The sequence below is a fragment of the Arthrobacter sp. NPDC058130 genome (assembly GCF_042884475.1).
Taxonomy (GTDB): domain Bacteria; phylum Actinomycetota; class Actinomycetes; order Actinomycetales; family Micrococcaceae; genus Arthrobacter.
On the sequence record NZ_JBHVTV010000007.1, the window covers coordinates 170,952 to 222,340 of the forward strand.

General features: G+C 67.9%; 52 protein-coding genes and 1 riboswitch (1 of these 53 only partly in view). Of the genes, 21 read left to right on the forward strand and 31 right to left on the reverse strand.

Annotated elements, in window-relative coordinates:
- The 6 genes from hemC to hemE all read right to left on the reverse strand — a co-directional run.
- Window positions 1-340 carry the start of a hydroxymethylbilane synthase gene (gene hemC / locus ACFVTM_RS13855; RefSeq protein ID WP_390204037.1) on the reverse strand. 659 nt of this gene lie to the left of the window's left edge, so only the first 340 of its 999 coding nucleotides appear in the window; it begins with the start codon at window positions 338-340; its stop codon lies off the left edge, out of view.
- A complete protein-coding gene (locus ACFVTM_RS13860) occupies window positions 337-1,620 on the reverse strand; it encodes a ferrochelatase (protein ID WP_390204038.1) in 1,284 nt (427 codons plus the stop codon). The genes hemC and ACFVTM_RS13860 overlap by 4 nt, the downstream gene beginning before the upstream one ends.
- Window positions 1,617-2,363 carry a hydrogen peroxide-dependent heme synthase gene (hemQ, locus tag ACFVTM_RS13865; RefSeq protein WP_390204039.1) on the reverse strand — a complete coding sequence of 249 codons (747 nt, stop codon included), beginning with the start codon at window positions 2,361-2,363 and terminating at the stop codon, window positions 1,617-1,619. The genes ACFVTM_RS13860 and hemQ overlap by 4 nt, the downstream gene beginning before the upstream one ends.
- Before the next feature lie 104 nt (window positions 2,364-2,467).
- Entirely contained in the window at window positions 2,468-3,154 is a 687-nt protein-coding gene (locus ACFVTM_RS13870; RefSeq protein WP_390204040.1) for a hypothetical protein, read from the reverse strand.
- A gap of 322 nt (window positions 3,155-3,476) precedes the next feature.
- Entirely contained in the window at window positions 3,477-4,991 is a 1,515-nt protein-coding gene (gene hemG / locus ACFVTM_RS13875; RefSeq protein ID WP_390204041.1) for a protoporphyrinogen oxidase, read from the reverse strand.
- A 4-nt stretch (window positions 4,992-4,995) separates the two neighbouring features.
- Window positions 4,996-6,165: a uroporphyrinogen decarboxylase gene (gene hemE, locus ACFVTM_RS13880; RefSeq protein WP_390204042.1), complete on the reverse strand. Its 1,170-nt coding sequence runs from the start codon at window positions 6,163-6,165 to the stop codon at window positions 4,996-4,998.
- Between the two features lie 159 nt (window positions 6,166-6,324).
- Between hemE and ACFVTM_RS13885 the strand changes: the two genes are divergently transcribed.
- Window positions 6,325-7,737, forward strand: a complete 1,413-nt coding sequence (locus ACFVTM_RS13885; RefSeq protein WP_390204043.1) for a glutamyl-tRNA reductase — start codon at window positions 6,325-6,327, stop codon at window positions 7,735-7,737.
- Between the two features lie 53 nt (window positions 7,738-7,790).
- Here the strand turns inward: ACFVTM_RS13885 and ACFVTM_RS13890 are convergent, their stop codons facing one another.
- Window positions 7,791-8,810 carry an SDR family NAD(P)-dependent oxidoreductase gene (locus ACFVTM_RS13890; protein ID WP_390204044.1) on the reverse strand — a complete coding sequence of 340 codons (1,020 nt, stop codon included), beginning with the start codon at window positions 8,808-8,810 and terminating at the stop codon, window positions 7,791-7,793.
- A 49-nt stretch (window positions 8,811-8,859) separates the two neighbouring features.
- Window positions 8,860-10,083, reverse strand: coding sequence for a molybdopterin-synthase adenylyltransferase MoeB (gene moeB, locus ACFVTM_RS13895; protein ID WP_390204045.1), 1,224 nt, complete (start codon window positions 10,081-10,083; stop codon window positions 8,860-8,862).
- A gap of 172 nt (window positions 10,084-10,255) precedes the next feature.
- On the opposite strand from moeB, the gene ACFVTM_RS13900 reads away from it, so the two are divergent.
- From ACFVTM_RS13900 to ACFVTM_RS13910, 3 genes are all read left to right on the forward strand, one after another.
- Entirely contained in the window at window positions 10,256-10,903 is a 648-nt protein-coding gene (locus ACFVTM_RS13900; protein ID WP_390204094.1) for a TetR/AcrR family transcriptional regulator, read from the forward strand.
- 61 nt (window positions 10,904-10,964) lie between these two features.
- Window positions 10,965-11,189 carry a DUF3107 domain-containing protein gene (locus ACFVTM_RS13905; RefSeq protein WP_390204046.1) on the forward strand — a complete coding sequence of 75 codons (225 nt, stop codon included), beginning with the start codon at window positions 10,965-10,967 and terminating at the stop codon, window positions 11,187-11,189.
- Between the two features lie 102 nt (window positions 11,190-11,291).
- A complete protein-coding gene (locus ACFVTM_RS13910; RefSeq protein WP_390204047.1) occupies window positions 11,292-11,594 on the forward strand; it encodes a hypothetical protein in 303 nt (100 codons plus the stop codon).
- A 3-nt stretch (window positions 11,595-11,597) separates the two neighbouring features.
- Here the strand turns inward: ACFVTM_RS13910 and ACFVTM_RS13915 are convergent, their stop codons facing one another.
- The 4 genes from ACFVTM_RS13915 to thiO all read right to left on the reverse strand — a co-directional run bounded on the left by ACFVTM_RS13915 (window position 11,598) and on the right by thiO (window position 14,767).
- Window positions 11,598-12,269: a 4a-hydroxytetrahydrobiopterin dehydratase gene (locus ACFVTM_RS13915; RefSeq protein ID WP_390204048.1), complete on the reverse strand. Its 672-nt coding sequence runs from the start codon at window positions 12,267-12,269 to the stop codon at window positions 11,598-11,600.
- 73 nt (window positions 12,270-12,342) lie between these two features.
- A complete protein-coding gene (locus ACFVTM_RS13920; protein WP_390204049.1) occupies window positions 12,343-13,167 on the reverse strand; it encodes a thiazole synthase in 825 nt (274 codons plus the stop codon).
- Window positions 13,168-13,172: 5 nt separating this feature from the next.
- Window positions 13,173-13,409: a sulfur carrier protein ThiS gene (gene thiS / locus ACFVTM_RS13925; protein WP_390204050.1), complete on the reverse strand. Its 237-nt coding sequence runs from the start codon at window positions 13,407-13,409 to the stop codon at window positions 13,173-13,175.
- Window positions 13,406-14,767, reverse strand: coding sequence for a glycine oxidase ThiO (gene thiO / locus ACFVTM_RS13930; protein WP_390204051.1), 1,362 nt, complete (start codon window positions 14,765-14,767; stop codon window positions 13,406-13,408). Before thiO ends, thiS begins: the two co-directional genes overlap by 4 nt.
- Window positions 14,761-14,881: riboswitch (TPP riboswitch) on the reverse strand. (Overlaps the previous gene by 7 nt.)
- 26 nt (window positions 14,882-14,907) lie before the next feature.
- Between thiO and thiE the strand changes: the two genes are divergently transcribed.
- The gene (thiE, locus tag ACFVTM_RS13935) at window positions 14,908-15,615 is read left to right on the forward strand and encodes a thiamine phosphate synthase (RefSeq protein WP_390204052.1); all 708 of its coding nucleotides are present in this window, start codon (window positions 14,908-14,910) and stop codon (window positions 15,613-15,615) included.
- 81 nt (window positions 15,616-15,696) lie between these two features.
- Here thiE and ACFVTM_RS13940 read toward each other — a convergent pair whose 3' ends face one another.
- A complete protein-coding gene (locus tag ACFVTM_RS13940) occupies window positions 15,697-16,368 on the reverse strand; it encodes a ferritin-like fold-containing protein (RefSeq protein WP_390204053.1) in 672 nt (223 codons plus the stop codon).
- 41 nt (window positions 16,369-16,409) lie between these two features.
- Here ACFVTM_RS13940 and ACFVTM_RS13945 point away from each other — a divergent pair, with 41 nt between their 5' ends.
- The 3 genes from ACFVTM_RS13945 to ACFVTM_RS13955 all read left to right on the forward strand — a co-directional run bounded on the left by ACFVTM_RS13945 (window position 16,410) and on the right by ACFVTM_RS13955 (window position 20,912).
- Entirely contained in the window at window positions 16,410-17,954 is a 1,545-nt protein-coding gene (locus tag ACFVTM_RS13945) for an RNB domain-containing ribonuclease (protein WP_390204054.1), read from the forward strand.
- Window positions 17,955-18,282: 328 nt separating this feature from the next.
- Window positions 18,283-20,031: a DEAD/DEAH box helicase gene (locus ACFVTM_RS13950; protein WP_390204055.1), complete on the forward strand. Its 1,749-nt coding sequence runs from the start codon at window positions 18,283-18,285 to the stop codon at window positions 20,029-20,031.
- A gap of 8 nt (window positions 20,032-20,039) precedes the next feature.
- Window positions 20,040-20,912 (forward strand): DNA-methyltransferase, encoded by an 873-nt coding sequence (locus ACFVTM_RS13955; RefSeq protein WP_390204056.1) that lies wholly within the window; start codon window positions 20,040-20,042, stop codon window positions 20,910-20,912.
- 95 nt (window positions 20,913-21,007) lie between these two features.
- On the opposite strand, the gene ACFVTM_RS13960 is transcribed toward ACFVTM_RS13955, so the two are convergent.
- Window positions 21,008-21,853, reverse strand: coding sequence for a PHP domain-containing protein (locus ACFVTM_RS13960; protein WP_390204057.1), 846 nt, complete (start codon window positions 21,851-21,853; stop codon window positions 21,008-21,010).
- A gap of 113 nt (window positions 21,854-21,966) precedes the next feature.
- Between ACFVTM_RS13960 and ACFVTM_RS13965 the strand changes: the two genes are divergently transcribed.
- Window positions 21,967-23,550, forward strand: a complete 1,584-nt coding sequence (locus tag ACFVTM_RS13965; protein ID WP_390204058.1) for an aminopeptidase P family protein — start codon at window positions 21,967-21,969, stop codon at window positions 23,548-23,550.
- A gap of 102 nt (window positions 23,551-23,652) precedes the next feature.
- Here ACFVTM_RS13965 and ACFVTM_RS13970 read toward each other — a convergent pair whose 3' ends face one another.
- On the reverse strand, window positions 23,653-24,537 hold the full coding sequence (locus ACFVTM_RS13970) for a general stress protein (RefSeq protein WP_390204059.1): 885 nt from the start codon (window positions 24,535-24,537) through the stop codon (window positions 23,653-23,655).
- A gap of 77 nt (window positions 24,538-24,614) precedes the next feature.
- Here ACFVTM_RS13970 and ACFVTM_RS13975 point away from each other — a divergent pair, with 77 nt between their 5' ends.
- From ACFVTM_RS13975 to ACFVTM_RS13985, 3 genes are read left to right on the forward strand one after another with little or no spacing between them, the layout of a single operon-like run.
- Complete coding sequence (locus tag ACFVTM_RS13975; protein WP_390204060.1) at window positions 24,615-25,898, forward strand: magnesium transporter MgtE N-terminal domain-containing protein; 1,284 nt, start codon at window positions 24,615-24,617, stop codon at window positions 25,896-25,898.
- A complete protein-coding gene (locus tag ACFVTM_RS13980; RefSeq protein ID WP_390204061.1) occupies window positions 25,891-26,697 on the forward strand; it encodes a DUF1003 domain-containing protein in 807 nt (268 codons plus the stop codon). The genes ACFVTM_RS13975 and ACFVTM_RS13980 overlap by 8 nt, the downstream gene beginning before the upstream one ends.
- 11 nt (window positions 26,698-26,708) lie before the next feature.
- On the forward strand, window positions 26,709-27,836 hold the full coding sequence (locus ACFVTM_RS13985) for an Mrp/NBP35 family ATP-binding protein (RefSeq protein ID WP_390204062.1): 1,128 nt from the start codon (window positions 26,709-26,711) through the stop codon (window positions 27,834-27,836).
- A gap of 12 nt (window positions 27,837-27,848) precedes the next feature.
- On the opposite strand, the gene ACFVTM_RS13990 is transcribed toward ACFVTM_RS13985, so the two are convergent.
- The 3 genes from ACFVTM_RS13990 to sigE all read right to left on the reverse strand — a co-directional run bounded on the left by ACFVTM_RS13990 (window position 27,849) and on the right by sigE (window position 30,214).
- On the reverse strand, window positions 27,849-28,238 hold the full coding sequence (locus ACFVTM_RS13990) for a twin-arginine translocase TatA/TatE family subunit (RefSeq protein WP_390204063.1): 390 nt from the start codon (window positions 28,236-28,238) through the stop codon (window positions 27,849-27,851).
- Between the two features lie 81 nt (window positions 28,239-28,319).
- Window positions 28,320-29,444 carry a hypothetical protein gene (locus tag ACFVTM_RS13995; RefSeq protein ID WP_390204064.1) on the reverse strand — a complete coding sequence of 375 codons (1,125 nt, stop codon included), beginning with the start codon at window positions 29,442-29,444 and terminating at the stop codon, window positions 28,320-28,322.
- Window positions 29,445-29,563: 119 nt separating this feature from the next.
- The gene (sigE, locus tag ACFVTM_RS14000; RefSeq protein WP_390204065.1) at window positions 29,564-30,214 is read right to left on the reverse strand and encodes an RNA polymerase sigma factor SigE; all 651 of its coding nucleotides are present in this window, start codon (window positions 30,212-30,214) and stop codon (window positions 29,564-29,566) included.
- Between the two features lie 273 nt (window positions 30,215-30,487).
- Between sigE and ACFVTM_RS14005 the strand changes: the two genes are divergently transcribed.
- Window positions 30,488-31,120: an O-methyltransferase gene (locus ACFVTM_RS14005; RefSeq protein WP_390204066.1), complete on the forward strand. Its 633-nt coding sequence runs from the start codon at window positions 30,488-30,490 to the stop codon at window positions 31,118-31,120.
- Between the two features lie 151 nt (window positions 31,121-31,271).
- Here the strand turns inward: ACFVTM_RS14005 and ACFVTM_RS14010 are convergent, their stop codons facing one another.
- The 4 genes from ACFVTM_RS14010 to ACFVTM_RS14025 form a co-directional block, all read right to left on the reverse strand.
- Window positions 31,272-31,439 (reverse strand): DUF3117 domain-containing protein, encoded by a 168-nt coding sequence (locus ACFVTM_RS14010; RefSeq protein ID WP_079550332.1) that lies wholly within the window; start codon window positions 31,437-31,439, stop codon window positions 31,272-31,274.
- A 255-nt stretch (window positions 31,440-31,694) separates the two neighbouring features.
- Window positions 31,695-32,936 carry a hypothetical protein gene (locus tag ACFVTM_RS14015; protein WP_390204095.1) on the reverse strand — a complete coding sequence of 414 codons (1,242 nt, stop codon included), beginning with the start codon at window positions 32,934-32,936 and terminating at the stop codon, window positions 31,695-31,697.
- A gap of 101 nt (window positions 32,937-33,037) precedes the next feature.
- Window positions 33,038-33,391, reverse strand: a complete 354-nt coding sequence (locus tag ACFVTM_RS14020; RefSeq protein WP_390204067.1) for a DivIVA domain-containing protein — start codon at window positions 33,389-33,391, stop codon at window positions 33,038-33,040.
- Between the two features lie 63 nt (window positions 33,392-33,454).
- Window positions 33,455-34,180: a TIGR00730 family Rossman fold protein gene (locus tag ACFVTM_RS14025; protein WP_390204096.1), complete on the reverse strand. Its 726-nt coding sequence runs from the start codon at window positions 34,178-34,180 to the stop codon at window positions 33,455-33,457.
- Window positions 34,181-34,532: 352 nt separating this feature from the next.
- Here ACFVTM_RS14025 and ACFVTM_RS14030 point away from each other — a divergent pair, with 352 nt between their 5' ends.
- From ACFVTM_RS14030 to ACFVTM_RS14045, 4 genes are all read left to right on the forward strand, one after another.
- Complete coding sequence (locus tag ACFVTM_RS14030) at window positions 34,533-35,288, forward strand: amino acid ABC transporter ATP-binding protein (RefSeq protein ID WP_390204068.1); 756 nt, start codon at window positions 34,533-34,535, stop codon at window positions 35,286-35,288.
- 58 nt (window positions 35,289-35,346) lie between these two features.
- Window positions 35,347-36,231 (forward strand): glutamate ABC transporter substrate-binding protein, encoded by an 885-nt coding sequence (locus tag ACFVTM_RS14035; protein WP_390204069.1) that lies wholly within the window; start codon window positions 35,347-35,349, stop codon window positions 36,229-36,231.
- Window positions 36,232-36,329: 98 nt separating this feature from the next.
- Window positions 36,330-36,980 carry an amino acid ABC transporter permease gene (locus ACFVTM_RS14040; protein ID WP_390204070.1) on the forward strand — a complete coding sequence of 217 codons (651 nt, stop codon included), beginning with the start codon at window positions 36,330-36,332 and terminating at the stop codon, window positions 36,978-36,980.
- Window positions 36,977-37,810 carry an amino acid ABC transporter permease gene (locus ACFVTM_RS14045; RefSeq protein ID WP_390204071.1) on the forward strand — a complete coding sequence of 278 codons (834 nt, stop codon included), beginning with the start codon at window positions 36,977-36,979 and terminating at the stop codon, window positions 37,808-37,810. Before ACFVTM_RS14040 ends, ACFVTM_RS14045 begins: the two co-directional genes overlap by 4 nt.
- 78 nt (window positions 37,811-37,888) lie before the next feature.
- On the opposite strand, the gene dapE is transcribed toward ACFVTM_RS14045, so the two are convergent.
- Window positions 37,889-38,986, reverse strand: coding sequence for a succinyl-diaminopimelate desuccinylase (gene dapE / locus ACFVTM_RS14050; RefSeq protein WP_390204097.1), 1,098 nt, complete (start codon window positions 38,984-38,986; stop codon window positions 37,889-37,891).
- A 202-nt stretch (window positions 38,987-39,188) separates the two neighbouring features.
- Between dapE and dapD the strand changes: the two genes are divergently transcribed.
- Together dapD and ACFVTM_RS14060 are read left to right on the forward strand one after the other, a co-directional pair.
- A complete protein-coding gene (gene dapD, locus ACFVTM_RS14055; protein ID WP_390204072.1) occupies window positions 39,189-40,199 on the forward strand; it encodes a 2,3,4,5-tetrahydropyridine-2,6-dicarboxylate N-succinyltransferase in 1,011 nt (336 codons plus the stop codon).
- Between the two features lie 165 nt (window positions 40,200-40,364).
- A complete protein-coding gene (locus ACFVTM_RS14060; protein WP_390204098.1) occupies window positions 40,365-41,162 on the forward strand; it encodes a hypothetical protein in 798 nt (265 codons plus the stop codon).
- Window positions 41,163-41,187: 25 nt separating this feature from the next.
- On the opposite strand, the gene ACFVTM_RS14065 is transcribed toward ACFVTM_RS14060, so the two are convergent.
- The 5 genes from ACFVTM_RS14065 to fdxA all read right to left on the reverse strand — a co-directional run bounded on the left by ACFVTM_RS14065 (window position 41,188) and on the right by fdxA (window position 45,773).
- Complete coding sequence (locus tag ACFVTM_RS14065) at window positions 41,188-41,799, reverse strand: hypothetical protein (protein WP_390204073.1); 612 nt, start codon at window positions 41,797-41,799, stop codon at window positions 41,188-41,190.
- Window positions 41,800-41,856: 57 nt separating this feature from the next.
- Complete coding sequence (locus ACFVTM_RS14070) at window positions 41,857-42,546, reverse strand: TetR/AcrR family transcriptional regulator (protein WP_390204074.1); 690 nt, start codon at window positions 42,544-42,546, stop codon at window positions 41,857-41,859.
- A 227-nt stretch (window positions 42,547-42,773) separates the two neighbouring features.
- Window positions 42,774-44,057 (reverse strand): citrate synthase, encoded by a 1,284-nt coding sequence (locus tag ACFVTM_RS14075; RefSeq protein WP_390204075.1) that lies wholly within the window; start codon window positions 44,055-44,057, stop codon window positions 42,774-42,776.
- 228 nt (window positions 44,058-44,285) lie between these two features.
- Entirely contained in the window at window positions 44,286-45,434 is a 1,149-nt protein-coding gene (gene dapC / locus ACFVTM_RS14080) for a succinyldiaminopimelate transaminase (RefSeq protein WP_390204076.1), read from the reverse strand.
- Between the two features lie 12 nt (window positions 45,435-45,446).
- On the reverse strand, window positions 45,447-45,773 hold the full coding sequence (gene fdxA / locus ACFVTM_RS14085) for a ferredoxin (protein ID WP_026266493.1): 327 nt from the start codon (window positions 45,771-45,773) through the stop codon (window positions 45,447-45,449).
- 153 nt (window positions 45,774-45,926) lie between these two features.
- Here fdxA and ACFVTM_RS14090 point away from each other — a divergent pair, with 153 nt between their 5' ends.
- Window positions 45,927-46,175 (forward strand): hypothetical protein, encoded by a 249-nt coding sequence (locus ACFVTM_RS14090; protein WP_390204077.1) that lies wholly within the window; start codon window positions 45,927-45,929, stop codon window positions 46,173-46,175.
- A 415-nt stretch (window positions 46,176-46,590) separates the two neighbouring features.
- Here ACFVTM_RS14090 and ACFVTM_RS14095 read toward each other — a convergent pair whose 3' ends face one another.
- The 3 genes from ACFVTM_RS14095 to typA form a co-directional block, all read right to left on the reverse strand.
- Window positions 46,591-47,400, reverse strand: a complete 810-nt coding sequence (locus ACFVTM_RS14095) for a type IV toxin-antitoxin system AbiEi family antitoxin domain-containing protein (protein WP_390204078.1) — start codon at window positions 47,398-47,400, stop codon at window positions 46,591-46,593.
- Window positions 47,401-47,681: 281 nt separating this feature from the next.
- A complete protein-coding gene (locus tag ACFVTM_RS14100) occupies window positions 47,682-48,059 on the reverse strand; it encodes a hypothetical protein (RefSeq protein ID WP_390204079.1) in 378 nt (125 codons plus the stop codon).
- Window positions 48,060-48,086: 27 nt separating this feature from the next.
- Window positions 48,087-50,015 carry a translational GTPase TypA gene (gene typA / locus ACFVTM_RS14105; protein WP_390204080.1) on the reverse strand — a complete coding sequence of 643 codons (1,929 nt, stop codon included), beginning with the start codon at window positions 50,013-50,015 and terminating at the stop codon, window positions 48,087-48,089.
- Between the two features lie 495 nt (window positions 50,016-50,510).
- Between typA and ACFVTM_RS14110 the strand changes: the two genes are divergently transcribed.
- Window positions 50,511-51,230, forward strand: coding sequence for an SGNH/GDSL hydrolase family protein (locus ACFVTM_RS14110; protein WP_390204081.1), 720 nt, complete (start codon window positions 50,511-50,513; stop codon window positions 51,228-51,230).
- Window positions 51,231-51,389 lie beyond the last annotated feature (159 nt).

The window sequence follows — 51,389 nt, forward strand, 5'->3', positions numbered from 1 at the left end:
GGTCGGCGAGCTTAAGCCCGTCGCGGGCGCACAGGACGTCGCGGACGTCGGCGCGTTTCGGCGTGGCCGCGAGGCTCAGGCCGAGGGCCGGACCGGTCGGGAGGTCCTTGAGCGAATGCACCGCGACGTCGCATTTGTCCTGCAGCAAGGCATCGCGCAGCGCGGCGACAAAGACGCCGGTGCCGCCCATCTGGGACAGCGAGCCCTTAAGGACATCGCCCTCGGTCCGGATGTGGACCAGTTCGACCGGGAACCCGCCGACGGCGGCGAGCTGGTCCGCGGTCTGCTGGGTCTGGGTCAGGGCCAGCTTGCTGGCGCGGGTACCGATCCGGACGGTCATGGGGTCCCCCGGCCCGCCGCGGTCGCAGCCGTGCCTTCAGCCGCGGGTGCGGCCGGGTAGGGAGCGTGGCCCGTCCCGACGGTGGTGTCGGCTCCGGCGATGGTGGGCTTTTCGCCGCGGAAGTTCGCGCAGCAGCCGGGGCGGCAGACGTCGTACCACGGGCCGAGGTCGGTCAGGTGCGGCCGCTCGGCGATGTTGTTCGCGGCGGTCCGCTCGCAGATCAGGTCCACGAGGCCGGCCACAAACTTGCTGTGCGTTCCGGGCGTGGGGACGCGGGTGGCAGCCAGGCCCAGTTTGGCGCAGGTCTCCAGCGCCTCGGTGTCCAGGTCCCAGACGACTTCCATGTGGTCGCTGACAAAGCCCAGCGGCACAATCACAATGCCCTTGACGCCCTGGCCGGCGAGCTCCTCGATGGCGTCATTGATGTCCGGTTCGAGCCACGGAACATGCGGGGCCCCGGAGCGGGACTGGTAGACGAGGGACCACGGCGCGGTCAGGCCCGTCCCGGCCTCCACCCGGCGGATGATCTCGCTCCCGTTGGCCAGGTGCTGCGCGGCGTAGGCGGAATCTTCCTCGAACTGGCGCGGCTCGCCCTCGGACCGCCCGGCGGCCTCGGCGTCGCGGGTCGGGATGGAGTGCGTCGCGAACAGGATGTGCACCGGAGCGTCAGGGGTGCCGGCCGCGGCGAGCTGGGCTCGGACTTCGGCGAGGCCGGTGGCGGTGCCCTCGATGAAGGGTTCCACGAAGCCGGGGTGGTCGAAGTACTGGCGCACCTTGTCGACCTCGAGCCTGCCGTCGAGGCCGGTTTCCGTCAGCGCCAGGCCGATGTCCTCGCGGTATTGGCGGCAGCTGGAGTAGCAGGAGTAGGCGCTCGTGGTGAGCATGAGGACCTTGCGGTGGCCGGCGTCGTAGATCTCCTGCAGGGTCTGCGGGATATACGGGTCCCAGTTGCGGTTGCCCCAGAACACGGGCAGCCCGATGCCGCGGGCGGCAAGTTCGGCCTCGAGGCCGGCCTTGAGTTCGCGGTTCTGTCCGTTGATGGGGCTGATGCCGCCGTTGGCCCGGTAGTGGTGCGAAACCTCTTCGAGCCGTTCGTCGGGGATGCCGCGGCCGCGGGTGACGTTGCGGAGGAACGGGATGACGTCCTCCTGGCCTTCAGGTCCGCCGAAGGAGGCGAGCAGGACGGCGTCGTACTCCTTGGGTGCCATCCGGCCGGCTTCGGTGACGGTGTTCACGGCGGTTACTGAGGCGGCGGATTCCTGGGGATCCAGCGGACTCATGCAAGGACCTCGGCAATCTCGGCGGCGGTGACGCGGCGGCCCGTGTAGAAGGGGATCTCTTCCCGGACATGGTGGCGGGCTTCGGTGGCGCGCAGGTGCCGCATCAGGTCCACGAGGTCCACGAGTTCGGGCGCTTCCAGTCCGAGGATCCATTCCCAGTCGCCCAGGGCGAAGGAGGAGACTGTGTTGGAGATGACTTGGGGGAAGTCGCGGCCCAGCATGCCGTGGTCGCGGAGCATGGCGCCGCGTTCGGCGTCCGGGAGGAGGTACCACTCGTAGGAGCGGACGAAGGGGTAGACGCAGAGCCACTCTGCGGGTTCCACGCCGCGGGAGAACGCCGGGGTGTGGTTCTTGGCGAACTCGGCCTCGCGGTGCACGCCCATGGCGGACCAGACGATCTCGGTGCCGGCGAACAGCTTGCTGCGCCGGATGTCCCGGACCGCCCGCTGCAGCGCTTCCGGCCGGGGGCCATGCAGCCAGACCATGATGTCCGCGTCCGCGCGCATGGCTGAAACGTCGTAGCTGCCGCGGTGGACAACGCCGGCGTCGGCGAGGCTCTTCATCAGGGATTCGAAGTCCTCGGCTGCGTCGGCGCCGCGCAGGACGTCCGCGGACCGCTTGAAAACGGTCCAGAGGGTGAAGAACTGCTCAGTTGAATCTTGGGGCGCCGATGCCCCGGCGACTGATTCTCCGGGGGCTGGCATTCCGGTTTTAGTGACAGATTCGGCAGAAGTGTGGCTCATGCATACCAGTTTGCCTCCTCTCCCCAGCTAAGTCGAAAAAAAGCACTTCTACGATCTGTAGAAGTGCTTTATTTCACACGGCGAGGGTACGCAGGAGGGGGCCGTCAGCTCCGCCGCATCCGAACGGCCGCAATGCCGGCTCCGAGCGAGACCGCCACCAGGCAGATGCCCCAGCCGATCAGCGGGGACGGCCCGTCGGGTTCCACTGCCGCAGTGGCCTGCAGGGAGGAATTTCCCGAATGACCCTTGACCGGGGTGTTCGCACTGGTCGATTCGGCTGTGGTTGAACCGGTTGAGGAGGGCCGCGCTGCGGCCGATTTCGACGCCGGGGAGCCGGGGCCGGCGGCCGGCGCAGCGGCTCCGGGCTGGGATTCGGACGCCTGCCCGGCGCCACTGCCGTCCTGGGCCGGCTCGCCGGAAGCCGGCAGGCCCGGAACGGATCCGGCCGCCGCGCCCGCGGCGGCCGCACCCGGCTCCGGGGCAGTGACAGGTATGCCGGGGCCCTGCGGCGCGGAAGGCTGTGCAGCTGTGGCGGACGGGGCGCCGGCCGGGGGAGCGCTGGTGCCCGGGGCCGTGGGGTCCGGAGTGCTGGGCTGGGGGCTGCTCGGTTCCGGGCTGGAGGACTCGGGGATCGTGGGTTCGGGACTGCTGTGCGAGGGCGGCTTCGACGGGGTGGCCTCCGACTTGGCCGACGGCGAGGAGCTCGGCGTCGTTGAGGAGCCCAGCAGGCTGTCCAGCACGTCATCCAGGCCGACGGTCAGCGAGCCCTGGGCCGCCGGCGGCGTTGCCACCGCCGGGGACAATCCCGTGGCCGCATGTGAAGCGGGAACCCCTGCGGTCGCAGCCAGTACCGCCCCGAGTGCGGCTGCTGCCGCGCCGCGTCGGAGGCCCCTATGGCCTCTGGTCTTCGTTGTCGACACCTTGGACCTGAAAATAACCATGGTCATCGAGCCTAGCCGGAATCCACTGGGAGGGAAAACCGGCCAAAAACCGCGGAATACCGGCAGGAAACCCGCGGGGGTGGAGGGGTTCAGGGTGCCCCTGGAGCCGCTGTGAGTCCTGTGACTGAGGGTGCGCCAGGGGCCGGCGGGACCGCCTTCGCGGCCGCCAATTTCAGGACAACAGGCTTCTGACCTGCGACGGAGTGTCTGCCACGATCGCGGCCAGGCCGTTGCCCGACAGCCATCCGCCCACCACGGCAAGCGTGCCGTCCGCGGCGCAGATACTCCGGACAGCCGCGACGCGTTGTTTGTGGCCGAGCGACGCAAACGGCAGCGCCCCGGCCCAGCGGACCACGTCCCAGCCCTCCACATCCCCGGCGCTGACCGGAACGCCCAGCAGCGCCGAGGCGTCAGCCAGCGCGGCACGGAACAGTTCCTCGTCCGAGCGCGGCGTTGGGGCCACTCCCCCGCCGCCGGACCCGCCCCGCCCGTAGGAGAGCCGAAGCACATGCCTTCCGGGGCCGGTCTGCTCGGCCAGCCAGGCCCACTTGGCGGTGGCGTGCGTCAGCGCCTTGGCCTGCAGGCCCGGGCTCTGCGGCGCCACAAGGACCCCGGTGCCACGCGGTGCCGCGTCCAGGGCCGGAAGATCCACCACGAGGGTGACCAGGCTGACATCGGGTCCGGCATCGGGGCGAAGACGCCCAAGTTCCGGCAGGGATTCGGCAAGCAGCCCGACGGCGGCAGGACCGTCGAGCGCAACCACCAGGAGCCCGGCGTCGAACGTGGCCTCATCCGTGGTGACCTTCCAGCCGCCGGCGCCGCGCTCCACGGACCGGGCGGGCGTGCCGCTGAGCAGGGTGACGCCGCGCTGGCGCAGATCGGCCAGCAGGGCGGCCACGAGGGTGTGCATTCCGCCGCGCAGGCCGGCGACGGCGGAGCCGGCCTTCTGGAGCCCGGCGGACCCGGCCTTCTGCAGCCCGCCCCGTCCACCCACAGCAGCCGCGCCACCCACAGGAGCCGGCCCACCAGTGCCGGCCTTCGCTCCCCGGCGCTGCGCCGCGACGGCGGCGGCGAGGGAACCGTGCTGGCGGATGCCGGCCCGCAGCCCGGGGGCCACCATGTCGACGTCGAGCACTGCGGGATCGGCCGAGTGGACCCCGCCGACCACCGGCGCGACGAGCCGGTCCAGCACCCGCCTGCCCATCCGGCGGCGGACCAGCTCGGACACGCTCGTGGCCCCGGCACCGGTGCCCAGCGAGGCCGGGAGCACGGCGTCGACGGAGGCGCGGAGGGAACCCAGCAGGCCCAGTGACCGGCGGACTTCCGGGTCCCACGGGCTGGCCGGGATGCCCAGCACCCCTGTCTTAGGCAGTTCCCGCGGACCGTCGGGCAGCTGGACCCAGGCGCCGCCGGGGTTCGGCGCGACGATCTCGCCGGCAATCCCAAGCTCCGCTGCCAGATCGGCTACCGCGGAGGTACGGGTGGCAAAAGACTCCGCCCCGCTGTCCAGCGTCAAGCCGGCCACCGCATGGCTGCCCACGCAGCCGCCCCAGCGCTCACCGGCTTCCAGGACGGTGGTGCGGACGCCGGCGCGGGCGAATTCCCTGGCCGCCAGCAGGCCGGAGATCCCGCCCCCGATCACGACGGCCGTCCGCTCCGTGGGCGTCCCGGCCGCGCCTGCCTCCACGCCCTTACTCCGGAGCGATGGAGTGGATGAGTTCGACCACGCGCGTCAGCACCTCGGGATCCGTCTCCGGCGGCACCCCGTGGCCGAGGTTCAGCACGTGCCCGGGCGCCGCGGAACCGGCCGCGATCACGTCGCGGACGTGCGCTTCGAGGATCTCCCACGGCGCCGAGAGCAGCGCCGGGTCGATGTTGCCCTGCAGCGGAACGGTGCCGCCGAGGCGTCGGTTGGCTTCGTCCAGCGGCAGCCGGTAGTCCACCCCCACGACGTCGACGCCGACGTCGCGCATCGCGACGAGCAGTTCCGAGGTGCCGGTGCCGAAGTGGATCAGCGGCGCGCCGAGGTGGCGGACATGGTCCAGGGCACGGGACGACGCCGGCGCAACGAAGCGCTGGTAGTCGGCCAGTCCCAGCGAACCGGCCCAGGAGTCGAAGAGCTGCGCGGCTGAGGCCCCGGCTTCCAGCTGGGCGCGGAGGAACATGCCGGAGGTGTCGGCCGCCCAGTTGGCCAGCGCGGCCCAGGTTTCCGGATCGGCGTGCATCATGGTGCGCGGGCCGAGGTGGTCGCGGGACGGCTTGCCTTCCACCATGTAGGCCGCGAGGGTAAAGGGCGCGCCAGCGAAGCCGATCAGGGGAGTGCTCCCGAGCTGGGCCACCGTCAGCCGGACGGCTTCGCGGATGGGCTCCAGGGCCTCCCAGGTCAGCCGCGGCAGGGCGGCGACGTCGGCGGCCGTGCGGACCGGCACGTCCAGGACGGGGCCCACGCCGGGCACGATGTCCACGCCGACGCCGGCCAGCTTGAGCGGGATGACAATGTCCGAGAAGAAGATGGCGGCATCGACGTCGTGGCGGCGGACCGGCTGCAGCGTGATCTCGGACGCCAGTTCCGGGCGCAGGCACGAGTCCAGCATCGCCACGCCCTCGCGGACCTTGAGGTATTCGGGCAGCGAGCGGCCGGCCTGGCGCATGAACCAGACGGGCCGGCGGGAAGGCTTGCCGCCGCGGTAGGCGGTGATCAGCGGCGAATCCGCCGTGCGTCCGTCCATCAGCGGGTGAGCGGCATCGAGGCCGCCGGCGCCACCGGCGAGGGCGTCCTCAGTGGCAGCATTGTCGGCTGCGCCGTCCTCGGACGTACTGAAATTTGTCGTGCCGGCACGTGCCGCAGCGCTTGGAGTCATGACTTCGATTGTGCCCAAATTTGTGGCCAAAAGATAACGACAGCCTGTCACGCAGGCTGCCCGGGCCGGCGGCGTGGCAGGAATCACAGGCCAGCGTGCCTGAGCCCACGCCCGGACAGTTGTTCTACACGGGCACGAAAAAGCTATGATGGTGATGCTGTGGTTCTTTTTTCATTGGTGGCTACTCACGCCGACATCGACCTCGAAACCGTTGCTCAGTTGAGCACCGGCGCTTCAGGGCTCGCCACATCCGCCCTCGCCGGATCGCCGGCCGTGGCGGGTGCCGTTGTCCTTGCCACCTGCAACCGCCTGGAAATCTACGGCGAGGCCCCTCATCCCGACGCGGTCGCCGCGGCCCGGGCGGCCCTCATCTCGCAGATCAGCGGAGCCAGCGGACTCAACGACCAGATCGTCTCCCGCGCCTTCAGCACCCGGACCGGCGCCGAGGTCAGCCAGCACCTCTTTGCGGTCAGTTCGGGACTCGACTCCGCTGTGGTCGGCGAACGCGAAATTGCCGGGCAGGTCCGCCGCGCCCTGATCATCGCCCAGCACGAGGGCACCGCCAGCTCCGGCCTGGTCCGGTTGTTCCAGGCTGCCTCCAAAACAGCCAAGGACGTCGGCGCCCAGACGGCGCTGGGTTCGCGCGGCCTCTCCATCGTTTCCGTGGCGCTGGATCTGGCCACGGACCTCTCGGAAAACCCCGACTGGTCCGCCAAGAAGGCCGTCGTCTTCGGCACCGGCGCCTACGCCGGAGCCACCATGTCGCTGCTGCGCGAACGCGGCTGCACCGACGTCCATGTCTATTCCTCCTCCGGCCGCGCCGCCGGCTTCGTCGCCACCCGGGGCGGCAATGCCCTGGACGAGGACACGCTTCCGGCCGCCGTTGCCGCGGCCGACGTCATGATCGGCTGCAGCGGCTCCGACAGCCGGGTCGAAGCGGACGAGCTCGCCCGGATCCGGGCCCACTCGCCCCAGCCGCTCATCGCGATCGACCTCGCCCTGACCCATGACTTCGACCCCGCCGTGGGAGACCTCGACGGCGTCGAACTCCTCACGCTGGAATCCGTCCGTCTCGCAGCACCGCAGGAACAGGCGGAGTCGCTCGAACAGGCCAGCAGCATTGTGTCCGGGGCGGCCAGCGCCTTCGAACAGGAGCGCGAGTCCCGGTCCGTGGACACGGCGATCGTCGCCCTGCGCCGCCACACGATGAACGTCCTGGACGCGGAAATGGAAAAGGTCCGCGCCCGGCACGGCTGCACCGCCGCCGCCGAGGAAGTCGAATTCGCCCTGCGCCGCATGGTGAAGCAGCTGCTGCACGTCCCCACTGTCCGGGCCCGCGAGCTGGCCTCCAACGGTCAGCAGGACGCCTACGTAGCCGCTCTTGAGGCGCTGTACGGCATCACGGTGGAGCCCTCCGCCGGCGCAACGGCCGCCGGCGCTCCCGGTTCCGCGGCCGCGTGCCCCGTGGACCATAACGTTGTGGACCCCGGTGCCGGGGGCCACGGCTCTGGCGGCCACATCCCTGGCGCCGGCCACATCCCGGGCGCCGGGGACATCCGCGAAACCGCGTAGCCGGTACCTGCGCGGTTTGACCCCGCCCACGGTGTTTTCGCGCGTTGCCTGGCCTACCCTGGGAAAGCGTTGATCCCGGTCATTTCGGCCGACACCTGCCACAGCCGTGCGGCGGCCTCACGGTCCACGGCATGGGCATCCACGCCCCTGATCCTGGCTTCGGGTGATCCCGGCACAGTCGGTTCGGCGATCTCGCAGTCCTCGCAGTAGACCCCGCCCGTTCCCTCGAGCGCCGGCGCCGTCGCTGCCCAGACTGAGGTGGCGGCCCCCTGCGCAGGTGTCTTGAACCGAGGGTCGAGCTTGCCGTGCTCGTCCATCCAGCCCGCCGCGATCATCTCCTCGCGCGGCAGATGGCGCTGCAGCTCTGTCATGATTCCGCCGGGATGCACCGCGAAGGCGCGCACACCGAAGTCCCTGCCCAGGGCATCGAGCTGGACGGCGAAGAGCGCGTTGGCCGTCTTGGCCTGGCCGTAGGCCCGCCATTTGTCGTAGCCGGCGTCAAAGTTGATGTCGTCGAAGCGGATCGCGGAGAGCTTGTGGCCGGTGGAGGACAGCGAGACCACGCGGGCCCCCGGCGCGGCGGCGAGTGCCGGCCACAGCAGGTTGGTGAGGGCAAAGTGGCCCAGGTGGTTGGTGGCGAACTGCGCTTCCCAGCCGGGACCCACCCTGTGCTCCGGGCTCGCCATGATGGCGGCATTGTTGATGAGGATGTCCAGGCTGCGGCCCGTGCCGGGCGCCGCGCCAGCCAGGAAGCCGGCGGCGAACTCCTTCACACTGTCCTGGTCCGCCAGATCCAGTTCGGCAACTTCCAGTTCGGCGACGCCGACGTCCCCACCACGGGTCTCCGGCGTCAGCCCTGCCGCCGCAAGAACGTCGCGGGCGTGCTCCGGCCGCCGGGCCGGCACCACAACGGCAGCGCCGGCGGAGGCCAGGGCGCGAACGGTCTCCAGGCCCAGCCCCGAGTAGCCGCCCGTGACGATCGCGGTCTTCCCGGTCAGGTCGATGCCGGCAACGACCTCGGCCGCCGTCGAATCCCGGCCAAAGCCGGAGCCAATCTTCCGCTGGGGCGTCACGGCAGATTCTTCAACGGCAGGTTCGTTGCTGTTTTCCTGGCTCATGACCTCAGTACACCGGTTTCCCGGGTTCCACGTCGCGCACCCAGGCAAGGATGCCGCCGTCGAGGTGGCTGACGCGCTCGTACCCGGCAGCGCGGGCTGCGGACAGGACGGCGGCGGACCGTGTTCCAGCCTTGCAGTGGAAGACGATATCGGCATCCTGCGGCAGTTCCTGCCACGCCTCCCCGGCAAGGATGCGGCCCTGCGGGATCAGCACTGAGCCGTCAATGCGGACAATCTCGTACTCCCCTTGCTCCCGCACGTCCACGAGCTGGAAGTCCTTGAGCCCGGCCTTGCGCGAGGCCAGCATGGTGGCAAGCTGGGTTGCCGTCACAGTGTGCTCGGTACCGGCATCCGCCGCTGGGGTGATCCCGCAGAACGCCTCGTAATCGGTCAGTTCCGTGATGCGCTCGGCCACAGGGTCCCGGGCCACCTTGATCTCGCGCCAGGTTCCGCCCAGCGCGTCATAGAGCGCCAGCCTGCCCAGCAGGGACCGGCCGACGCCGGTGATCAGTTTGACTGCCTCGGTGACCATCAGCGCTCCGACGGCGGCGCACAGCATGCCGAACACGCCGCCTTCGCCGCAGGACGGCACGGACCCAGCCGGCGGCGCCTCCGGGTAGAGGTCCCGGTACGTGGGCCCGAACTGCTCCCAGAAGACGCTGACCTGGCCGTCGAAGCGGAAGATCGATCCCCAGACATAGGGCTTGCCGAGGATGGCGGCGGCATCGTTGACGAGGTAGCGGGTGGCAAAGTTGTCGGCGCCGTCGAGGATGAGGTCATATTCGGCGAAGAGTTCCAGTGCGTTGGACGCGTCGAGGCGGACGTTGTGCAGCCGGACGTCGACGAGCGGGTTCAGGGCCGCGATGGCATCGCGGGCGGACTCGATTTTGGGCCGGCCCACGTCTGCGACGCCGTGGATGATCTGCCGCTGCAGGTTGCTGAGATCGACGTCGTCGTCGTCAACGATGCCCAGCGTACCGACGCCGGCGGCCGCGAGATACAGCAGAGCCGGGGAGCCAAGGCCGCCGGCCCCGATCACCAGGACCTTCGCGTTCTTGAGGCGTCGCTGGCCGATCGCGCCAATCTCGGGAATGATCAGGTGGCGCGAATAGCGTTCCACCTCCGCGGGACTGAGGTCCGCTGCCGGGTCAACCAGCGGTCCAGGCCGCGGATCCAGCTGTTTCTGGGGCGTTGCGGGGGCACCGGTGGCGGTGAACTTGGAAGCCATACTTCAATCTATGCCCGAAGATACCGCCAGGTCATATTACCCGCGCGTAAAGTGTAGTTGAATGCAGTGCACAGCAGTTGAGTGCTTTTCAGTTGGGTGCTTTTCAGTTGAGTGCACAGCGGGCAAGTGGATGTAGAGGGAAAGAAGGCCGACAGTGGTTCATCAGGCACCGGTGGAGCGGGACGAGACCGGCAAGCCGCCGGCCGGGCAGACGCGGAGCGGACAGCGCTCGGCACGCCTTCCCCGTGATGAACGCCGGGCGCAGTTGCTGGCGGCAGCGCATGAGGTCTTCGTGGCAAACGGCTACCACGGGGCCGCCATGGACGAGATCGCCGAGACCGCCCATGTCAGCAAGCCGGTGCTGTACCAGCACTTCCCGTCCAAGCGGGACCTTTACCTGGCCCTGCTGGACAGCCACCTGAGCAAGCTGATCGACCTCCTGCTGGGCGCCCTGAATTCCACCACGGACAATGACGAACGCGTCCAGGCGGTCATGCGCGCGTACTTCCGCTTCATCGCCCACGACGACCAGGCGCACCGGCTCGTCTTCGAGTCGGACCTGATCAACGATCCCGACGTCAGTGCCCGGCTGGAGGCCTTCAACAAGACCTTTGCCGACGCCGTCGCTCGCGTCATCGCCGAGGACACCAAGCTGCCGGAACTTGAGTCCCAGCTTTTGGGCCGCGGCCTGGCCGGATTGGCGCAGGTGAGTGCCCGGTACTGGCTGGAAACGGACGGAAACCTGGACCTCGATGTGGCCAGTGACCTGATCTACCGTTTAGCTTGGCGCGGAATCTCCCGCTTCCCGAAAGAGACCTAGAGTACAACTAGAGATTGACCTTAGACATTTATTCGGTTTTGACTGGCTGGGAGGCCTTGCTGTGGAAGTAAAGATTGGTATTCAGAACATTGGCCGCGAAATTGTCCTCGAATCGACGCAGGACGCCGACGCCGTCGCCAAGGTGGTGGGCGACGCGATCGCCAAGGGCGGCGAACTGCGCCTGAAGGATGACAAGGGCCGCCTGGTGATCGTCCCCGCCAATGTCCTGGGCTACGTTGAAATCGGGGCAGAAGAAGCCCGCCGCGTCGGGTTCGGCGCCCTCTAGGCTCTTGCCGTTTGGCGTTGGACTTGCTTCACAACCGATGCACTGCCGGTTTTTCGAAACCGTTTTTTCTGCCGTTTTCTTGACTAGCGTGAGGTGTCCTGAATGCTTTCCCTGATTGTGGTCGCCATGGTGACCGTTGCTGCGGGCTTCGTGGTGTGGGCTAACGACAAGCGACACACAAAATACGGGGTCAGCGTCCCGGCAGGAGTCGCGACGGCCGTCGGCATGCTCAGCTGGATCATCTTCATGTCGGCCGGGTTTGGCTACCAGCCGGGCCTGACCTGGATCCCGTGGATCCTGCCGATGGTCCTCGGCACGGCGGCGTCGATCGCGGCCGTCATCTACCTCGGCAAGACCCGGACCCGGCAGGACACAGAGCGCCTCACCGCCATCCTGAAGCTCTAGGCGCTACTCCGGCAGGTCCGGCCCGTGGCCGTCCTCGGTGCACAAGCACAGCCGGTTTCCCTGCGCATCCGTGACCACCACCCACTCGGGTGCGTGGTCACGGTTCATTAAGGCCCCGGTCGCCGCGGTCTTTTCCAGGACGGGCCCGGATTCGGCCTTGCTCCGGTGGATGTCCAGGTGGATGCGGTTGGCGTTCGGAGTGGAGGTCTCCTGGAACCAGAGTCCGGGCCCGCGGCCGTAGGGGTCCACGAGGTCGCCGAACCGGCCCTTGCGGTAGCCGAGGGCGACCCGCCAAACCTCCGAAACCCCGGCGGGGTCCTCCGAATCGATGGCGATATCCACCGTCCGGTACAGGCCCGGCTCCGCGGCGGCGCCGGCGCCCTGCGCCGCCTCGCTGACTGCCGCCGCGGCGCGGATGTCCCGGGACGTGACCTCCGTGCCCGCGTCGTGGGACGTGAAGCGCAGGAACACGCGGTTGTAGCGCCAGTCCAGGTCCGGGTGGTGGTTCTGGTCCTCGGCCACGCGCCCGAGGGCGGCTATGAGCTCCAGCGCCGCGGCCGACGTCGGGCTCTTGTAGACCGTCACCAGGCCGCCCAGGCGGTATCTCCAGTCCGGAAGGCCCGCCAGGGCCTCATCGATCTGTGGCCGGGTAAGGACGTCGTCCGTGGCTGCCACTGCAGGCTCCTGTGCTGATTCGGCGGATAGGCTGGTTCGGCGAATTGGCTGGCGGTCGAAGCCGGACCCCGACCTACAGGAACTCGGCCCGGCCTTCCATCGCCGAGGACGCCAGGGCGTGCTCGCGGCGCGGAATCCTGCCAGCCTTTTTTGCCAGCCTACCGGCGATGACAGCGTGTTTGAAGGCCTCCCCCATGAGCACGGGATTCTGGGCCCGGGTCACGGCCGTTGCCAACAGCACGGCATCGCAACCAAGTTCCATCGCCAGTGCCGCGTCCGAGGCCGTGCCGATCCCGGCATCCAGCACCACCGGCACGGACGCCCGAGAGACGATCAGCTCGATATTGTGCGGGTTCAGGATGCCCAGGCCGGTGCCGATCGGGGCGCCCAGCGGCATCACGGCCGCAGCGCCGAGGTTTTCCAGCCGGAGGGCGAGCACGGGGTCGTCGTTGGTGTAGGCGAAGACCTTGAAGCCGCGGGCCACGAGCTGTTCGGTGGCGTCCACGAGTTCGACGGCGTCCGGCAGCAAGGTGTGCTCGTCGGCAATGACTTCGAGCTTGACCCAGTCCGTTTCCAGGGCTTCGCGGGCCAGTTCGGCGGTGAGGATGGCGTCCTTGGCGGTGAAACAGCCGGCAGTGTTGGGCAGCACCCGGATCTGGTGGTCCTCAAGCAGCTGGAACAGCGATCCCGTCTCCGCTGGCGAATAACGGCGCATCGCCACCGTGGTCAGCTCGGTTCCGGAGGCAACCAGCGCCGCACCCAGGCCGTCCAGGCTCGGCGCGCCGCCGGTGCCCATGATGAGGCGGGAGCCGAGCGTCACGCCGTCGATCACCAACGGATCGGCCACCGCCCCGCTTAGCTGCACGGCCGGTGCTCCTGCCAACGTGGTCTCGTTCATGCTGGTCATCCTCCCTGGACTGCCGTGACAAGTTCGACGTCGTCGCCGTCGGCGAGCGCCGTGGCGTGCCACTGGCTGCGCGGCACCACTTCGGCGTTGCGGGCCACGGCGACACCGAGCTTCCGGCCGTCGGCGGCCTGTCCGTCGGGGCCGATGCTCCGGCCCGTGAGCTGGCTGACGAGCGTGCTGACGGAGGCGCCGTCGGCGACGCTCTGCTCCGTTCCGTTCAGTCTGATGTTCATGCTGCTTCCTTCTGGGGGCTGTCCCCGGACGTATCCGGGATGCGGGAAAAACGGTCGGGGCGGAATCCGGCCCAGCGCGGGTCCGGCGTCCCGTCCATGAGTTGCCGGCACACGGCGGCAGCCGCCGGGGTGAGCAGGACGCCGTGCCGGAAGAAACCTGTGGCGATGATGAGTCCTGGGACATCCCCGCCGTCCGGGCGGCCGACGCGTCCCAGCAGCGGGGCGTTGTCCGGTGTGCCGGGCCGCGCCCGCGCCGCGGCTTCCAGCAGCTCCAGCTCGGCAACCGCGGGCACCAGCTGCTGGGCATCCCGCAGCAGCTGGTAGATGCCGCCGGCCGAAACCGAGTGCGGATCCAACGGGCCGTCCTCGCGCTGGGTGGCGCCGATCACCACGGTGCCGTCTTGGCGGGGGACGATGTACACCGGGACCCCGCGCACCATGCCCCGCACGGTGGCCGTGAGCAGCGGCTGCAGATGCGGGGGCACGCGGAGCCGGAGGATGTCGCCGTAGACGGGCCGCAGCGGCAGGGCCAGCCCGGCGGGCAATTCTTCAAGGTCGGCGGCGCCGAGCCCGTTGGCGACCACGGTTTCGGTGGCCCGCACGGTACCGCCACCGGCGAGGCGGACCCCTGCAACCGTGCCGTCCTGCCACAGCAGCCCTGCCGCGCGCTGCCGGATGAAGCTGCCGCGGCCCTCCGACGCCACGACGCTGGCAAGCCGGGCGACCAGCAGGCGCGGATCCACCTGATGGTCGGCCGGGATGTCGAAGGCGCACGAGATGCCGGGGCTCAGCAACGGCTCCCGGCCCCGTGCCTCGCGCACTGTGAGGGGTTCCACGCTGAGGCCGCAGGCCCGCTGGACTTCCCTCAGGTCCGCGAGCGCGCGCCGGTCGGCTGCGTCGGCCCCGACGGCGAGGGTCGGCGTCGTCAAGTACCCCGTACCGGCCCGGGAGTCCGGGCCGGCGGGACCGGCGTCCGGGCCGGCAGGTCCGGCGTCGACACCGGCGGCGAATCCGGGCCACAGCCGGGAGGACTCGAGCATCAGTTCCAGAAGCTGCTCTTCCTGGTAGTGCAGCTCGCTGACGGGGGCAAGCATGCCGGCCGCGGCCCAGCTCGCCCCGCTGCCGGGGGCATCGTCGATCAGCACCACGGACCGTCCGGCGCGGCTGGCCTCGAACGCGATGCCGTGGCCGATCACCCCGCCGCCGATCACGGCAACGTCTGCGGTGCTGTCCCCTGCGGTGCTGTCCCCTGCGGTGATTCCATCAGTGGAAACGGGTCCCGTGTCACAATCCCGGGCGGTGGCGTCATCTGCGGCCACGGCTTCACGCCCAGTTTGTGTGCCTACTTGCGTGCCCATGAAAAATTCCTTCCCTACGCCGGTACTAGCCGGATCAGGTCAAGCGGTCGGCTCTGACGCCCTCTCAGCCGAGCAGCGGCGACATGGCTGCTGCGGGCTCCCGCGGTATGCGCCCAGTTTAGAGGAACTAGGCTGGTCCCATGAGCCAGGACCACCTCCACACCACCGCCCGCCTCTACTTGTGCACCGACGCCCGCAGGGACCGCGGCGACTTCGAGGACTTCGTGGACTCCGCGTTCGCCGGCGGGGTGGACATCATCCAGCTGCGCGACAAGTCGCTCGAGGCTGCCGAGGAACTGGAACTCCTGGAGGTCCTGCACGCCGCGGCGCGGCGCCACGGACGGCTGTGGGCCGTCAATGACCGGGCGGACATCGCCTCCCTGTCCGGGGCGCCGGTGTTCCATATCGGCCAGAAGGACATTTCACTGGACGCGGCCCGCGGCTTCCTCGGCAAGGACGCCGTGATCGGCCTGTCCACCCACACCCCGGAACAGGTTGACGCCGCCGTTGCTGCCTCGCCCGGCCGCAAGGGACTGGACTACTTCTGCGTGGGGCCCGTGTGGGCGACTCCCACCAAGCCAGGACGCGCCGCCGTCGGCCTCGACCTGGTCCGTTACGCTGCCCAGACGATTGGCCAGCCGGACGGCGAGGGCACCGGGAAGGCCGACGCCCGGGCGGAAAGCCTGTTGCCGTGGTTCGCGATCGGCGGGATCGACCTCGGCAACGTGGAGCAGGTAGTCGACGCCGGTGCCCGGCGGATCGTGGTGGTCCGGGCAATCACCGACGCCGATGATCCCGCCCACGCCGCTGGTGCGCTGCTGGCGGCGCTGGACGCCGCGGATTCCTGAGCCGGTCCCCCGCACGATCTCCCGGCCGGTACTGACGCTGCCCGGGGCTGACGCTGCCCGGGGCTGCGGCCTGTCCTGAACCTAGCCGGGGAGCCCCAGCCCTGCCATCCGACGCGCATGGTTCGCTGCGAGCTCGGCCGTCAGCCCCCCGACCAGCGCCTTGGCCTCCGCGTCGTCCAGTCCAGACAACCCGCCCAGGAACGCGTGCTCCAGGCTCACCCGCTGGGCATGGTTCAGGACCTCGCCCAGCAGGCGCCGGGCCCACAGCGCCAGGCGTGACGCCAACCGGGGGTCATCGGCCAGGGCCGCCTTGAGGCGCTCCTGCAACACATCCGTGGACTCACCGGTGGAGCGGACCTGCCCGATCAGCTCCCGGGTCCCGGCGTCGACGTACATGCCGACGGCGCCGTAAAAGTCCGCGGAGACCGTGTCGATCACGTAGGCCTTCATGAGCGCTTCGTACCAGTCCGCAGGGCGTGTGAGCTCGTGGAAGTGGTCCACCGAGGGCTGGAACGGCAGCATGGCGGCCTCCGTGTCCAGGCCCATGTCCTCGAGCCGGGCGCGGATGAGTTCGTAGTGCTGGAACTCCGCCACGGCCATCCTGCCGAGTACGGCACGGTCATGCAGCGTGGGCGAGTACCCGGCACTGGAGGAGAGCCGTTCGAAGGCGGAAAGCTCGCCGTACGCCATCACTCCCAGCAGATCCGCCAGGAAGCTGTTGTAGAGGGCAGGATCGTCCGGAGTTGCGCTCATGATCCAAGACTAATGGCGGAAATCGGGCTACCCTGATTTTCGTGTCCCATCATCGCCTGACCCCCAGTGTCCACGAGCAGCAGAACCAGCTGGCCGGGGCTCTCAAGGCGCTGCGCACCACGCTGGAACTGCCCGGCCCGTTCCCCGAAGACGTGCTGCGCGACGCGGCGGCGGCCGTGGCCGAGCACAAGCTGCCGGACCTGGACCTCACGCACGTCGAGTTCGTGACCATCGACCCGGCCTCGTCCACCGACCTCGACCAGGCCCTGTTCATCGAACGGGACGGCGAGGGCTACAAGGTGTTCTACGCGATCGCCGATGTCCCGTCGTTCGTCGCCCCGGGCGGGGCGCTCGACGCCGAGACCCGGCGCCGCGGGCAGACCTTCTACACCCCGGACGGCCGGATTCCGCTGCATCCGGAGATCATCAGCGAGGCCGCCGGCAGCCTGCTCGCCGGCCAGCTGTGCTCGGCATTCGTCTGGGAGTTCGGGCTCGACGCCGCGGCAGAGGTGACATCGGTCCTTGTCCGCCGGGCCCAGGTCCGCAGCCGCGCGAAACTCAGCTACAAGGCCGTCCAGGCCGAACTCGACGCCGGCACGGCCGCGCCCGTGCTGCAGCTGCTCAAAGAGGTCGGCATCAAGCGGGTGGAGCTCGAACGCCTGCGCGGCGGAGCGAGCCTGAACATGCCGGAACAGGAGATCCAGCAACTGCCCGACGGCGGCTACCGGATCGTGGCGGCCCCGCCGCTGCCGGTGGAGGACTGGAACGCCCAGATTTCACTCATGACCGGAATGGCGGCCGCCGCACTCATGCTCCAGGGCAAGGTCGGCATCCTGCGCACCATGCCCGCCCCGGACGAGGCGTCACTGCGGCATTTCCACCGCCAGACCCATGCCCTCGGCAAGCCCTGGGACGGAGAAATGGGCTACGGCGAGTATCTGCGGACCCTGGACCCCACGGACCCCCGGCAGCTGGCAATCGTGCATTCGGCCGGCATGCTTTTCCGTGGCGCCGGGTACACGCACTTCGACGGGACGGTGCCCCAAGCCGCCCTCCAGTCTGCCATCGGCGCCGCCTACGCCCATTCCACGGCGCCTTTGCGGCGGCTGGTGGACCGCTTCGTGCTGGTGATCTGCGAAGCCCTGAGCAACGGCACCGAGGTTCCGGCCTGGGCCCGGGCGGCCCTGCCGTCCCTCCCGGCCATCATGGGCACGTCGGACCAGCTCGCCGCAAAGCTGGAGCGGCTGGCACTGGACACCGTGGAGGCGGCCCTGCTCGTCAACCACGTCGGCCAGGAATTCGACGCCGTCGTCATCTCCGGTTCCAAACCGGTGAAGAGCACCACCGGCGCCAGCGGCGACGGCAATGGGAACGGCGGCACGGCCGGCAGGGCGAACGGCAATGGGAACGGCGGCAAGGCCAACGGAAACGGGAACGGCAACGGCCCGTCCGGGATGGTCCAGATCGCCGAGCCCGCCGTGACCGCACGCTGCCCCGGCGACCTGGAACCGGGCACTCAAGTCCGGGTCCGGGTGGTGTCCTCGGACATCGCCACCCGCGAAATCCAGCTGGAGCTTGTGGGCTGAGGGCCCCACTGCCGGCGCGCTGGGGGTCCGCTGCCGGGCGCACTCCCGCGGTGCCATCACGGGTCCAGTCGAGGATCCGCCCTTGGTACAGCTAGACTGGAGGAGTAGAAATGGATGCCCGGTCGTTGATTTCCATGATTTTCGAATTCAACAAGCCCGCCCCTACGCGATCTTGAGATCCACCCGCTGGTCCCCAGTGCCAGCATTTAGATAGCCCGCGATCGGCTTCCACTGGATTTGCTTGCGCGCCCGAGCGTGCTCCGGAACGGCCACTGGCCGGCCCCGTTGAGCAAGCAGCGCAGCCCAAAATGAATAAGGAAACTCCCCTGTGAGCGAATTGCACACGCACCAGCTTCTGATCGATGATTCCGGCACGGAGACCATCGAGCCCGAAGAAACCATCATCTCGGACGAAAAGCCGCACGAGATTGCCGAAAAGACCTTCGCCGACTTCAACGTCCGCGCCGACATCGTGGAATCGCTGGCCGACGCCGGCATTACGCACCCGTTCCCGATCCAGGCCATGACGCTTCCGGTCGCGCTGGCCGGGCATGACATCATCGGCCAGGCCAAGACCGGTACAGGCAAAACCCTCGGCTTCGGCATCCCGGCGCTGCAGCGCGTCGTCGGACGTGACGACGCCGGCTTCGACAAACTGGCCGTTCCCGGCGCCCCGCAGGCCCTGGTGATCGTGCCCACCCGCGAGCTCGCCGTCCAGGTGGCCAAGGACCTCGAGAACGCCGCCAAGAAGCGCAACGCCCGCATCGCCACGATCTACGGCGGCCGCGCCTACGAGCCGCAGGTCGAGGCGCTGCAGAACGGCGTCGAAATCGTTGTCGGTACCCCCGGCCGCCTGATCGACCTCTACAAGCAGAAGCACCTGAGCCTGAAGAACGTCAGGACCGTCATCCTCGACGAAGCCGACGAAATGCTGGATCTCGGGTTCCTGCCGGACGTCGAGACCCTGATCGCCGGCACGCCCGCCGTCCGCCAGACGCTCCTGTTCTCAGCCACCATGCCCGGGCCGGTCATCGCCATGGCCCGCCGCTACATGAGCCAGCCGACGCACATCCGCGCCGCGGACCCGGACGACGAAGGCCTGACCAAGCGCGACATCCGCCAGCTGATCTACCGTGCGCACAGCATGGACAAAGTTGAGGTTGTAGCCCGGATCCTGCAGGCCCGCGGCCGCGGCCGCACCATCATCTTCACCAAGACCAAGCGCACCGCCGCGAAGGTGGCCGAGGAACTCGTGGACCGCGGCTTCGCTGCGGCCGCCATCCACGGCGACCTCGGCCAGGGCGCCCGCGAACAGGCACTGCGTGCCTTCCGCAACAACAAGGTGGACGTCCTGGTGGCCACTGACGTCGCCGCCCGCGGCATCGACGTCGACGACGTCACGCACGTGATCAACTACCAGTGCGTCGAGGACGAGAAGATCTACCTGCACCGCGTGGGCCGCACGGGCCGCGCCGGCAACAAGGGCACGGCCGTGACCTTTGTCGACTGGGACGACATGCCGCGCTGGGGGCTCATCAACAAGGCCCTGGGCCTGAGCGTCCCCGAGCCGGTGGAGACCTACTCCTCCTCGCCGCACCTCTTCGAGGAACTCGACATCCCCGAGGGCACCAAGGGCCGGCTGCCCCGCGACAAACGTGTTCTGGCTGGCGTCGACGCGGAGGTCCTCGAGGACCTCGGCGAAACCGGCAAGAAGAACTCCCCCCGTTCCGGCGGCGCGAAGGACAGCGGACGCTCCTCCCGCGACGGCGCACGCTCCGGCGGTCGGGACTCCCGTGAAGGCGGCCGCGAGGGCCGCCGCAGCGGCGGCTCCGGTGCCGGCGAAAACGGCGGACGCCCGGCTTCCCGCCGTCGTCGTTCGGCCGCTGCGGACGCCGCCCCGGCTGAGGCTTCGGCACCGACCACCTCATCGGCCCCCGCGTCGGCGCGGGCGGCTTCGGCCAGCGCCCCGACCGAGGTGGACCGGGCAACCCGTGCCCGCCGCCGGACCCGCACCCGTCGGCGCAACGGCGAGGTTGTTGCCGGCGGCGACGCACAGCCGAGCGGCGCCGAGGCCTAATCCCCTCCATGACTGAGACCGTCTGGGCGCCGGACGGCAGCAACCTGGTGGTTCACGCGGACAACGCGGAATACCTCCCCACGCTGCCGGACGGCGCCTTCACACTGATCTACGTGGACCCGCCCTTCAACACCGGCCGGGTCCAGAAGCGCCAGGAAACCAAGATGGTGCTCAATGCCGGCGGCGAGGGTGACCGCGTCGGGTTCAAGGGCCGGTCCTATGACACGATCAAGGGCGCGCTGCACAGCTACGACGACGCCTTCAGCGACTACTGGTCCTTCCTGGAGCCCCGGCTCGTGGAGGCCTGGCGGCTCCTCGCGGACGATGGCACCTTGTACCTGCACCTGGACTACCGCGAGGTGCACTATGCGAAAGTCATGCTGGACGCGATCTTCGGCCGGGAATGCTTCCTCAACGAGATCATCTGGGCGTACGACTACGGTGCACGGGCCAAGTACCGCTGGCCCACCAAGCACGACAACATCCTTGTCTACGTCAAGAACCCGGCCAAGTACCACTTCGACAGCGCCGAGGTGGACCGTGAGCCGTACATGGCGCCCGGGCTGGTCACGCCCGCCAAGCGCGAGCTCGGCAAGCTTCCCACGGACGTCTGGTGGCACACGATCGTTTCGCCGACCGGCAAGGAGAAGACCGGGTACCCCACGCAGAAGCCGGAGGGGCTCATCCGCCGCGTGGTTGCGGCGTCGAGCCGGCCGGGCGACTGGTGCCTGGACTTCTTCGCCGGTTCCGGCACGCTCGGAGCCGTGGCCGCGAAACTCGACCGCAGGTTCGTGTGTGTGGACCAGAATCTGGCAGCCGTCGACGTCATGACAAAGCGCCTGGCCGCGAAAGCGCAGTTCACGTCGTTCCCGACAGCCTGACCGCCTGACCCTTTTCTTGCCGTTGCGCTATCACTTTTGGTGGCTATTCGGGCCTCTGAGGGACCAAAAGTGATAGGGCAACGTGGGGCCGGGGCTCAGCGCACCACGGAGGATCCGGTGCCCATTTCCTCGATGCGGGCAAAGGCTTCGGGCGTGGTCAGGTTCTCGCCCAGGAGGTTCGGCTTCCCTGCGCCGTGGTAGTCGGAGGATCCCGTGACCAGCAGGCCGTATTGTTCGGCGATGCGGCGGAGGAACGTCCGGCCCTCCTCGGGATTGTCCCGGTGGTAGATTTCCAGGCCGGCCAGCCCGGCGTCGATCATCTCCCGGTAGGTCGCCTCCCCCACGATCCGGCCGCGGGCCGACGCGACGGGGTGGGCAAACACCGGAACGCCGCCGGCTGCACGGACCAGTGCGACGGCGAGCGCCGGCTCCGGCGCGTAGTGCTGGACCCAGTAGCGCGAGCGTCCGGTCAGGATGGAGCCGAAGGCCTCGGCCCGGTCTTCCACCACGCCCGCGGCGACGAGCGCGTCGGCGATGTGCGGGCGGCCGAGGGTGGCGCCCGGTGCCACGTGGTGGATCACGTCGTCCCATGTCAGCGGGTAATCCTCCGACAGCAGAGTCACCATCTTCTGGGCCCTCGTGCGCCGGGCATCCTTGGCCTTGGTGATTTCCTCGAGCAGCCCGGGATGTGCGGGGTCGTGGAGGTAGCTGAGGAGGTGGACACTGATGCCTTCCGCCGTCCGGCACGAGATCTCCATGCCCGGGACCAGGGCGACCCCCGTTTTCCGGGCAGCGGCGGCAGCCTCCGCCCACCCGGCAGTGGAATCGTGATCGGTCAGGGCCACGACGTCGAGCCCTGCAGCGGCGGCGGACTCAATGACGCCGGCCGGCGCCTGGGTGCCGTCGGAAACGTTGGAGTGGGCATGCAGGTCAATCCTCACCTCACCAGCGTAGTAGATGGCCGGATCAAAGCCCCGGCACCCTTCGGGCGGGCCGCCCTGCGGCGGTGGCGCGCCGTTGGCCTAAGCCGCGGCGCTGGTGAGACTATGGGACGGTGAACGATGCAGATAACACCCTAATCTCCGCTTCCCAGCCCCTCGAAGAGCGCGTCAACAACCGCTCGCAGCGGCCCAGCTCCGACGCTTTCAAGGCCTTCATGGCCAGCAACTGGGCGCCGGCCACGCAAGAGCTCCCCGAACGGGACGCCGTCGCGGGCCACGCCGCGGCCCGGCGCCGGTCCATCTCAGGCCTGTTCAAAGGTGAACGCCTGGTCATCCCCGCCGGCCCGCTGAAGGTCCGCTCGAACGACTGCGACTACCGCTTCCGGCCGCACTCGGCCTTCGCGCACCTCACCGGCCTGGGCCTGGACCACGAGCCGGATGCGGTCCTGATCCTGGAACCGGTGCCGGAAGGCACGGGCGACGACGGCGGCAACCACCACGCCACGCTGTACTTCCGCCCGCTGGCCGGCCGCGACACCGAGCAGTTCTACGCCGACTCCCGCTCCGGGGAGTTCTGGATCGGCGCACGTCCGACGCTGGCCGAGTTCCAGGCCAAGCTCGGGCTGGACACGGCGGACATCGCCGAACTCGAACTCGCCATCACCAAGAACGTCGGCGCGCCCGAGATCGGCGGAATCTCCATCCGGCTGGTCCGCAAGGTGGACGAGAACATCGACGCCCTCGTGGACACCGCCCGCTACAACACGGCCAAGGACCCGGACAACCTGGACCTGAGCGTGCTGGACGCCCTGGACGAAAAACTCACCGAGGCACTCTCGGAACTGCGCCTGCTTAAGGACGAGTGGGAAATCGAACAGATGAAGACCGCCGTCGCCGCCACCGTGGCCGGCTTCACGGAGGTCGTCAAGGCACTCCCCCGGGCGCTGACCCACCACCGCGGCGAGCGCGTGGTGGAAGGGGCGTTCTTCGCCCGGGCCCGCGAGGAAGGCAACGAGCTCGGCTACGACACCATCGCCGCCTCCGGGAACAACGCCACCGTGCTGCACTGGACCCGGAACACCGGCAAGGTCAACGCCGGCGAACTGCTGCTCCTGGACGCCGGGGTCGAGGCCGACTCGCTGTACACGGCCGACGTCACCCGCACGCTGCCGGCCAACGGCAAGTTCACCGAGATCCAGCGCAAGGTCTACGAGGCAGTGCTCGACGCCGCCGACGCCGGCTTTGCCGCCGCCCAGCCGGGCACCAAATTCCGGGACATCCACACCGCAGCCACCACAGTGCTGGCCGAACGGCTCGCCGAATGGGGTCTCCTGCCCGTCTCCGTCGAGGAAGCCGTCAGCACCGAGGGCCAGCAGCACCGCCGGTGGATGCCGCACGGCACCAGCCACCACCTCGGCCTCGACGTCCACGACTGCGCCCAGGCGAAGCGGGAACTCTACCTCGACGGCGTACTCACGCCCGGAATGGTGTTCACGATCGAACCCGGCCTGTACTTCAAGAACGAGGACATCGGCATCCCCGAGGAATACCGTGGCATCGGCGTCCGGATCGAGGACGACATCCTCATGACGGCCGGCGGGCCGGTCAACCTCAGCGCCGCGCTGCCGCGCAAGGCCGACGACGTCGAGTCCTGGATGGCGGGCATCTACCTGGAAGCCGACGGCCAGACGCCGTAACGTCCGTCCTGCGGACGGGAAGATCGCGGACGAGAAGCTAGAAGCGCAGAAAAGGGAGGGTCCGAGGACCCTCCCTTTTCTGCAGCTAATTCTGTCGCGAGGCTAGTGCTGCTGGCCGTCCTGGCTCGGCGCGGGCTTGTCGCCGTCCGTGACCCTGACCCCGTACTGCGGGCGGCCGTCCGGGAGATCCGGATAGCTCACACCTGACACCCTGCCGGCCGGGCGGGCCGTGTCCTCCGCCGCGCCGGATGCTGCCGGGGCCTGGCCTGCGGCTCCTGCCTGCTGGGGTGCACCGCCCTGGTACTGTCCGGCCGGTTCGCTGCCAGCCTCCGGCGGCCTCTGGCCGTACGGATCGTTCCAGCCCGCGGGACGCTGCGGCGCATGGCCCTGCTGCCCGGGCTGCTGCGGGGTGGGCTGCTGCGGTTCCGGGTGCCGGTAGTCGTGCTGCGCGTAGCTGCCGGCCGCTGCACCGGACGCGTCATGCGGCGTCATGGGCAACTGGTGGAGCAGGCGCCGCGCTTCACCGGCGGCCTCGAAGGAGACCACCACGTCGTAGTTGGTCGCCAGCACCTGGCTCGTGGACGTGAAGTCCCGCTTGCCGCGCTGCATGGCGTACGTGACGATGCCAAAGAGCATGAAGAACGCGGCACCCATCAGCACGGACGTCACAATCGAGAAGTAGCCGGGGGTCGTGGAGAAGAAGGACAGCATCACGCCGACGAACAGGCCGAACCACATGCCGCTGAGGGCGCCGGACAGGGCCACGCGGGGGTAGGTCAGCCTGCCTGTCACCCGCTCCACCATCTTCAGGTCGTTGCCCACGATCGACACCATCTGCACGGGGAACTGCTGGTCTGCCAGATAGTCCACCGCCTTCTGGGCATCCAGGTAGGAGTTGTACGAACCGACGACGTCGCCTCTCGGGACGGCGCGAGCCTCGTCCGAGCCGGGGGCACCGGCCCTGGGAGCACCAAAAATGTTTGACATATGCCCATTCTCGCCTATCCGGCTGGTGTCCGGCTGGAAATTCAGCTAAAAGAGAGCAGACTCGGTAGCCTGTATGAGTGAGCACGAATCTTTCGCGGGTGTTTGTCGCGCGCCTCCTCGGACTGGACGTCTTTGACCCCTTGGGCGACCGTCTGGGCCGGTTGCGCGACGTTGTGGTGCTCTCCCGCGGAACCAGGGGCGCCCCACACGTGGTGGGCATCGTCGTCGAAGTCCCGGGCAAAAAGCGCGTCTTCGTGCCGATGACCCGGATCACCTCCATCGACCAGACCCAGATCATCTGCACCGGCCTGGTCAATCTCCGCCGCTTCGAACAGCGCGGCGCGGAAACCCTCGTGGTCGCCGAGATGTTCGACCGCCGGGTGACCCTTGCCGACGGCAGCGGCGATGCGACCATCGAGGACATCGCCATGGACCGGCACCGCTCCGGCGACTGGTTCGTCAGCAAGCTCTTCGTCCGCCGCGGCCACTCCCTCTCGCCGCTGAGCCGGCTGCGCCGCAATGAAACCCTAATCATCGACTGGGCCGATGCCCAGCAAGGCGCCAAGACCGAACCGCAGGCGGCCACCCAGTTCGTAGCCACGCACGAGGACCTCAAACCGGCCGACTTCGCCGAAGCCCTTCAGGAAATGAGCGACAAGCGCCGCTTCGAGGTTGCCAGCGAACTCCAGGACGAACGGCTCGCGGACGTGCTGCAGGAGATGCGCGAAGGCGATCAGGTGGAAATCCTCTCCGCCCTGGACGTCAACCGCGCCGCCGACGTCCTCGAGGAAATGGATCCGGACGACGCCGCCGACCTCCTTGCCGAACTGCCCAGCGCCCAGGCCGAAGAACTCCTGCAGCTGATGGAACCCGAAGGCGCCGAAGACGTCCGCCGCCTGCTGGAATACGACGAAGACACCGCCGGCGGGCTCATGACGCCGGTTCCGGTGATCCTTCCCCCCGAGGCAACGGTCGCCGAGGCCCTCGCGCATGTCCGCAGGGAGGAACTCTCCCCGGCCCTGGCATCCTCCATCTTCGTCGCCAGGCCCCCGCTGGAAACGCCGACAGGGCGCTTCCTCGGCGTCGTCCACATCCAGCAGCTGCTGCGCTTCCCGCCGCCCGAGCCGCTGGGCAACCTCGTGGACAAGAACCTGGAACCGGTCTCGGACCAGGCCCACATCAGCGAGGTGGCCCGTGCCCTGGCCACGTACAACCTCAACTCACTCCCCGTGGTCAACGACGACGGACGGCTTGTGGGGGCGGTGACTGTTGATGACGTGCTTGATCATCTGTTGCCGGACGACTGGCGCGCCCACGAGGACGACGCCCCGATAAGGAAGCTCGGAGGCCGCATTGGCTGATTCCACAGCACCACGGGGCTCCGGCACCCGTCCGGCCGGCAGGGCCTCAGGCGGCCTCGACACGCCGCTGAGCGGCCGGCAGCGGATCCTGCCCAATTTCCGTCCTGACCCGGACGCCTTTGGCCACGCCACGGAAGGCTTTGCCCGGTTCATGGGCACGCCCCAGTTCCTGATGTACATGACCGTGTTCTGCGTGTTCTGGCTGGGCTGGAACACGTGGGCGCCGGAGGAATGGCAGTTTGATTCCAGGGCGCTTGGCTTCACGCTGCTGACGCTCATGCTGTCCCTGCAGGCTTCCTACGCCGCGCCGCTGCTGCTGCTCGCGCAGAACCGCCAGGACGACCGGGACAAGGTCTCGCTCCAGCAGGACCGCCAACGGGCGGAGCGTAATCTCTCCGATACCGAATACCTGACCCGGGAACTTGCTTCCCTGCGCATCGCGCTGCGCGAGGTCGCCACCCGCGACTACGTCCGTGCCGAGCTGCGCAGCCTGCTGGAGGACATGCTGGAGGCGCAGGAGGAACTGCGCACCCACGATCCCTCCAACGGCGCCCACGAGACGCCGCGGGAAAAGGTCAAGGAGAAACTGAAGGAGCGGCGGGACAAGCGCGGCCCCCGGACCCAGCAGATCCCCCGCGTCAAGGCCAGCGGTAAGCGGGAGGACAGCCCTGCCAGCACCGCGAAAACCCCCTCGGCGGACAGCCCTGCGGACCACGCGGAGGAACCGTCAGCGGATCCGTCCGGGGCCCCCGCCGATCCCACCCGCTTGCCCGCACACCGCACCACCCCCGAAAGCTGAGCATCGCCCGCATGAGCACCCCGCTGGAACAGGCAGTGCACAGCGCACTGGCCACCGTGATCGACCCTGAACTCCGCCGCCCCATCACCGAGCTCGGCATGGTGGAGTCCGTGGAGATCGCCGACGGCGGCCGCGTACGGATCGTGGTACTCCTGACCATCGCGGGCTGCCCGCTGCGCGGCACCATCACCGCCGACACCGAGGCGGCGCTGTCAGCCGTCCCGGGCGTCACAGGCGTCGAGGTGGACCTGAAGGTCATGACGCAGGAGCAGCGCGACGCCCTCAAGGAGAGGCTGCGCGGCGCCGGCGGCCAGCGCGGCATCCCGTTCAACGCACCCGGCTCGCTGACCAGGGTGTACGCCGTCGCGAGCGGCAAGGGCGGCGTGGGCAAGTCTTCGGTGACAGTCAACCTGGCGTGCGCCCTGGCGGCCCAGGGCCTCCGTGTGGGGATCGTGGACGCCGACGTGTACGGTTTCTCCGTTCCGGCGCTGATGGGCATCACCCAGGCCCCGACCCGCGTGGACGACATGATCCTGCCGCCCGTGGCCTACGGGGTCAAGGTCATCTCCATCGGCATGTTCGTCACCGGCAACCAGCCCGTGGCCTGGCGCGGCCCGATGCTGCACCGGGCACTGGAGCAGTTCCTCACGGATGTCTACTTCGGCGACCTCGACGCCCTCTTCCTGGACCTGCCGCCGGGCACCGGCGACATTGCGATCTCGGTCGCCCAGCTGCTGCCCAAGGCGCAGATCCTCGTCGTGACCACCCCGCAGGCGGCCGCCGCGGACGTTGCCGAGCGGGCCGGTGCGATCGCCACCCAGACCGGCCAGACCGTGGCCGGCGTCGTGGAAAACATGTCTTACTTGGAACTGCCCGACGGCGGCAGGATGGACCTGTTCGGCAGCGGCGGCGGCGCCGTGCTCGCCGAGCGCCTCTCGGCCACGGTGGGTGAGAACGTGCCCCTGCTGGGCCAGATTCCGCTCGAAGTCCAGTTGCGTGAGGGCGGCGACGCCGGGGTGCCCCTGGTGCTGGGCCGTCCGGAAACCCCTGCGGCCGTGGCCCTGGCCGGAATCGCCGGCAAGCTGGCGTCGGTTCCCCGCGGGCTCAAGGGCATGCCGCTGGGCCTGCAGCCCCGCTAAGTGGTGGGAAGCTTAGGTCGCCTCTGAGTCGAAGGGCGCCGCTTCGCCTTCGGGCAGCCGCTCGACAACCCGGGCCGGGCGATACTCTGCGGCCACCGTGGCGGCCGTGGACACTGCGGCCGGGGCACCGGAGCTCACCGGCTTCGTGTCGTCCTCGAGGAGCGCTTCCTTGATGATCCGGCGGGGATCGTACTGGCGGGGATCGTACTTCTTCCAGTCGACTTCATCGATGTCGATGCCGACTTCTTCCTTGATCTGTTCCCGCGCACCGGACGCCATCCGGCGCACTTCCTTGACGATATTGGCAAGTTTCTGGGTGTATTCGGGCAGCCTGCTGGGACCAATCACCAGAAGGCCGATGATCAGCAGAAGTAGAAACTCCGGTCCATTGATTCCAAGCACTTTAGGAAGATTACCCTCTCGTTCGGGCTGGCGACGACTTCGCGAAGTCCGAATGCCGACCATGTCCGGCCCATCCCTGCCTCACGGGGCCAGGTGCTCCAGGATTCGGCTGAGTCCGCGCTCGATCCGTTCCGTAATTCCGTCGCGGGGGCCTGACGCCGCAGTGCCGCTGCTGACCCGTGTGAGGGCGGTAACGCCGTCGTCGGCTTGCTCGGCCGGCAGGTCCGAAACATAGGTGTAGGTGGCTGCGTCGGTCTGGTAGATGGCCCGGTACGGCGGGGCCGGGTTGACCCACAGCGTGCCGCTACCGGACTCGGGGAGGGCCGACGGCGCGCCCGGCCTGGCCCGGGTGAAACCGTCTGCGACGGCGGCGTGCCCGGTCAGCACGTTGACGGGTGAAGCGTCGGCCCGGGCACGTACCGGGGGCGTACCGGGGGATGTGCCGGCCGCCCGCGGCGGGGACGCGTGCTGTTCGAGGACCGTGGCGAAGTGCTGCCCATCCGTGAGGCGAAGTTCCAGGATCACGTCCCCGGACATGACGCCGGCCCGGGCCCAGATGAGGTGGAATCCGAGGTCGCGCAGTTCAGGGCAGATCCATCCCTGTGAGCGGAACGCGGCAAGCTGCCCGGCGCTCAGGGTCCCTGCGGGGGTGAAGTCGGGCTCACCGCCCAGGCCGAGCCCGACCCGGGGCCCGGTCACTTCGCTTCCGGGAACGCCGGCGCTGTCCGATCCGCTGGCGAACATTTCCCCCGCCCCGGGCGGTGCGCCGCTGCCGGCCTGCCCGCCGGCCTCCGGGTGGGCAGCGGCGGAGGCGTCGGCGCCGTCGGCAGGGGCCGCGGGGTCGCCTCCCATGGCGTAACCGGTGCCGGCCACGATGGCCAGGGCGGCGACGGCCCCTCCGACCACCAGTGCCGGCAGGCGCAGGCCGCGGCGGCGCCCGTCCTGGGGAGGCCCGGCAGCGGATGGGTCGCCGGCAAAAGTCCAGTCGGCGGCCGCCTCTTCGGCTGCGTGCCTTTCCAGGTCCGCCTGTTCCGGGCTGGTTACCGGCCCCTCTGTCGCCGACCGTTCCGCGGCCAACTGCCCGGTCCGTGCCAGGAGCCGGGCGGTCAGGTCGTCGCTGGCCTCGGGCACGGCGGCGCCGCGGAGCTTTTCGAGGTACTGGCGCTCACGCTGTTGCCGGGCACGGCATTCGGCACACGATGCCACATGGTTATGGCGGCCGGCGGCCCAATTCCGCGTAGCGCCGATCCTGCCCCGGCCGGCCTTGTCCCAGAACCTGCAGCCAGAGCCTCCCAGTAAACGTCTCAGCAGACCCATTGACTGGTTCAGAGCAGGCCGGCGATGCGCGGCATCTTGAGCCGCGGCTTGAGGGACTGCTTGGCCTGCGCAGGACGCGGGTCGCGGTGCGCGAGCTTTTCGCGCAGCATCGTCCGGCCGCGGTGGATCCGGGACCGGACGGTCCCGAGTTTGATGTCCAGTGTGGCGGCGACTTCGTCGTAGGAGAGCCCCTCAAGGTCGCACAGCACGACGGCGGCACGGAAGTCCGGGGGAAGTTCTTCGAGCGCGGCCTGGACATCGACGTCGAGGTTGTTCAATTCGAAGCTTTGCTCCGGTCCGGGCTCCCGGCCCGGAATCCGCGACTCGGCGTCATCGGCCAGGGCGTCAAAGCGGATCCTGTTCTTGCGCCGGGCCTGGTCCAGGAACAGGTTGGTGGTGATCCGGTGCAGCCAGCCATCCAGCGTGCCCGGCTTGAAGTTCTCCAGCGAACGGAAGACCCGGACGAACACCTCCTGGGTGAGGTCCTCGGCGTCGTACTTGTTTCCGGTCAGCCGGTAGGCAAGGCGGTAGACCTTGGCGGAGTGGTTCGTCACCACTTCCTCCCAGGTCGGCCGGACCCATTCGGCTTCCGCCGGGGTCCTGGACTGGCCGGTTGAATCAGTTGCCTCAGTTGCCGGGACAGGTGCCAGAATCGACATCGTCCGCTCCCCTCGTGGATGGTACCTACGCCCGAATGGTGCCTGCTCGCGCAGGTTCCTGCACCCTTCATTCGACGCCGATCACCACGCGGATGAGCGGATACCCATCATTTCAAAATAAGCTGGGAATTTCCTGACCCGCACCACTCTTCCGCCAAAGGCAGAACTCCCGGCCGACTGCCGGGGCCACGGCGCTCCGACCTCCGTGTCCCGTCCCGCCGGACACAGTACGCTGTAGGGAACACTCCCCTGCCGCCCAGAAAGCGATATCCCATGAGCGCCGATAAGTCCACGAGCTGGTCCTACGCAGAAGATCTGCCTGCCGAGGATGAGGTCCTGTTGCACGCGCGCGAACGGTCCTTCGAGCTTGGCGTGACCCCGATCGGTCCCGGCGTGGGCGCCGTGCTGACGGTGCTGGCGGCAGCGTCCAAGGCACAGACCGCGGTGGAGATCGGCACCGGCGCAGGAGTGTCCGGCGTGTGCATCCTGCGGGGGCTGGGCCCGCAGGCCGTCCTGACCACCATCGACGTCGACGTCGAACACCTCAAGGCGGCGCGCGAGGCGTTCCAGGAAGCGGGCAGCCCCGCCAACCGCACCCGCACCATTTCGGGCCGCGCCGGCGATGTCCTGCCCCGGCTGACGGACGGGGCCTACGATCTCGTATTCATTGACGCCGACAAGGCGAACTACCCCAGCTACGTGGAACAGGCCGTGCGGCTGCTCAAGTCCGGCGGCCTGCTGATCGTCAACGATGCCCTGGACAAGGACCGGGTGGCGAATCCGGCCGCCCGGGACGCCACAACCGTGGTGCTGCGCCAGATCGGCAAGTCAATCCGCGACGATGACCGCCTCGCCTCCGCCATGCTGCCCACCGGCGACGGCCTGCTGATCGCCGTCAAGAAATAGCCGTTCGAACGCAGCCACTCGCAGCCGGACGCCGGGCTCGAACGCAGGGCTTGATCGCCGGGCTCGATCGCAGGGTCCAGGGCGCAGAAAAGGGCGGGGTCCGCGGCCTGGTGGCCGGGACCCCGCCCCCTGCGAAGCTCTTGGCGTGATGCTATTCGGTGACGCCGACGAGGCATTCCTTGAGGTTTGTCGCCTCAGCAGCATTGAGTTCGACCACGAGCCGTCCCCCGCCTTCGAGCGGAACACGCATGATCAGGCTTCGTCCCTCTTTCGTCACTTCCATAGGGCCGTCGCCGGTGCGTGGTTTCATTGCCGCCATAAGGAAAATCCCCTCCATTAGTCCCTGACATACCAGCCCGGCCGGGCTGCGTCCGCTTGGCCAATCAAGCCGCCCGGCAGCACTCCAAGAGGCCGCCATGACAGGCAAACTCACAAATAAACCGCTTACGAATTCTGTGTGCTTCTTGTCCTTGCTTATCCTCTATTATCGCGTAACAATGCGCCCGTAGCTAATCGTTGGACTTTCAAGCGCGTCCCGCCATGCCGGGCCGGCGCCCCGAAATGGTGCTGTGGGTCACGGCGGATAGTCCCCTCCGCCGGGCAACTGCGCCCAGGCCCACAGCCACACAATCCAGACGATCTGCAGCAGGAAAAACATCACCACGACGGCACCGCGGTACGCGCGGGACCGCGAGAGAAGGGCTGCGCTGAGGGCGAGCGGGAACAGCGGCAGCAGCATCCGGAACGTGCTGGTCTGGGGGTGCAGGAAGACCAGCAGATAGCCCATGTAGCAGCAGCACCAGAGCCGCAGCTCGGTGCCCAGTGCCACCACGGGCCGGGACATCATCAACAGCGTGAACGCGGCAACGAACACGAAGGGTGCCAGCACGCCCAGGTTCGGCCCGAACAGCATGATGCCGGCGTCGAACCACGGCTTGAACGGCACCAGGTCATCGCCGCGCCATGCGGTTTCGGTCTTGGTGTAGGCGCCCGGATCGCCCGTTACGGCCCAGGCGATGGCGGGCCACAGCAGCGCGCTGATCCCGCTGACGGCGGTGAGCCCGCCGAGGGACCAGAGCTGGGCGTTGCTGTGGACGGCAACGCCGTCCCGGTGTTGTGTTGGGACGTGCTGTGTTGCGAGGTCCGGCTTTGCGGGTTGTTGCGTTTTGAGTCGCTGTTCGGTGAAGCGCTGCCAGAGACGGTAGAGAAAAAGCAGCCCCATCATCGCCGCAAAGGGAACCCCGGTAGGCCGGGAAAGGCACATCAGGACCACCACGGGCATCGCCCAGAGGTACCGGCGCTCCATGACCAGCAGCAGCGCGGAGCCGAGCAACAGCAGGTTCAGGGATTCGGCGTAGGGCACCTGCAGCACCGCCGCCACCGGGAAGGTCGCCAGGAATACGGTCCCCCAAAGCGCCGTGCGGTGCGAGGCACGGTGCCTGAATATCCTGTACGCCACGAGGGCTGCGCCAAGGCCCGAAACCATCGCGATGGCCGTCAGCGACCACGCCGGACCCGTACCCGTGAGCCCGGACAGCACCCGACCCAGGATGGGAAACAGGGGGTAGAACGCCCACGTGTTTTCTTGGACGGTGCCGGCGCCGTCGGTCGGCAGAAGCACCGGATACCCGGTCTGCAGCGCTTCGGCGTACCAGCGGGCGTCCCAGATATTAATGAAATTCCAGTAGTCCGGCTTGGCGGGAAACCACGGATTCACGCCCTGATGCAGGGCGGCAGCCATAAAAATACAGGCGCTGACCAGCCGGGCGGCGATGTACAGGCCGGCCACCTGCGTCCACCACGGCCACCGCGCCATCCGCGCGCCCGCAGCTGCGATGCGGCTCCACACCGCCGCGTTCAACCCCTGCGGCTCCAGAGCTTCAGGCTCCGCGACGGTCTCCGGATCCTCCACGCGGTTCACGGCCCGGGCTCGGCCGGCGGGCGGAGGCTTTCCAGTTCCTCTCCGAGCGCCTCGATCTTTTGGTCCTTGGCGATGATCTGCTCCCGCAGATCATCCAGGACCTGGTCCACTTGGTCCATCCGGTACCCGCGGAGCCCGACGGCGAAGCGCAGGCGGTCGATGTCCGCCGCGGCCGCGCGCTCGGGCAACAGGACCGGCGGCAGCGAGGCGACCGGCTCGTCGAAGCCGTCGTCAAAGGAACCGGCACCGCCGTCCCGGTTTCGGCGGAGGATTTTCGGCGCCAGGCCGGTACCGAGGAGGACGGCGACGCCGATCAGCGCTATCGCCACGAAAACCAGGAAGAGACTCACAGGACCATCGTGCCAGAAGCCGGACGCCGGAGCACTCGGCAGGACGCTTCAGCCCCGCGTTCCCTAGCCGTTTCCCTTGGAGCCCGCGCCGCCGCCTCCGTTGGTGCCGCCGTTCGGATTCCGGTGGCGTGCGGCCCCCTCCACCACAAGCGCGACCGCCAGCGCGGGGTCGTCCACTACCTGCACGAGGTCCAGATCCTCCTCCGACACCATCCCCTCCGTGACCAGCGTGTCCCGGACCCACTCGAGCAGGGGACCCCAGAAGGCGACTCCCACCAGCACGATCGGGAACGAGGTGACCTTGCGGGTCTGGACCAGGACCATGGCTTCGAAGAGCTCGTCCAGGGTGCCGAGGCCGCCGGGGAGCACGATGAATCCCTGCGCGTACTTGACGAACATGGTCTTGCGGGCGAAGAAGTACCGGAAGTTGATGCCCAGGTCCACCCACTGGTTCATGCCCTGCTCGAACGGCAGTTCGATCCCGAGCCCCACGGAGACGCCGTTGCCCTGCACGGCACCCTTGTTCGCGGCCTCCATCGACCCGGGGCCACCGCCCGTGATGACGGCCAGTCCGGCCTCGGCCAGTTGGCGTCCCACCTCGACACCCAGCTCGTAGTTCCGGCTCCCCGGCACGGTGCGGGCGGAGCCGAAGACGCTGACCGCCGGACCGAGATCGGCCAGGGCGCCAAACCCTTCCACGAACTCGCTCTGGATCCGCAGGACCCGCCAGGGGTCGGTATGGACAAACTGCCCCGGACCCTTGGTGTCCAGCAACGTCTGGTCGGACATTGTGACTTTGGCGGCCTTCCGGCGCAGCTCAAGCGGGCCTTTATGGCGGATCCCGTTGGGCGCCGTGGTGCTCCGGGCCTCGCGGGCCGGCTTGCCGGCGGGCTTCTGTTCGGCGTTTTGCTTGGGGCCCTGCTGCGGATCGGTACTCATGCCCATAGGCTAGCGCGGAACTTCGGCGCTGCCGCGTCGGCGCGTCGGCACTTCAGTGGCAGCCGGTGCAGCCGGGGACCGCGGAGGGGGGTTTCAGGAGGCCCGGCAAGTGACGCTGAAGTGCAGGTATCTCTTGAATCACGATCTGCACGAATCAGAGTGATTGCGGTCATATTGCGTCAATCTTCGCTAGATTCTTTGTATGACTACTCAAGTGCCCGGCGATGCCCTCGTCTCCCTGACGGCCGTGAACAAGCATTACGGCCAGTTGCACGTCCTGAAGGACATCAACCTGAACGTCCGCAAGGGTGAGGTTGTTGTTGTCATCGGCCCTTCGGGTTCCGGAAAGTCGACGCTCTGCCGCGCCATCAACCGCCTCGAGACCATCGACGACGGCGACATCAAGATCGATGGCAAGGAACTGCCCGCTGAGGGCAAGGAACTGGCACGACTGCGCGCCGACGTCGGCATGGTCTTCCAGTCCTTCAACCTGTTCGCGCACAAGACCATCCTGGAAAACGTCACCCTCGGCCCGATCAAGGTCAAGGGCGTCGCCAAGGGCGAAGCCGACAAGGACGCCATGGCGCTGCTGGAGCGTGTCGGCGTCGGGCATCAGGCCCCCAAACTTCCGGCCCAGCTCTCCGGTGGCCAGCAGCAGCGCGTTGCCATCGCCCGCGCCCTGGCCATGAAGCCGAAGGTGATGCTCTTCGATGAGCCCACGTCGGCCCTCGACCCGGAAATGATCAACGAGGTCCTGGACGTCATGGTCCAGCTCGCCAAGGAGGGCATGACCATGATCGTGGTCACCCACGAGATGGGCTTCGCCCGCAAGGCGGCGGACCGCGTCGTGTTCATGGCAGACGGCCAGATCGTCGAGGACGCGACCCCCGAAGAGTTCTTCACCAACCCCAAGAGCAGCCGGGCCAAGGACTTCCTGTCCAAGCTCCTGACGCACTGAGCCACCACGATTTCGCACCCTGGCCGCCGGACGGCGGCCGCCCAATGAAAGGAATGTCATGAAGGCATTTTTGACCCGAAGGAAATCCCTTCTGGTTGCCGCATCCGCAGCACTGGCACTCAGCTTGAGCGCTTGTGGCGGCAGCTCCTCCACTACCACCAACCCGCCCGTAGCCGAGAAGCCGAGCTTTGCCGCCGATTCCACCATGGCCAAGCTTTCATCCGCGGGCAAGATCACCATCGGCACCAAGTTCGACCAGCCGCTCTTCGGCCAGAAGGGCCTCGACGGCAAGCCGGTTGGCTTCGACGTCGAAATCGGCAAGCTGATTGCAGCCAAGCTGGGCATCCCCGCCGACAAGATCGAGTGGGTTGAAACTGTCTCCGCCAACCGCGAGCAGTTCATCAAGCAGGGCAAGGTGGACCTCATCGTCGCCACCTACACCATCAACGACAAGCGCAAGACCGAAGTCGACTTCGCCGGACCGTACTACGAGGCCGGACAGGCGCTCATGGTGAACAAGGACAACAACTCCATCACCAAGCCCGAGGACGTCAAGGGCAAGAACGTCTGCTCGGTGACCGGGTCCACCCCGGCCGCGACGATCGTCGAGAAGTACGGAGCAGTGCTGGTTCCGGCCGCAACCTACTCCGCTTGCCTGGAACCGCTGCGGAACAAGCAGGTTGAAGCGGTCACCACCGACAACGTGATCCTCGCCGGTTTCGTGTCCAAGGAACCGGACGCCTTCAAACTGGCATCGGACCAGACCTTCACCAAGGAGCCCTACGGCATCGGCCTGAAGAAGGACGACACCGCCTTCCGCATGTGGATCAATGACCAGCTGGAGGCCGCTGACAAGGACGGGTCCTACAAGAAGGCCTGGGAAGACACCGCCGGCACCGTCATTAAGACCACGCCCGCGCTTCCCACGATCGACCGTTACTAGCCGGTTGTGGCGGTTGCCTGGCCGCGGATCTTCCGCAGCCCGGCGGCCGCCACTGCCGTCTTTCGCCTGGAATCCCCTCAACGCAGCTGAAGGAACTTATGGACGTCATCATTGAAAACCTCCCCCAGTATTGGGACGGTTTTCTCCGAACCCTCTTCCTCTCCGTGGTCTCGGGGATTATCGCCTTGGTCTTCGGCACCATCCTGGCGGCCGCCCGCGTCTCGCCCGTCGCCGCGTTGCGCGGCTTCAGCATGACGTACGTCGAGATCGTCCGGAACACCCCGCTGACCATCGCATTCTTTTTCGCAGCGGTGGTCCTGCCCCGCCTCGGCGTCACTTTCCAGCAGTTCGAAGTCGCCGCCATCATCGCCCTGAGCGCCTACACCTCGGCCTTCATCGCCGAGGCCGTGCGCTCCGGCGTCAACAGCGTCCCTGTGGGCCAGGCGGAGGCCGCCCGCAGCATCGGCATGAAGTTCAGCCAGGTGCTCTCCCTGATCATCCTGCCGCAGGCCCTGCGCACCGTGATCCCGCCGTTGATCAACATTCTGATCGCCCTGGTCAAGAACTCCTCCGTGGCCGGCGCGTTCTATGTACTGGAACTCTTCGGCCAGGGCAAGCAGCTGGCCAACGCCAACGGCGACGCCGTCATGTGGGTCCTGGTCGGCGTCGCATTCTTCTACTTGCTGATAACCATCCCGCTGGGCTACCTCGCCAGCGTCGTCGAACGAAAGGTGGCAATCGCGCGATGAGCTCTGTTCTCTACGACGTCCCCGGCCCCAAAGCCCGCCGGATATCGCTGATCGGCTCCATCATCGGCGTCATCGTGATCGGCGGCCTCCTGGTCCTGGCAGTCATGACCCTCGCCCAGCAGGGAATCTTCGACGCCAAACGCTGGGCGGTCTTCCAGCTGCCCGAGGTCTGGGCCCTGATCGCCGCGGGCATCGGCGCCACGCTCGCGGCGGCCGCGGTGGCCGCGGTGATTGCGTTCCCGCTGGGCCTGCTCCTGTGCCTGATGCGCATCTCGGACAACGCCTGGATCAGGGTGCCCACCCGCGTCGTGCTGGAATTCCTGCGCGGCATGCCCGTGGTGCTCATGATGCTGTTCGTGCTGCTCGTCTTTGCGACCAGCTCGTTCGTCGCCGTGGTGGCGGGCCTGGTCCTGTACAACTCGGCTATCTTTGCCGAAATCATCCGAGCCGGTGTCCAGTCGCTGCCCAAGGGCCAGCGTGAGGCCGGCCTGGCGATCGGACTCACCAGTTTCCAGTCCCGGCTGACCATTGAGCTGCCGCAGGCCATCCGGCGCATGCTGCCCTCGCTGGTCGCGCAGCTCGTGGTGCTGCTTAAGGACACCTCGCTCGGCTACATCGTCGCCTACGGCGAGCTGCTCCGGGCGGTGCAGGTCATGGCCGACTTCCTCGGCCCGCAGTACCTGTTCCCGGTGTTCTTCGTGGCCGCGGCCATCTACATCGCGATCGACCTGGCGGTCTCCCGCCTGGCCATCTGGCTCGAACGCCGCGGCTCCAAGCGGGCCGCTGGCGGCGTCGCGCACGTGCCTGTCGCCGGGATCGCAGCCAAGTAAGGTCCGTTCACCCACAAAGGGTCCGGAACCTCTTCGGAGGTTCCGGACCCTTTGTGCGTTGGCCGGTGTGCGTTGCGGCTAGAAGCAGAGCCAGGTCCGCAGCGCCCGCAGGCATTCCCGGATGGCGTCCGCCTCGACGTGCTCGTTGTCCTTGTGTGCCAGCAGCGCATCGCCGGGTCCGAAGTTCACCGCGGGGATGCCGAGTTCACTGAACCGTGCGACGTCGGTCCAGCCGTACTTGGGCTTCGGCTCCGCGCCTACGGCGGCGACGAAGGACGCGGCGGCGGGGTGGTGCAGTCCCGGCCGCGCCCCGGCCGCGGCGTCGGTGCGCACGACGTCGAATCCGTCCAGCAGTCCGCGCACAACGGCCTCGGCCCCGTCCGGGGTCTTGTCCGGCGCGAAGCGGTAGTTGATTTCCACGACGCACTTGTCCGGGATGACGTTTCCGGCCGTGCCGCCGTGAATCTTCACCGCGTTGAGGCTTTCGCGGTAGTCCAGGCCGTCAACCGTGACGGTCTGCGGTTCGTACGCCGCCAGCCGGGCCAGGATCGGGGCCGCTGCGTGAATGGCGTTGCTGCCCATCCACGCCCGGGCGGAATGGGCGGCCTCGCCGCGCGTGGTCACCTCGAAGCGGCTGGTGCCGTTGCAGCCGCCTTCCACCGTGCCGTTGGTTGGCTCGAGCAGGATCGCGAAGTCGCCGCCGAGCAGGGAGCCGTGATTGCGCACCAGCCGCCCAAGACCGCTCTTCACGGCCTCGACTTCCTCGTGGTCATAGAAGACGAACGTGACGTCCTTATCTGGGGCCGCACCGCCGTCGAACATGGTGGCCGCCAGCGCCAGCTGCACAGCGACGCCGCCCTTCATGTCGGTTGCGCCGCGGCCGTACAGGATCCCCTCCCCCGGAGCCCCCGAGGGCCAGTACGCAGGCACGGTCCCGAGCGAACCCTCGGTGATGGGCAGCGGCACGGTGTCCAGGTGGCCGGCGAGGATGACGCGCTCGTCCCGGCCCAGGTTGGTGCGGGCAATGATCGAATCGCCGTCGCGGACCAGCTCGAGCTCCGGCAGCAGGCGGAGGGCCTGTTCGACGGCGTCCGCCAGGACCTTCTCGTTGCCGGAGACGCTGTCGATGTCAATGAGGGCGGCCGTGAGCAGGGCGACGTCCTGGCGCAGGTCCAGATGGACCGGAGTGCGGACAGGGGCACTGGCGGGGGCATCGGCAGGGGTGCGCGGGTTCGTGGGGGTCACCGTCCCACTTTATCTGCTCACCTTCCCGCCGGGCCGCAGCGGCTTTCCGCCCGGGCTGTCCGTGGCGAGCGTCTCCTGTCACTTGGGCGTCTTACGTTTCAGAGGCCGCCGACGCTCTCGTTAGACTTGGGGCATGACTGAAACTGCTGCTTCCGCTGTGCCCAACGACGCCCGCTCCGCCTTCGGCTATGGGGTGGCCACCGTGTCCACCCGCAACGGTGAGGCCACCGTGCTGGACGTATGGTTTCCGGCGCCGGCACTGGGAGTCGCGGCGCAGCACCTGCGTGAGGTGGAGAACGCGGACCAGTCGCTGATCGACATCTCCGCCAACGGCACCGACCCGGACCGGGGCACGGAGCAGAAGGTTGTCTTCGTCCAGATCAACCTGGACGAGGCACCCGCGGACACGGCGGACGCCTACCTGCGCCTGCACCTGCTCTCCCACCGGCTCGTCCAGCCGAACAGCATCAACCTTGACGGCATTTTCGGCAAGCTCCCCAACGTGGTGTGGACCAACTTTGGTCCCGCGGCCGTGGAGGACTTCGAGCTGACCCGTGCGCGCCTGCGCAAGCGCGGCGCCGTCACCGTCTTCGGCGTGGACAAGTTCCCGCGCATGGTCGACTATGTCGTTCCCTCCGGCGTCCGGATCGCCGACGCCGACCGTGTCCGGCTGGGTGCGCACCTGGCCGAAGGCACCACGGTCATGCACGAGGGCTTCGTGAACTTCAACGCCGGAACGCTCGGCACCTCCATGGTCGAGGGCCGGATCTCGGCGGGCGTCGTCGCCGGTGACGGGTCCGACGTCGGCGGCGGGGCCTCGATCATGGGAACCCTTTCCGGCGGCGGCAAGGAAAAGATCGCCATCGGTGAGCGCGTTCTCCTCGGCGCCAACTCCGGCGTGGGAATCAGCCTTGGCGATGACTCCGTGGTGGAGGCCGGCCTGTACGTCACCGCCGGCACGCGTGTCCGTGTCATCAGCCCGCGGGATGCCGAGGGCGAAGACACCAGCCGTGTGGTCAAGGCTGTGGAGCTGTCCGGCGTTCCGAACCTGCTCTTCCGCCGCAACTCCACCACCGGCGCCGTCGAGGCGCTGCCCCGCAAGGGCCAGACCGTGGAGCTCAACGCGGACCTGCACGCCAACTGACCGCACCGGCTGGTACGGTATGGCGGGCGGCGAAGGCCGCCCCGGGGGGGCAGACTCCGAACGATAAGCAGCCGATGACGCAGCCCGCTGGGGCCTGAGGGAGTATTTTTCGTGGCACGACGAGGGAGCTGGCGGCGCCGGATCGTACTTCTGCTGACCCTTGCGATGGTCGCGGGCGCGATCTACACCGCGGTGGCGTTCCTCCAGCGCTCGGAAACGCTGATCACCGAACGCTGCACGGCCGTGGGCAGCGGAGGCGATGACCTCGCCACCGACCAAGCGGCCAACGCCTCCCTGATCACCGCCGTCGCGGTCCGGCGCGGGCTTCCCGCCCGGGCCGCCAGCATCGCGCTGGCCACCTCCATGCAGGAATCCAAGCTCCGCAACATCGGCCACGGCGACCAGGCCGGTCCGGACTCGCGCGGGTTGTTCCAGCAGCGGCCGTCCCAGGGATGGGGCACCACGGCGCAGGTGATGGATCCGTACCACGCCAGCAATGCGTTCTACGACGCCCTCGTCAAGATCTCCGGGTACCAGTCGCTGGAGATCACCGACGCGGCCCAGCGGGTCCAGCGCTCGGCGTACCCGGAGGCCTATGCCCAGCACGAGGGGATGGCCCGCGCGTTCGCCTCCGCCCTGAGCGGCCAGACGCCCGCCGGCCTGGACTGCTCGCTCCGGTCCCCCGACAGTGCCGGGGACCCCGCTGCCGTCGCCGCGGAGCTGGCCACTGCACTCGGTGATGTTCAGTCGTCCACCAGCGGCAGGACGCTGCAGGTGGATGCCGAAGGCACCCAGGCCTGGGCTGTTGGGCAGTGGGCCGTGGCCAACGCCAAGGAGCTCTCCATTACCAGCGTGGAGGTCGACGGCCTCGCCTGGAACCGGCAGTCGCGTGACGGCTGGCAGCCTGCCCAGGTCCCGGCCGGCCAGGTCAGGGTAACCGTCGCCGACGCCCCGCGCGCCTAAGCACCTAGCGCCTAGCGCCTAGCGCCTAGACCAGGAGATCAACCACAGGCTTCACGTAGCTGCGGAACAGTTCCGGCTGGGACAACAGTTCGTGGCTCATGAGGATCTTGTCCGGCTCGAGGAACCAGGCCCGCGGCTCCGCAAGCGGGAGTTCGATAATCGTCAGGCCAAAGTCATTCGAGGCGCGTCCCACCTCAAGCAGGCGGTCCTCCACCATGTCGGCCAGCAGTTCGTTGTTGCCGTTGGTTTCGCGCTCCGCTTCGAGGGCCACGTATTCCCCGCGGCGTTCCCTGGCCCATGTCAGGGCCGCCCCGAAGTGGGCCTGCAGCACGCGCCGCAGGGCCGGGGAATTGCTGAACGCACGGAAGCCCGGCGGGGACAGCTCGGGCGACATCTCCGGGTGGGCCTTCAGCAGCTGCTCCCACCAGGCCTCCCATTCGGTCTTGAGCGCAGCCGGGCCGCCAACTTCGGCAATCAGATGTGTGTGGTCCGCGGCGCGGATCTTCGGTGCCACGTGACACAGGGCCGGATGACCCGCAGTGTCCAGACCGGCGGCGTCACGAACGTACAGGGCAATGAGCATGGGACCAGAAGTATCCATCGTGATCCGCCAGCCAGGTCCGCCAGTGTGGTGCATCCAATTGCCTCCTTGGCAAGACGTACGGTCTCAGTCTATTCCTGTTGCAATGACGCGTTAACGGCTGGCTGCGTGGCTCGAAAACCGGCGGTTCAGGCCCTCAAGATGGGCTTCGAGCACATCCTTGCACATCAGGGCAGTCATCCACTCCGGCTGCAGGAGGGCGTGCATCGTCAGGCCGTCCAGGACGGCCAGCAGCAGTTCCGCTTCAGTGACGAGTACCTGCTGGTCGAGGCCCGCCGTCGCCTCGGCGGGGTCGGTGCCACGGCTGGCGCCGGCATCGCTCTCCGCCCCGGCGGCGAGGCCTATGATGAGCCGGCCCACGACGGCGGCGACGGCGCGATGGCTTCGGTCCGCCTCGGCGGCCAGGAACGGCCTGGTCCGGGCTGCGTTCTTGAAGGCCATCCACACGCAGGCGTCAACGGCCCGCTCCTCGTCCAGCGGAAGCACCTCGCCCAGGAGCGCCATCACTGCACTGTGGTGATCTCCCGACCCTGGCGGCAGGTCCCCCAGCAGGGCGTCGGCTGCGGTGAGCCGGCCGACGATCCGGTCCACCACCACGGCGAAAGCGTGGGTCAACAGCTCGTCGCTGCTGGCGAAATAGTGCCGCACCGAGCCGACGGCCAGCTGCGCTTCGTCGGCAACTTCCCGGAGGGAGGCCCGTTCCAGACCATCCGCGGCGATGATCCGGAAGACCGCGTCAACTACTTCCTGGCGCCGGATTACGGCGTCGACAAATTTAGGCACTGGTCTTTTTTAGCACGTCTGTGCCGCCACCGCCTCGGGCCACACCGATTCCCCCGCAGGCGTGGCCGGGGTCACATCGGCGCAGGTCACAGCGGCTTTGGTCACGGCGACAGCGGTCAAGCGGCAGTGGTCAGGCGGCAGTGGTCAGGGCGGCATTGGTCAGAGGGCAGCCGCCGGCGTCGTACTTGGTACTTGCTGTACCGCGGGTGCCGTGTCAGTCCGGCGGACTACAGTGCTGGGTAGTTGCGTTCCGGTTCGCCCACGTAGAGCTGGCGCGGGCGGCCGATCTTGGTGTTGGGGTCGCTGATCATCTCGCGCCACTGGGCGATCCAGCCCGGCAGGCGTCCGATGGCGAAGAGCACCGTGAACATCTTTTCCGGGAAGCCCATGGCCTTGTAGATCAGGCCGGTGTAGAAGTCCACGTTGGGGTAGAGCTTGCGCTGGATGAAGTAGTCGTCACCCAGGGCCTTCTCCTCAAGGCGCATGGCGATGTCCAGCAGTTCGTCGTTTCCGCCGAGCTTGCTGAGGACCTCGTGGGCCGTGGCCTTGATGATCTTGGCGCGGGGGTCGTAGTTCTTGTAGACGCGGTGCCCGAAGCCCATGAGGCGGACGCCGTCTTCCTTGTTCTTGACCTTCTCCATGTAGTCCTCGGGCTTGATGCCGTCGGCCTGGATCTGGCGCAGCATCTTCAGGACGGCCTCGTTGGCTCCGCCGTGGGCGGGGCCGAAGAGGGCGTTGATGCCGGCGGAAACGGACGCGAAGAGGTTGGCGTTCGAGGATCCGACCAGGCGGACAGTCGAGGTGGAGCAGTTCTGCTCGTGGTCTGCGTGCAGGATCAGGAGCAGGTCCAGGGCCTTGGCGATGACCGGGTCCACCTCGTACTGCTCGGCCGGCAGGCCAAAACTGAGGCGCAGGAAGTTCTCCACGAGGTTCATCGAGTTGTCCGGGTACAGCATGGGCTGGCCGATCGACTTCTTGTGGGCATACGCGGCGATGACCGGCATCTTGGCCATGAGGCGGATGGTGGATACTTCCACCTGCTCGGCGTTGAACGGATCCAGCGAGTCCTGGTAGAAGGTCGAGAGCGCGGACACGGCCGACGAAAGCACCGGCATCGGGTGGGCGTCACGGGGGAACCCGCTGAAAAAGCCCTTGAGCTCCTCGTGCAGCAGGGTGTGGTGGCGGATCCGCTGGTCGAAAGCTTCCAACTCGGTGGGGGTCGGCAGGTTGCCGTAGATCAGCAGGTAGGAGACTTCCAGGAAGCTCGAGTGCTGGGCCAGCTGCTCGATCGGGTAACCGCGGTAGCGCAGGATGCCGGCGTCGCCGTCGATGTAGGTGATGGCCGAGGTGGTGGCCGCGGTGTTCATGAAACCGGGGTCGAAGGCGACGGCGCCGGTCTGCTTCAGCAGCTTGGAAACGTCATAGCCTTCGTTTCCTTCTACAACCTTGATGCGCGGGAGTTCGAGCTCGCCGCCGGCATGGCGCAGGGTTGCGCTGGTGGTTTCAGTCATGGAGTCTCCTCATGAGGCATCGGGGCCTCTGTCGAAAGCTGGTCCAACATCTGGTGAAGCTGCCCGAGGATCCTGTTCGGACAGGATTTCCAAAGGCTGCGCTGCCTTCTTGTGGAAAGCCACCATTGATCGTCAGTTAAAAAGTACCGTCACTTCGCGGGTGGCACTAATCCGGGAGGCCTCGAAATGGCCGAAAACGCGACACATGTGGCACGCGCCACAGGATTGTTACGCTCCCGTGGCCAGCCGCGCCACGGCGGCGTCGATCCGCTCATCGCTTGCGGTGAGCGCCACCCGGATGAACCCGTTCCCGGCGTCGCCGTAGAAGACACCGGGGCCGACGACGATTCCGCGGTCAGCGAGCCTGCCCACGGTGGCCCACGTCGGTTCGCCCGCAGTGGCCCACAGGTAAAGGCCCGCACGTGACTCGTGGATTCTCAGGCCGAAGCCCTCGAGCGCGGGCACAATCCGTTCGCGCCGGCCCCGGTACAGGTCCTTCTGGGCCTGGACGTGGGCGTCGTCGCCGAGGGCCACGCGCATGGCTTCCTGGACCGGATAGGGAACAATCATCCCGGCGTGCTTGCGGCTGTTGACCAGGTTGGCCATGATGGCCGGGTCGCCGGCGACGAAGGCTGCCCGGTAGCCGGCCACGTTGGACTGTTTGCTGAGCGAATAGACCGCGAGCAGGCCATCGTGGGAGCCTTCCGCCACCTGCGGGTCCAGGATGCTGGGGACCGGCGTGCCCCCGCGCTCGACGTCCCACTCCCCCCAGCCGAGTTCGGCGTAACATTCGTCGGACGCGACGACGGCGCCGATCTCCCGGGCCTGCCGGACGATCCGCCGCAGCGAGGCGATGTCACGGACGCTGCCGGTGGGGTTGGCCGGTGAATTTACCCAGATCAGCCGCACGCGGGCGCGGGTGCCGGCGTCGAGCTCGTCGAGGTCGTCGGCGGCGATCTGCTCCGCACCGGCGAACGTGGCGCCGATGTCATAAGTGGGATACGCAACGGTGGGGCGGACGACGACGTCGCCCGGCTTGAGGCCGAGCAGGAACGGCAGCCACGCGACGAGTTCCTTGGAACCCACCGTCGGCATCACATTCTGCGGATCGAGCCCGGGGACGCCGCGCCGGCGCGCAAACCACCCGGCGATCGCTTCCCGCAGGGCAGGCGTTCCATGGACCGTCGGGTAGCCGGGGGCGTCCGCGGCGGCGCGCAGCGCGTCCTGGATGAGGGCCGGCGTCGGGTCCACGGGGGTTCCGATGGAAAGGTTGACGACTCCTGCAGCGTGCCGGGCTGCCGTGGCAAGATACGGCGCCATGGCCTCCCACGGGTAATCGGGCAGGCTCAGGCCGAAGGTGCGCACCGCGGATGTCACCGTAGCGCCGTCCTAGTTGTCTTGGTTCTGCGGCGGCAGGGCGGCGATCATCGGGTGGTCGGTGTGGGTGTTCCCGACCTTCGCGGCACCGCCCGGGGAACCGAGCTCGTCGAAGAACTCGACGTTGGCCTTGTAGTAGTCTGCCCACTCTTCGGGGGTGTCGTCCTCGTAGTAAATCGCCTCGACGGGGCAGACCGGCTCGCAGGCACCACAGTCCACACACTCGTCCGGGTGGATGTACAGGGAACGCTCACCCTCGTAGATGCAATCGACGGGGCATTCCTCAATGCATGCCTTGTCTTTGACATCTACACACGGCTGCGCGATTACGTACGTCACGTCCCTGGCCTCTCCACGTTGGTTCCGGCGACCGGCCGGATGGTTTCCCGGCCTGAGCGCCGGGGTTGCTGACTTCCGAGCCTATTATCTCCCAGCCTGTTCCCGCGAACCTAGCGGGGACGTCATACAGGCTCCGCGTCTTACTATGATCTGATGAGCTCGCCTTTGCCTTTGCCCCAGCAGTTCCTCTCCGACGCCCCGCTCGGCACACGCGTTGTGGTCCGGTACCGGATCGACGGCGGCCTGACGGATGCCCTCGGCGAGCTCGTGGGACGCGCGGACAGCGCCTGCACCGTCCGCACGCGCCACTCCGACGTCGTCATCGCCCTCCCGCTTGTAGTGGCGGCCAAAGAGGTCCCGCCGGCCCCGCCCCGCCGCGCCCCGCGCGTGCAGGGCCCCTGAGGCGCGGCCCCCACACGGGACATGCCCTCTCCTGCGCACAACGAGTGGACATGCCCTCCGCTCGTTGCCACGCGTGCACATGCCCACGGCTGATTGCCACCCGTGCACGTGCCCACGGCTGATTGCCACCCGTGCACATGCCCGCCCGTCCCCTCCGCAACCAGTGGACATGTCCTCCGCTCGTTGCGTGCGACGGACATATCAGCAGCATGCTCATTCCCGCCGGCCAGCGCGGGACATGTCCAGTGGTGAATCGACGAGCAAGGGACATGTCCAGTGGTAACCGGGCTAAGGGAAGGGGTGCAGCGCAGGAGTGCAGTGCGGTGGAGGGCAGCGCAGAAGCGCAATGCCGTGCAGTGCGGTGCAGGACAGCGCAGAAGCGCAGGGGCACACTGAGGGAATTCCGCTTCCGGCTCTAGGCAGCGGCAGACAGCCTGTTCAGCGTTTCCCGGACCATGGTGATGAATTCTTCGGGATGGTCCCGTAACAATGGATATGTCACAACCAGCGTCGGGATTCCCCGGCGCGTTGTAACGTTCCACCGCCGCCGGTCTTCCTCAAAACTCGTGCGGTCCATGTGAAACCCGGCCCCGTCGGTCTCGATGCCGAGACGGCCATCGACCATCAGGTCCAGGTGTCCCATGCCCGGAACGTTGACCTGCGATTCAACATGGAAGCCGGCACGCCGCAGGAGGAAACGGGCCAGGCACTCGATGAGGGACTGAGACTGCGGGACTATCGCCGAGAGGATCCGGCGCTCCCGGGTGTCGTTCCGGCCGTCGAGCCGCCTGCGCAACGAGCCCAACGGGAGTCCCTTGAGCACGACGGCGGATTCGGCGATGATCAGCCCGTCCGGTTCAGGCAAGCACCGCAGGCATTGGATGACCGTGTCAAGGAGCGTCGGCGGCCGGGGCGTCCTGTGGCAGACGAAGCCCGGGTAGCTCCTGCTGTGAGTGAGGGCCACATGCGGTTCAGCTGGGGCTTCCAGAACCCACAACCCGCCATACTGTGCCGCGGTGACGCACGCCGGTTCGGCCGGGAGCGAGCGAATGGAGATCAGCTGCGCGTCCGCACCGGGCAGGGCATAGACGCCATGGGCTACCCGGGATACGGATCCCGACGCCATCGCCGACTTGAGTTGGGAGTCGGCGACCCCCGCTGCGGCGATGTATTTGGCGCGGGCGACGCCGTCGTACTTAGAGAGCACCTCGATGATGTTGGCCATTCACCCATGGTGAGGGCGCGCGCTGCACCCCGGCGGCCAGGCCCCGCGCTATGTGGAAAACTGCCACCGCCGGGCCAGGGCGCCAGAGGAACTCGGTCGGGCGAAAAATGGGCATGTGCCGCGGGCCAGCCATGCGTTGGACATGATGCCACGATGCCCACTCAGTCGGGCGAAAAATGGGCATGTCCCCCGGGAGGGACGGGCAGAGGCCCAGGAGCAGGACCTGTCCGCGCCGGGAGGAAGGGAAGTTGCGGGAGGATGGGGAAGCTGGCGGGACGACGCTAGCCGGACGGCTGCCGGTACCGCCGGCACCAGACCAGCATGGCCCCGGTGATGCCTGCGATGCCGAAGACCCAGATATTGCCCGCGGCATCGCCGATGACCAGGCGCTTGCCCGCTTCCAGGGTGGACCACCAGCCGGTCAGGGCGTAACAGAGGACTCCGCACACCGCCGTCGGAACCACCGATCGGAATGCGGCACCGAGCCACAGCTGGACCGATCCCAGCAGGAGCAGGGCTGCCGCCGCACCCCACGGAACGTCCAGGCCGCCGAGCACCAGGTCGTGCCGGTGCAGGGCAGTGCCGGCCAGGGCAACAAAAAGAGCTGCCGGCACGGCGGCGGCAATGCCGCCTGCCGTACCGGCAGCTCTCTTAATCACGTTTCAGCCGAAGCCCGGGGACCGGGATCAGACCTTGGCGCGGGCGCGGTTGGCCTTGGCACGCTCGTTGGTGTCCAGGATGACCTTGCGGATGCGGATGGAATCCGGGGTGACCTCGACGCACTCGTCTTCGCGGGCGAATTCGAGGGACTCTTCGAGGGTCAGGTCGCGCGGCGGCGTCAGGTTCTCGAAGGTGTCCGAGGAAGCGGCACGCATGTTGGTGAGCTTCTTTTCCTTCGTGATGTTGACGTCCATGTCGTCGGCGCGGGAGTTCTCGCCAACAATCATGCCCTCGTAGACCTCGGAGGTGGGCTTGACGAAGAAGGAGCCACGTTCCTGCAGGTTGATCATGGCGAACGGGGTCACAACACCGGCGCGGTCGGCGATCATCGAACCGTTGGTGCGGTATTCGATGGGGCCGGCCCACGGCTCGTAGCCTTCTGAGATCGAGGCTGCGATGCCGGCGCCGCGGGTGTCCGTGAGGAACTTGGTGCGGAACCCGATCAGGCCGCGGGCCGGAACGATGAACTCCATGCGGCACCAGCCGGTGCCGTGGTTGGCCATGTTGGTCATGCGGCCCTTGCGGGCAGCCATCAGCTGGGTGACGGCACCGAGGTACTCTTCGGGCACGTCGATGGTCATGTGTTCCATCGGCTCGTGGACCTTGCCGTCGACGATCTTGGTGACAACCTGCGGCTTGCCGACGGTGAGTTCGAAGCCTTCACGGCGCATCTGCTCGACCAAGATGGCCAGCGCGAGCTCGCCACGGCCCTGGACTTCCCAGGCGTCGGGACGCTCGGTGGGGAGCACCTTGATGGAGACGTTACCGATCAGTTCCTTGTCGAGGCGGTCCTTGACCTGGCGGGCGGTGACCTTGGCGCCCTTGACCTTGCCGGCCAGCGGCGAGGTGTTGATACCGATGGTCATGGAGATGGCCGGGTCGTCAACGGTGATCAGCGGCAGCGGCTGCGGGTTCTCGGCGTCGGTCAGGGTCTCACCGATAGTGATTTCCTCGATGCCGGCAACAGCAACGATTTCGCCGGGGCCGGCGGATTCCGCGGGGACGCGGTCCAGCGCCTTGGTGGCCAGCAGTTCGGTGATCTTGACGTTCTTCAGTTCACCGTTGGCGCGGGCCCAGGCAACGGTCTGGCCCTTGCGCAGGGTGCCGTTGTAGATGCGCAGCAGCGCCAGGCGGCCCAGGAACGGGGAGGCGTCCAGGTTGGTGACGTGCGCCTGGAGGACACCGTCCGGGTTGTAGGTCGGGGCCGGGATGTGCTCGATGATGGCCTGGAACAGCGGCTCGAGGTCCTCGTTCTCCGGGGCGGTGCCGTCGGCGGGCTGCTCGAGGGAGGCGCGGCCGACCTTGGCGGCGGCGTAGACAACCGGAACGTTGAGGATCTTGTCCAGGTCCAGGTCCGGAACTTCGTCCGCGAGGTCCGAGGCCAGGCCCAGGAGGAGGTCCATGGACTCGTGGACAACTTCTTCGATCCGCGCGTCGGGGCGGTCGGTCTTGTTGACCAGGAGGATCACCGGCAGGTGCGCGGCGAGGGCCTTGCGCAGCACAAAGCGGGTCTGGGGCAGCGGGCCCTCAGAGGCATCGACGAGGAGGACGACGCCGTCGACCATGGACAGGCCGCGCTCCACCTCGCCACCGAAGTCGGCGTGGCCGGGGGTGTCGATGACGTTGATGGTGATGGTCTCGCCGTTGGAGGACGGTCCGTTGTAGGCCACCGTGGTGTTCTTGGCCAGGATGGTGATGCCCTTTTCGCGTTCCAGGTCACCGGAGTCCATGACGCGGTCTTCGAGGTGGTTGTGCTCGGCAAAGGAGTTGGTCTGCTTGAGCATGGCGTCGACCAGAGTGGTCTTGCCGTGGTCAACGTGGGCCACGATCGCGACGTTGCGCAGGTCACTGCGCGATGCAGTGGCTACCGCAGTGTTGGTGGTGGTTTCAGACATGCGTTATTGCTCGATTCAGTGGTGAAGTCAGCTGTGGTATCGCGACATTTCCAACCGGAACGCACGACGGATAAGTCCCTTTGGCACAGGGCACCTTCTACCATTCTAAACGCTAGGTCATTTATTGGCCTAAAATGCGAAACGGCGACCGGCCCACGCGGCGTCGCCGCAGCATGACGGATGTGCGGAAATCGATTACTACTTGTGAGTAAAGTCACTGGATTTTCGGGCTCCCATGCCCCATCATTGCTCTGATAGCAGCAAGCAAGCCCGGAGACATTCATGCGAAACGCCTCGGCTCTGTCCCGCTTAGTCGCAACGATGATCGCCGTAGGCGTAGTTCTTGGCGGCTGCGGGCAGACCTCATATTCACCTGCGCCTGACGCAGGTTCTTCCGACGCGGGTTCTTCCGACGGCGGATCTTCCGGCGCCGGCTCTGCGAACGCCCCGTTGACGGCCGGACAGTCCGGAGTTGCCAATGGCGCAGGCATGCCGGTGGCCGCTGGTTCCGCGGCGAAGGCCCGCATCGGGGCCACCATCGATCCAGCGGATCTGCCGGGCGGTTCGAACTACCGCAATCCCGCCAACGGCCGCACCGAGATCATTGTCAGGGACACCAGCAATACCGCTGTGCTGATCGGCGACTCACAATCGGAACCGACGTTTGGCTGGCCCAGGCAGGGTCTGGCCGCAGCAGGATACAAAGTGTTCTTCTGCGGCCGGGGCGGCACCGGCTACGTGGCGTCGAACGGCACCACCGGCAACTACATCGATGCGCTCCAGCGCGGCGACTGGAAACTCCCGTACGGCACCCCTCCCCTGGTCGTGATCGAAGGCGGCGGAAACGACGCCGCCCGCGGCGCCTCGGACTCGCAGATCGTCGCCAACGCCGACCGGCTGATCACCAGCATCCAGCAGCGCTACCCGGCCGCCCGTGTGCTCATGGTCGGCACGCTCGCGCGCGGCGCCCACTACGGCGGTGGACGACGCACCGAGGTGGACAGGCTCCTGGGCCACGTGGCTGACCGGCATGGACTGGCGTTCGTCAGCGCCGGAGACTGGCTGACCAAGTACAACCTCACGGGCTCGATGGCGGACGGTGTCCACCTGAACCGGCAAGGCCACGCCGCCCTCGGCGTCGTGTTCGGCAAGCGGCTGGCGTCGATGGGGCTTCAGTACCGGGTCCCCGGCACGCTCTCCGACTTGGCCCGTTAGCGCGAGACAGTACCGGACAGGGCAGGCGACGCCGACATGCCCGGCCGGCGCCGGACAGCAGCGCCAGCACCCCGCACAGCAAAGGAGCCGGTGTCCGCCCAACGGGGGGGAACCGGCTGCTTTTGTGGTAGCGGGAGTCTTGGTCACGGCCGAAGGGAA

Excerpts from the sequence above, each read along its gene's own strand:
- ACFVTM_RS13860 (WP_390204038.1), bottom strand. The coding sequence starts at position 1,620 with ATGAGTCCGCTGGATCCCCAGGAATCCGCCGCCTCAGTAACCGCCGTG.
- hemQ (WP_390204039.1), bottom strand. The coding sequence starts at position 2,363 with ATGAGCCACACTTCTGCCGAATCTGTCACTAAAACCGGAATGCCAGCC.
- hemE (WP_390204042.1), bottom strand. The coding sequence starts at position 6,165 with ATGACTCCAAGCGCTGCGGCACGTGCCGGCACGACAAATTTCAGTACG.
- moeB (WP_390204045.1), bottom strand. The coding sequence starts at position 10,083 with ATGGCTTCCAAGTTCACCGCCACCGGTGCCCCCGCAACGCCCCAGAAA.
- ACFVTM_RS13910 (WP_390204047.1), top strand. The coding sequence starts at position 11,292 with ATGCTTTCCCTGATTGTGGTCGCCATGGTGACCGTTGCTGCGGGCTTC.
- ACFVTM_RS13920 (WP_390204049.1), bottom strand. The coding sequence starts at position 13,167 with ATGAACGAGACCACGTTGGCAGGAGCACCGGCCGTGCAGCTAAGCGGG.
- thiS (WP_390204050.1), bottom strand. The coding sequence starts at position 13,409 with ATGAACATCAGACTGAACGGAACGGAGCAGAGCGTCGCCGACGGCGCC.
- thiO (WP_390204051.1), bottom strand. The coding sequence starts at position 14,767 with ATGGGCACGCAAGTAGGCACACAAACTGGGCGTGAAGCCGTGGCCGCA.
- thiE (WP_390204052.1), top strand. The coding sequence starts at position 14,908 with ATGAGCCAGGACCACCTCCACACCACCGCCCGCCTCTACTTGTGCACC.
- ACFVTM_RS13940 (WP_390204053.1), bottom strand. The coding sequence starts at position 16,368 with ATGAGCGCAACTCCGGACGATCCTGCCCTCTACAACAGCTTCCTGGCG.
- ACFVTM_RS13955 (WP_390204056.1), top strand. The coding sequence starts at position 20,040 with ATGACTGAGACCGTCTGGGCGCCGGACGGCAGCAACCTGGTGGTTCAC.
- ACFVTM_RS13970 (WP_390204059.1), bottom strand. The coding sequence starts at position 24,537 with ATGTCAAACATTTTTGGTGCTCCCAGGGCCGGTGCCCCCGGCTCGGAC.
- ACFVTM_RS13985 (WP_390204062.1), top strand. The coding sequence starts at position 26,709 with ATGAGCACCCCGCTGGAACAGGCAGTGCACAGCGCACTGGCCACCGTG.
- sigE (WP_390204065.1), bottom strand. The coding sequence starts at position 30,214 with ATGTCGATTCTGGCACCTGTCCCGGCAACTGAGGCAACTGATTCAACC.
- ACFVTM_RS14005 (WP_390204066.1), top strand. The coding sequence starts at position 30,488 with ATGAGCGCCGATAAGTCCACGAGCTGGTCCTACGCAGAAGATCTGCCT.
- ACFVTM_RS14010 (WP_079550332.1), bottom strand. The coding sequence starts at position 31,439 with ATGGCGGCAATGAAACCACGCACCGGCGACGGCCCTATGGAAGTGACG.
- ACFVTM_RS14015 (WP_390204095.1), bottom strand. The coding sequence starts at position 32,936 with ATGGCGCGGTGGCCGTGGTGGACGCAGGTGGCCGGCCTGTACATCGCC.
- ACFVTM_RS14025 (WP_390204096.1), bottom strand. The coding sequence starts at position 34,180 with ATGTCCGACCAGACGTTGCTGGACACCAAGGGTCCGGGGCAGTTTGTC.
- ACFVTM_RS14030 (WP_390204068.1), top strand. The coding sequence starts at position 34,533 with ATGACTACTCAAGTGCCCGGCGATGCCCTCGTCTCCCTGACGGCCGTG.
- ACFVTM_RS14035 (WP_390204069.1), top strand. The coding sequence starts at position 35,347 with ATGAAGGCATTTTTGACCCGAAGGAAATCCCTTCTGGTTGCCGCATCC.
- ACFVTM_RS14040 (WP_390204070.1), top strand. The coding sequence starts at position 36,330 with ATGGACGTCATCATTGAAAACCTCCCCCAGTATTGGGACGGTTTTCTC.
- ACFVTM_RS14045 (WP_390204071.1), top strand. The coding sequence starts at position 36,977 with ATGAGCTCTGTTCTCTACGACGTCCCCGGCCCCAAAGCCCGCCGGATA.
- dapD (WP_390204072.1), top strand. The coding sequence starts at position 39,189 with ATGACTGAAACTGCTGCTTCCGCTGTGCCCAACGACGCCCGCTCCGCC.
- ACFVTM_RS14060 (WP_390204098.1), top strand. The coding sequence starts at position 40,365 with ATGGTCGCGGGCGCGATCTACACCGCGGTGGCGTTCCTCCAGCGCTCG.
- ACFVTM_RS14065 (WP_390204073.1), bottom strand. The coding sequence starts at position 41,799 with ATGCACCACACTGGCGGACCTGGCTGGCGGATCACGATGGATACTTCT.
- ACFVTM_RS14075 (WP_390204075.1), bottom strand. The coding sequence starts at position 44,057 with ATGACTGAAACCACCAGCGCAACCCTGCGCCATGCCGGCGGCGAGCTC.
- ACFVTM_RS14090 (WP_390204077.1), top strand. The coding sequence starts at position 45,927 with ATGAGCTCGCCTTTGCCTTTGCCCCAGCAGTTCCTCTCCGACGCCCCG.
- ACFVTM_RS14095 (WP_390204078.1), bottom strand. The coding sequence starts at position 47,400 with ATGGCCAACATCATCGAGGTGCTCTCTAAGTACGACGGCGTCGCCCGC.
- typA (WP_390204080.1), bottom strand. The coding sequence starts at position 50,015 with ATGTCTGAAACCACCACCAACACTGCGGTAGCCACTGCATCGCGCAGT.